This is a genomic window from Curtobacterium sp. Csp2, assembly GCF_013347165.1.
On record NZ_CP054593.1, the window covers coordinates 900017 to 955807 of the forward strand.

The window sequence follows — 55791 nt, forward strand, 5'->3', positions numbered from 1 at the left end:
CGTCCGCTACCTGTGGTTCATGCGGAAGCGGTCCATCCCGATCGTCGGCGACGTCCGTCCGGTGCGCCCGAACGGGGACCGCGGGCCCGGCGCCCTGGCTGGGGGAGGCTACTCGGCCTTCTGCATCTGCCAGGGCTCGGGCTCGCGGTCCCCGTTCGGGCGCACCGGACGGACGTCGCCGACGATCGGGATGGACCGCTTCCGCATGAACCACAGGTAGCGGACGAAGAAGTGCGACAGGGTCGACAGCCGGTTACCGTTGCCGAGCAGCGATGCGATGTGCACGGCCACCCAGGCGGCCCACGCGACGGGGCCGACCATCGTGATGCCACCGCGGAGCTGGGCGACCGCGGCGTTCGTGCCGATCGTCGCCATGGTGCCCTTGTCGAAGTACTTGAAGTGCTCGGTCTGCTTGCCCTCGAGCAGGCGGACGACCTGCCGGGCGACGTGCCGGCCACCCTGCAGCGCCGGCTGGGCGAGCTGGGCGAGGGCGTCGTCCTGGGCGGCGATGTCGCCGGCGGAGAAGATCCGCTCGACGCCCTTCACGCTGAGGTCGTCGTTCACCTGGATCCGCCCGCCGTGGGTCTGCGGCAGACCCCAGCCCGATACCTCCTTGTGGGCCGCGACCCCGGTCGCCCAGATCACCTGGGACGCGGGGATGAACTCGCCGTCGGCCGTGACGACGCCGTCGGGCTTGACCTCGGCGACCCCGGTGTTCAGCCGCAGCACGACGCCGCGCTTCCGCAGGACCTTGGCCGCGTACCGGCGCAGGCGCGGGGCGAACGGCTTGAGGAGTTCGCCGCTGCGGTGCACGAGCGTGATCGTGATCGCGCCCTCGTCGAGCTCGGGGTACGCGCCCTCGAGGGCCTGGTCGCGGAGCTCCGCGAGGGCACCGGCCATCTCGACGCCCGTCGCACCGCCGCCGACGATGACCACGCGGATCTCGTCGGGGCCCTGGTTCGCCGCGGCCTCCTCGAGCCGGGTGAACAGCTCGTCGCGGATCCGCAGCGCCTGCGAGCGGGAGTACATCGAGTACGCGTACTCGTACGCGCCGGGGGTGCCGAAGTAGCTCGTGTTGACGCCGTTCGCCAGGATGAGCCAGTCGTAGTGCAGGTGCTCGCCGTCGGACATCTCGGCGACGCGGTGCTCGGCGTCGATGCCGGTGAGCAGCCCGTGGCGGAAGTCGGCGTTCGACTGCTTCGCGCGCAGGCTCCGCAGGAAGTACGTCACGTCGCCGGCGTTGAGGCCGCCCGTCGCCACCTGGTACATGAGCGGCTGGAACATGTTGTAGACGTGGCGGTCGACCAGGGTCACCCGGACCGGTGCGTCCGCGAGTTCACGCATCGCCGCGATGCCGGCGAAGCCTCCGCCGACGATGACGACGTGCGGGCGGGTGTCCTCGGACATGCTGATCTCCAGGGTGGTGCGGTCGACGGCCACCCAGAAGGGTACGCCGATCGGGAGCCGTGTCCGTCCACCCGCCCGTCACCGTGCCGATGGAGCGGTCCCGCCGGCCCTGCGGCCCTGCGGCCTGCGTCAGGCGCGGCCTGCGTCAGGCCTCGAACGGCGCGTACGTGCTCAGCACGTTGCCCTTGCTCGTCACGACGCTCTGCACCAGGCGCAGCCGCGTGGGCGGATCGGTCGGCTCGAACAGCTTCCGGCCGGCGCCCGCGATCGCCGGGTGCGTCATGAGCTGCAGTTCGTCGAGCAGCCCCGCGAACAGCAGGTGCCGCACGAGCGTGACGCTCCCCGTCACCGCGACGTCGCCGCCGTCGCCGGCCTTGAGCTCGCGCACGAACGCGTCGACGTCACCCTGGATCAGGTGCGCGTTCTCCCACGTCAGGTCCGGGTCGAGCGTGGTCGAGGCGACGTGCTTCTCGATCGGGTTGATCCAGCGGCCGAACGGGTCGTCGGCGTGCGACGGCCACCACTCGGACCACTCGAGGTAGCTCTGCTTGCCGAGCAGGACCGTGTCGGTGCGGTCCATCCACGCCGTCATCGCCGTGCCGAGCTCCGCGTCGAAGGAGTCGTACTGGAACGTGTACGGGTCCTGCACGACACCGTCGACCGACGTGAAGAGCCCCGAGGTCACCTTGCGCATGCCCCGGAGCCTAGGGGCCGGGGCGTCCTGCGTCGAGGGTCAACTCCCCGTGCCGCTCCCGCCGCCCTGCACGCCACCGGGCAGCTGTCCGCCCTGACCGCTCTGCCCGTCCTGCCCGCTCTGCCCGTCCTGCCCGGGGAACCCGTCGCGCCCGCCACCCGGGACGGTCACGGAGCTCGAGTGCGACGCGCCGATGGCATGGCCGACGGCGTACCCGACGCCACCGCCCGCGAGCAGGGCTCCGAGCCCGACCGCCACGGCCACCACGGGCCAGAACCACGGCGGCTTCGGACGCGTGCGCCCCGCGGTCCCCGACGGCTGTCCGGTCCAGGCAGCGGGACCGATCGGGGCCGCGGCCCATGAGGGCTGGCCGGTTGCGGCGGGCGGCCCGTCGAGCGTGGTGGTCGGACCGGCGGCGGGCGCCGCGCCCCAGCCGTGCGGCGGGACGGGCGCGTGGCTCGGTGCGGTGTTCGGGGAGTGGTCGCTCATGCGCGCCAGTGCACTCTGCTCGGCCAAGAGGAACCGATGACGACCCTGACCCGGCGCTGCGAACCCGCGGGTAGGTTCGGGTCGTGCGCGCACGGGTCGGGTCGTTCCAGGTCGGGGACCTCCGCGTGCGCCTCCGGACCCTGGCGCCGGCCGGCCGTCTGCACGACTCCCTGGCCCCGACCGTCGTCCTGGTCCACGGCATCGGGATGTCGCACCGGTCCTTCGCCCGCACGCAGCGGGTCCTCGCTCGGACCCACCGCACGGTCGCCGTCGACCTGCCGGGGTTCGGCGGCCTCCCGCCGGCCGGACGCCGGCTGCAGGTCGAGGAGCTCGCGGACCTCGTGGTCGCGGCTGTCCGGGACGGCGGCGCGGAGACCGTCGTCGCGATCGGGCAGTCGATGGGGACGCAGGTCGTCGCGGAGGCCGCGCTCCGCCACCCCGACGTCGTCCGGGCCGTCGTCCTGGTCGGCCCCGTGTGCGACCGGTCCCGGCGCACCCTGCTCCGGCAGGCGCTCGACCTGACGCGGGACACCGCCGTCGAGACCCCACGCATGAACGCCGTCGTCACGACCGACTACCTGCGGAGCATCCGGCAGTACGTCCGCGAACTCGGCCCGATGCTCCGGCACCGGCTCGAGGACGTGCTGCCCCGGCTCACCCAACCCGTGCTCGTCGTGCGCGGCGACCGCGACCCGATCGCGCGGCGGGAGTGGTCGGAGTCCCTCGCGCAGGCGGCCCCGCGCGGGGCGCTCGTCGAGCTGCCCGGCGGGCACCACGTGCAGGAGCGGCACCCGGAAGCGTTCGGACGACTCGTCGAGGAGTTCCGGCGCGTGCAGACCCTGGAGGACGCACGGTGACCGACCCGACCGCCCGCTCGGCCGCGGCGGCGGGACCGACGCGAGCCGTGCCTCCAGGCCGTCTGCCGGTGGACCGCGTGCCGGTGCTGCGGCGCGCGTGGTGGGCCGTCCTCGACTGGTGGTACGCGGCGCGGTGGCAGCTGCGGAGTGCCGGCCCGACGACCGCCGAGGACTACCGGACCGGCGAGGGCCAGCCGGTCGTCGTCGTGCCGGGCGTCTACGAGACCTGGCACTTCATGCGTCCCCTGATGGACGCGCTGCACGACGCCGGGCACCCCGTCCACGTGCTGCCCGTGCTGCGGCACAACATCCGGCCGGTGCCGGAGTCCGCGCGCGAGGTGCTCGCGTACCTCGAGGCGGAGGGCCTGCGCGACGTCCTCGTCGTGGCGCACAGCAAGGGCGGGCTGATCGGGAAGTACGCGATGACCCTGCCCGAGGGGGACCGCATCGACCGGATGGTCGCCGTGTCGACGCCGTTCGCCGGGTCGGCCTACGCGCGGCTCGCGCCGGTGCGGCACCTGCGGGTGTTCCGTGCCGCGGACCCGGTGCTCGCGGCGCTCGGGCGGGACCTCGCGGTGAACGCGCGGATCACGTCGGTCTGGGGGGTCTTCGACACGCTCATCCCGGCCGGGAGCGAGCTCGCGGGTGCGACGAACGTAAGCGTCCCGGTGGGCGGGCACTTCCGGATCCTGGCCGCGCGGCAGACGCGTGAGGCGGTGCTGGCCGCCGCCGCGGGGCCGGGGCAGGCCCGAGACTCGGCCTGACGGACAGATCTGTGCCTCGGCGGCCCGAGTCTCGTCCGCGGAGCCGAGACTCGCTGCGGTCCGCCGTCGCGGCGCGATCCGGCCTGGAGGCACGTGGTGCGCCCGGCGCGTCGGCCCGGTCGGGCGTGCTGCCCTGGTCGCCGGGTCAGGCGCCCGGCAGGAACAGGCAGAACGGGTGGCCGTCCGGGTCGAGGAGCACCCGGACGTCGTCCTGGGGCTGGAACGCGTGCTCGGTCGCCCCGAGCTCGAGGGCGCGGGCGGTCGCCGCGGGCAGGTCCTCCACCTGGAAGTCGAGGTGCAGCTGCATGCCCTGGCGTCCGGACTCGGGCGGCCACACCGGCGGGACGTAGGCGTCGTCGTACTGCACCGACAGACCGGGACCGCCGTCGGCCGGGCGGACCCGGAGCCACGTCGGTCCGTCCTCGTGCACGGTCCACCCGGTCAGCGCGCCGTAGAAGCGGGCGAGGGCGACCGGCTCCGGGGACTGCAGCACGGTCGCGGTCAGGACGGGCATCGCGGGGTCGTCGGCGCTCATGGCGCGGACGGTACCCCCGGCCGTCGCACCACTCGTCCAGCGCGCCCGGGCGGTGCGTCCGGTCAGCGTTCCCGGACGCTCGCGCGCTCGACGATCCGGTGCGGCACCACGACCGTCTCCGGTGCTGCCGAAGGGTCCGCGATCCGCCGGGTGAGGAGATCGAGCGCAGCGGTCGCGAAGGCCCGACGGTCGAACGACACGGTGGTCAGCGCGGGGATCGCGTAGGCCGCTGCGTCGACGTCGTCGAACCCGACGACGCTCACCTGCTCCGGGACCCGGACGCCCCGCGCCGCGAGCACGTGCAGCACGCCGAAGGCGATGGAGTCCGTGTAGGCGAACACCGCGTCCGGCAGCGGGTTCGTGTCCAGCCACGCGGCGAACGCCGTCGCCGCCGCACTCGTCGTCCACGCCGGCAGCGGCACGCGCAGCGCGGGGTCGACCACGAGGCCGGACGTCCCCAACGCGTCCGCGTGGCCCTGGTCACGGAGCTCGCTCGTGGCGGTGGCGTCCGTCGGGCGCGCTGCCCCGACGACGGCGATCCGCCGGTGCCCGCGGTCGAGCAGGTGGGTCGTGACCTCGCGTGCGGCGAGCCGGCTGTCGACGTGCACCTGGTCGACGTGCTCCGGCTCGACCTCGCCGATCACCACGGTCGGCGGCAGCCCCTCGGTCTCGGCGAGCACGCTCGCGCTGAGGGACACCGGGTTGAGCACGAGCCCGTCCACCAGGTGCGCGCGGGCCCGCGAGACCAGTTCGCGCTCGCGGTCCGGGTCGTTGCCGGTCTGGTCGAGCTGCACCGTCCAGCCGCGCTCGCGCGCCAGCTCGACGAACCACTGCGCCAGCTCTGCGGAGTAGGCGTTCCCGAGCTCGGGCAGCGTCAGCGCGATCGCCCCGGACCGTCCGTTGCGCAGCCCGCGGGCGGACAGGTTCGGGACGTAGTCGAGCTCGGCGAGGGCTCGCTCGACGCGCTCCCGGGTCGCCGGGCGCACCGCGACGCCGCCGTTGATGACGTTGGAGACGGTCTTCGGCGACACCCCGGCCATGGCCGCCACGTCCCGCACGGTCGCGCGCATCCGACGAGCGTAGCGCGGACCTCCGGACGTCTGGTGGCCCGGAGGTCCGGTCGCGGGGACGGGTCCCGGACCGGACGACCGACGACCTGACTACGCGTCGACCAGCTCGCGCCGCGCAGCGCGTCGCGCCCGGATGCGGCTGGTCACGGTGGCCGCGACCACGACCGCCAGCACGGCGTACAGCACGATCGGGATCGGCCCGGCCACCAGCACCGAGAAGTCCCCGTCCGCGCTCAGCGCCGCGTCCCGCAGGCTCGTCTCGGCGAGCGGGCCGAGCACCATGCCGATGATGAGCGGTGCGAGGGGGATGTCGAGCGCCCGCATCAGGAAGCCGACGAGCCCGATGCCGAGCAGCATGAGCAGGTCGAACACCGAACCGCTCGTCGCGTAGATGCCGAGCCCGCAGAAGACCGCGATGCCCGCGTACAGGTACGCCCGCGGGATGCGCAGCAGCTTCGCCCACAGCATCGCGAACGGCAGGTTGATGACGAGCAGCACCACCATCGCGATGAAGAACGACGCGAGCAGCGCCCAGACCAGGTCGGGGGAGCGGTCGAACAGCAGCGGTCCCGGCTGCAGGCCGTACTGGCGGAAGGCGGCGAGCATGATCGCCGCCGTGGCCGACACCGGCAGGCCGAGCGACAGCAGCGCGCCCATCGCCATGCCGGTCGTCGAGTTGCCCGCTGCCTCCGGCGCGGCCAGACCGCGGATCGCCCCGCGGCCGAACTGCGGGTCCTTCCGGCGGGCGTCGAGTCGCTTCTCGAGCCCGAACGCCAGGAAGGTCGGGATCTCGGACCCACCCGCGGGCACGACGCCGAAGGGCAACCCGATCGCGGTGCCGCGGAGCCAGGCGGGTGCCGCCTCGCGCAGCTCCCGCTTCGACAGCCACGGACGCCCGGTGGCCTGCACCATCCGACCGTCCTTCAGGTGCCGGGCGAGGCACGCGACGTAGATGACCTCGCCGAGTGCGAGCACCGCGACCGTCACCGTGACGAGCGAGATGCCGTCGAACAGCTCCGGGACGCCCATCGTGAAGCGCGGTGCGCCAGAGATGCCGTCGACGCCGATCACGGCGATGCCGAGGCCGAGGCACAGCGACCCGAGGCCCTTCAGCGCGTCGTCGGTGACGACCGACGACGTCGTGACGAACGCGAACAGCGCGAGGGCGAAGAACTCGGCGGGTCCGAAGCTCGACGAGAAGGACGCCAGCGCCGGTGCGAGGAAGACCACCAGCACGGACGCGATCATCCCGCCGACGAACGCGCCGATCGCCGCCGTCGCCAGCGCCTGGGCAGCGCGTCCGTTGAGCGCCATCTTGTGGCCCTCGAACGTCGACGCGATCGCCGAGGCCTGGCCCGGCGTGTTCATCAGGATGCCCATGGTGGAGTCGCCGAACAGGCCGCCGAAGTAGACGCCGGCGAACATGATGAACGCCGCCGTCGGGTCGAGGGAGAACGTCACCGGCAGCAGCAGCGCGACCGCCATCGAGGAACCGAGGCCGGGGAGCACGCCGACGGCGGTGCCGAGCAGGCACCCGACGACGACCCAGAGCAGGTTGGCGGGGGTCAGGGCACCGGCGAAGCCGTCCCCGAGCAGACCGAGCACGTCCACGTCAGAACTCCCATCCGACGATGCCCGAGGGCAGCGACAGGTCGAGCAGCATGTCGAAGGCGATGTAGCTGATCGCGCTCACCGTCAGTCCGACGACGAGCGGCCGCAGCCACCCGGGGGCGCCGAGCCCCTTCGCGACACCGAGGAACAGCAGCCCGGCGCCGACGATCCAGCCGAGCACGCCGAGCAGCAGTGCGAACCCGGCGAAGGACAGCACGACCCAGGCCAGGGAGCGCCAGTCGACGCGGACCGAGCGCACCTCGACGGCGGGACTCGCCGTGTCGGCATCGGTGGCGACGATCGGCTCCGCTCCGATCCGTCGCCCGCGCGCGGTCCGGACGGACCGGACGACGAGCAGGGCGGCGAGCAGCAGGAGTGCGGCGGCGACGAGCCCGGGGAAGACCGCCGGCCCAGGGAACGCGGTGCCCGCGGGGACCTCCATCGTGACGATGCCGACGACGAGGTAGACCGCGAAGGCGGTGAAGAGCGCCGGGGTGGTCAGCTCCTTGGCGACCGCGGCGACGCGGCCGGGGTCGGCCCGCAGCGTGAGCCGCTGCCCGACGACCGCGGAGGACGACGTGGGGTTGCTCGGACGGGTCATCGGCCCAGCTCCTCGTACAGTGCGGTGATGCGCTCGCGTTCGGCGTCGATGAACGCGTCGAGCTCGTCGCCGGTGATGATCCGCTCGGTCCAGTGGTAGCGCTCGACGGCATCGGCCCACTCGGGGGTGTCGAGCGTGTCCAGCACGATGTCGGTGAGCTGCGCCCGTTGCTCGTCGTCGAGCCCGCCGGGTGCCGCGACCTCGCGCCAGTTCGTCAGCGTCACGTCGTGTCCCTGCTCGACGGCCGTGGGGATGTCGATGCCGTCGACCGGTTCCGCGGCGACGAGCGCGAGTGCCCGCAGGCGGCCGGACTCGATCTGGTCGATGTTGTCCGGGTAGCCTCCGGAGGCCGCGGCGGCCGTGCCGTTCAGCAGCGCCTGGATGGCCTCGCCGCCGCCGTCCGACGGGATGTAGTTCGTCTGCTTCGGGTCGATCCCGGCCGACACGGCGAGGTCGGTGACGACCAGCTGGTCGAACGAGCCGCCGCCCGTCCACGGCACCGAACCGGGCCGCTCGCGCCACGCGGCGACGAGGTCGTCGAGCGTCTCGTACGGCGAGTCGGCGGGGACGACGATGACGTCGTACTCCTCGACGGTGACCGCGAGCGGCGTGACGTCTTCGTGGGTGACCGCGGAGCCGAACTGGATCTCGGCGGCGAGCAGTCCGGTGCCGCCGATGAGCAGCGTGTCCGTCTGCCCCGACATCCGCGCCACGTTGCCGAGCGCGATGGTGCCACCGGCACCCGGCATGTTCACGACCTGGACCGAGTTCACGATGCCGTTCGCGCGCTGCGCCTGCTGCATGGATCGTGCGACGCCGTCCCAGCCGCCGCCGGCCGCCGCGGGCGCGACGAGCGTGACGGACCGGGTGGGGTCGCCGCCGGCCGCCGCCGACGTCACCGACCCGAACGCGGCGACCGCGATGGACACCGCCGCGACGGCGGCCCCGACCACACGGGCGACGGGACGAGGTGCACGAGGCCCGGCCGGCGTCGACGGCACCGACTGCCCGGGCCCCGACTCCCTGGACACTGACTGCTCTGTCATGGATGGCTCCCTCCTGCGCACGTCGTCGTGCCGCAGGTCGAGAAGTACGATGGCAGCCGCCGACCGGATGAGCATCCGGCGGCGGAGTTGTGCTCATTGACGCTCACGGCGTCGCGGCCGAAGGGGGACGCCACGGTGACCAGGGCACGTTCCGGGCGGCTGCGGCGCGCCGCTCGGTCCGGGCGCCTGCGGCGCACCGCGGTGCTCGCGCTGCCGAGCGTGATCGTGCTCGCGGCGACGGGCGTCACGACCGGGGTCGCCGCCGTGGTGCAGGAGCGCAGCATCCGCACGTCCGTCGTCGAGCAGGTCTCGGGCGTCGCCGCGAGCCTGGCCGACCTGCCCGAGATGCGGGACGCGGTGACGGCGGTCGCCGATCGGGGCACTCCCGGCGCGCTCGCCGACGCCGAGGACCTCGCCCCGGCGACCGCGGCGCTCCAGCCGATCGCGACGCTCGTCGAGGGCGCGTCCGGCGTCTCGTACGTCGTGGTCACCGACGACGAGGGCGTGCGCATCACCCACCCGGACCCCGCAGAACGTGGCCAGCCGGTCGAGACGACGATCGCGCCCGTGCTCCAGGGTGCAGAGTTCGTCGGCACCGAGACCGGCCCGTCCGGCGAGACCCTGCGCGCGAAGGTACCGGTCGTCGCCGCGGACGGCGAGGTCGTCGGCGCCGTGGCGGTCGGCGTGCTCGAGTCGACCATCGCGGCCGACCGGGAACGCGCCCTCGGCACCCTGCTGCCGTGGAGCACCGGCGCCCTGGTCGCGGCGACCCTGGCGAGCGTGCTGCTGTCGCTCGTCATCGCCCGTCGGCTGCGCCGAGCGGACGCGGTCGACGCGGAGAGCCGGCAGGTGCGGTGGACGACCGAGGCGCTGCGCGAACAGGCCCACGAGTTCGGCACACGACTGCACGTGGTCCGCGGGCTCGTCGAGCAGGGGGACGACGAGGACGCGATGGCCTACATCGACGCCGTGGCACCCGGGCTGACGAGCGGCGGCGGCGCCGGTTCGCCGCGCCGCGGTGCCGTCGCGACGGCCTCCGTCGCCGCGGTGCGCTCCGAGCTCGCCGTGGCCGGCGCCACCCTCGACCTGCGGGTCGCCGAGGACGTCGTGCTCGACGACGCCGTGCTGCTCGTCCTGACCAACCTCTGCCGGAACGCCGCCGAGGCCGGTGCGGGCACGGTCGTCGCCACCGTCGGCGCACGGGACGGCCGCGTCACGGTCACGGTCGAGGACGACGGACCGGGCATCGACCCGGCCGACGCCCACCGTGTGCTGTCCCGCGGGTGGTCGTCGAAGTCCGACGAGACCGGCCTCGGCCGCGGCATCGGGCTGGCGGTCGTCCGACGCACGGCCACCGACCGGGACGGGTCGGTGGTCGTCGGCCGTTCGGCGGCGCTCGGAGGGGCCCGTCTCGACGTCGAGATGGCGGCGGGGTCGTGACCGCGTCCGGAGCCCCGCCGCTGCGCGTGCTCGTGGTCGACGACGACGCCGGTGCCCGCGCGCTGCACACCCGGTGGGTCGCCGCGACCGAGGGCTTCACGGTCGTCGGCGCGGTCGCCTCCGGCGGTGCCGCCCTGGCCTCCGTGGACCGCGGGGTCGACCTCGTGCTCCTGGACATGCGGCTGCCCGACATCAGCGGGATCGAGGTGCTGCACCGCATGCACGTCGCCGGCGTCGACCGGACGGACGTGCTCGTCGTCAGCTCGTCCCGCGACCAGGTCACCGTCCGGCAGGCACTCGCGGCGCACCCCGTCGGCTACCTGCTCAAGCCGTTCGACCGCCAGGCGCTGCAGGACCGACTGCACGCGTACGCCGCGGAGCGTCGGTCGCGCGACACCGCGCAGCGCGACGTGCCGATGGGGCAGGGCGACGTCGACCGGCTGCTCACGACCGGTTCGGTCCGCGTGGTCGGGCCGGCCCACGGCGCGACGCACGCCGCGCAGGACGGTTTGCCGAAGGGCGTCAGCGCCACCACGCTCGAACGGATCGTCGCGGCACTCGACCCGGTGGTGGGCCGCTCGGCGGACGAGGTCGCGGCGACGACGGGGACGTCGCGCGCCACCGCTCGGCGCTACCTCGACCACCTCGTCGCGACGGGCGCGATCGACCTCGCGCACCGGTACGGCCGTCGCGGTCGCCCCCAGGTGCTCTACCGCCTGACCCCGGCGCCCTGAGACGACCGCCCGCGCAGGGTCCTCAGGACCGGACGTACCGGTGCACGTGCGCGACGTAGTCGACGGGGATCGTCGGACGCCCCGCCGTCTCCGGGTCCTCGTCGACCACCCGGCGGACGGCGTCGAGCACCGCCCGCCGCTCGTCCTCCGGCAGGACGATGACGTAGCTCCGTGAGGCGATCGCGTCGAGGAACGCCCCGCGGTCCTGCTCGTGCGTCCACCGCACCGTCTCGTGCACGCCCGCGTCGAAGGGCGGCCCGACGAGCGGCTGCACCTGCTGCCCCGTGCGCGCCTCCGGCTGCGCGACGATCGCGCCGACACGGGCGGCCCACGGACGCGTCTCGTCGCGCACGTTCCAGACGAGCCCGAGCGTCCCGCCCGGTCGCAGCACCCGCCAGGCCTCGGCAGCGCCCGCCGCTCGGTCGACCCAGTGCCAGGACTGCGCGACCGTCACGACGTCCGCGGCGCCGTCCGGCAGCGGGACCGCCTCGCCGGTACCGTCGAGCGCGCGGACGGTCGGCAGCAGGTCGGCCAGCCGGGCGCGCATGGCCGGGTCCGGTTCGACGGCCACGACCTCGGCCGCGCGGCCGAGCAGGGACCGCGTGAACTTGCCGGTCCCCGCGCCGACGTCGACCACGAGCGCCGTCCCGTCCGGCACCAGCGCCGCCGCGACGGCGTCCGGGTACCCCGGGCGGCCGCGCTCGTAGGCGTCGACGGCGGATCCGAAGGAGCGGGCGAAGCGGTCGTCGGTCACGGACCCAGCCTGGTCCGTGCGGGCCGCCGCCGTCGATGCGAGACGCCACAGGACCGGCTCACGTGGGTGCGTGGCGACGGACGGGAGGATCGTGGCGGGGCCCGCCACGATCCTCCCGGCCGGTGGTGGGTGCGCCGGGCTCAGGCCGGGTGGCGGGCGGTCCACTCGCGGAACGGGGCCGTCGGGTCGTCGACCCGTCCCTGCTCCATCCGCAGGGTGCGGTCCTCCACGGGCTTCGCGTACTCGTCGTAGAACGTGGCGAGCGTCATCAGGCGGTTGCCGTCCTCGTAGTGCTCGCCCTCCTGCTCACGGGTCGCGGCGAAGACGACGCGGTCCGGCTGCGCGTAGTAGAGCGCGCCGAGGCACATCGGGCACGGGGACGCCGTGACGAAGACCTCGTACCCGGTCAGGTCGGTGATCCCCTGCTCCGCTGCCGCCCGGATCGCGCGGATCTCGGCGTGCGCCGTGGGGTCGCAGGTCTGCGCGACGTGGTTCACCGCCTCGACGACGACCTCGCCGTCCCGGACGATCAGGCAGGCGAACGGCTTGCCGCCGTCCCGGACGTTGTCGAGGGCACGGGAGACCGCCAGGGCGGTGAGGTCGTCGTCGTTCATGCCCACCACGGTGCTCCCGACGGGTGTGCGACCGGGGGACGGGCCGGTCAGGCGAGCCAGGATGGGTCGGCGAAGAGCTCCTCGACCTCGGTGACGAAGCGTGAGGCGTGGAAGCCGTCCACCGCCGAATGGTTGATCCGGAGCGCCAGGGGCATGACCGTCCGCCCGTCCGCCTGCCGGTACCGCCCGAGCGTGATCACGGGAGCCAGGTGGTCCTCGGCGCCGGTGAGGTGCAGTGCGAACCCGGTGAAGGACGTCCGGGGGAGCGTCGAGACGTCGAAGGTGTCCGTGCGCTCCGAGCCCTGCGGGAACATCCGGTGGTCGTCGCGGTACCGCTCCGTCGTCGCGACCACGGCGTCGTGGAACGTCCGGGGGTCCGGGTCGTACTCGACCACGAGCACCGAGAAGGTCTCGGTGTCGGGGTGGAACACCGTGAAGGTCGGATGCACCACGTCCCACACCGCGGGCTGGCCGTCCTCGGTGAGCTGCATCCGGAACTCCTCGTGGCGGTTCACGACCGTCGCGAGCACCCAGATCTGGGACGGGTACGTCTTCGCCCCCGCCGTCCGGGCGGCCTCGACGAAGGCCGTGACGTCGAGGTCGACGATCATCTCCCACGCGCAGGGCTCCCGCCGGTAGTGCGCGAAGTGCTCCCGACGGGGCCACGTCTCGAGGTCGATCGGTCGGAGTTCGCTCATCCGGTCAGTCTCGTACCCCGGGCTGCCGACGAGCGTGCACCCGGCCGCGGTTCACTGCGAGGGTGACCGAGACGCCGTTCTCGCCCGCGCTGGCGACCTTCTTCCGCGGGCTCGCCGCACACAACGAGAAGTCCTGGTTCGAGGACCACCGCGACGACTGGGAGCGGCACGTCCGCGACCCGATGGACGCGCTGCTGCACGAGGCCGAACGGCGGTACGGGCCCGGCCGGGTGCTCCGCCAGCACCGCGACCTGCGCTTCACGCCGGACAAACGGCCGTACCGCGAGGACACCGGCCTGACCGCGGGCGGGATGTACCTCAGCGCCGGAGCCGACGGGCTCCAGGTCGGCGGCGGCCTCTACGAGCCGTCGCGGGCGCAGCTGCACGCTGCGCGGACGACCATCGACGAGCACCCGCAGGCCGCCGCCGCCCTGCAGCGGGAGCTCGACGACCTGACCGACGCCGGGTACGAGCTCGCCGGGCCGCCGCTGAAGACCGCCCCGCGCGGGTTCGACGCCGACCACCCGCGGATCGACCTGCTCCGGATGCAGCACTACGCCGCGCTCGTGCACCTGCCGCTCGACAGCTCGCTCGACGCGATCGTCGCCGCGTGGGACCGGGTGCAGCCGCTCGTACGGTGGACGGTGAAGTGGGCGCGGGCCGACGACCCCGAGGCGGCGGACGACCCGGCGCCGCCCGTGCCGGGGGCGCGGTCGATCCACGAGCGCGCCTGAGCGCTCCGCGGTGCGGCGAGCACTCCGGGCGCTCGCCTGTCAGGATGGGCCCGGGGTGAGGGGGACCACGTGGGGACTGACGATCCGGTCGTCGGACGGGCGGGAGCCGTCGGGCTCGCCGTGGCGCTGCCGGTCCTGCTCGTCGTGAGCTGGCTCGTCCAGCTCGGCGTGCTGCTGCAGGCCTCGTTCGGGGCGGACGACACCCGACCAGGACCAGGCGGTGTCCTCGCGGGGTTGCTCGTCGGGACGTTGCTCGCGGTCGGGGTGCCGGTCGTGGTCATCGTCGTGTACGTCCTGAAGCGCCGGCGGCAGCCGCGGACCTCACTCGCCGCGGTGATCTCGGCGATCGTCGTACTCGTCGTCGCGGTCCCGCTGAACACGCTCGGGATCGCCGGGCAGGTCGGGACGGTCGCCGAGGACGCCCGGGTCCGCGCGCAGCCGGCGACCGCGGCCGAGCGTCACTTCGCGCACAGCGAGGGCGGCGCCGAGGCCGCGCTGAACCGGATCGGCGACCGCACCGTGGAGATGCTCGGCTCCCGGCGGTCCGAGGGCTTCCGGTCCGATGGCTCCCCGAAGGGCGGCGCGTACTCGGAACCGTGCCTGCTCGACAACCGGCACGAGGGCCTGGAGTGGGAGTACTGGTTCATCGCAGCCGAACTCCACGACGCCTCGGGCGCCGACCTGCTGCCCGAGGGGGCCTCGACCGTGCCGGGCGGCGCGACCGACCTGGCGGCGGTCCGAGCAGCATGGCAGGTCGAGGGCATCGGTGCGGAGCGCAGTGCCGTCGGTTCGGAGGAGCAGTACGAGCCGCGGGCGGACTGGCTCGCGTCGTCGTCCTACGCGCGCCCGGGGCCGACGGTGGTGCTCAGGACGATCTGCCTGGAGCGCTGATGGCCCGCTTGCGGGTGTGGACCTCCGACGCCGTCGGGGGAGGACTCCCTACGGTGGGGGCATGCCGACGCTCGACCGTTCCCCCGCCCTCGTCGCCACCGGGTTCCTGGCGATCCCCGTCGCCCAGGCCCTCGTCGGGCTGCCGAGCGACCTGCTCGCGCGGATCGAGGCGGCACCGATCGCCCCCGAGCTCGCGGACACGGCCGCGTTCTCCGAGGCGTACGGGTACCCGCTCGACGGCGGCGCGAACTGCATCGTCGTGGCGGGCAGGCGCGGGGACGAGGTCCGGTACGCGGCGTGCGTCGTGCTCGCGTCGACGAAGCTCGACGTGAACCGCGTGGTGAAGCGACTGCTCGACGTTCGCAAGGCGAGCTTCGCGCCAATGGACCAGGCGGTCGAGCTGACCGGGATGGAGTACGGCGGGATCACCCCCATCGGGCTCCCCGCCGACTGGCCGGTGTACGTCGACGCGCGGGTGCTCGACGCACCCGAGGTGGTCGTGGGCGCCGGCCTCCGCGGCGCGAAGGTCTTCCTGCCCGGGGTCGTCCTGGCAGCCCTGCCGAACGTCACGGTCGTCGAGGGGCTCGCGACCGAGCCGCTGCCGAGCAACTCGGCGTAGAAGCGCGCGAGCACGCGGGGGTCGGAGCAGCCCAGGACGACGAGGTCGAGTGTGCCGATCATGCGGCACACGCCAGCCCCGTCAGCGCGCGGCGGCCAGGGCCTTCGTGATGCGCTGCAGCGAGACCGTCTCGGCCGTCCCGAGCTCCTGCGCGAACAGGCTGAGCCGGAACTCCTCGAGCATCCACCGCGCGTGGACGAGCTCCGGGTGCGCGCCGATCGACGGCGGGAAGGTCCCGCCGGCGTCGGTGTAGCGGTCCGTCGCGACGGACACCTCGCGCATCCAGCCGGCGTCGCGGCCGGGGTTCTGCAGGAGCTTCTGCACGCGGGCGTCGATGCCCTGCAGGTACACGCGGATGCGCCGGAGGCGGTCGAGGCCGGCGACGCTGACGAAGCCCGGGAACACCAGGCGTTCCGACTGCTGGCGCATGTCACTGAGCGCCGGCAGGAGCGCCATGGCGTTCGCCTGCTTGAGGGCCTTGTCGGCAGCGCGCTGCGCGGTGAGGACCGCGGCGACCTCGGACACCGCCGTGAACATGGTGTCGACGACCGTCGCGGACACGGCGTCCCGCACGGCCTCGAACTCCGCCTTCGTGAAGACCAGGCCGTCCGGGTGCGCTCGACGGATGCCCGCGTCGACGACCGCGGCGAGCACGTCGTCGAAGAGCGCCGCGGTGGAGGGGTACGGGCTCGCGGCGAGCGCGAGCTTCTCCTGCGCGGTGAGGTGCGACTGCACGTAGGACACGGGTGACGGCACCGCGTGCATCACCAGACGCCGGACACCGGCCGGCATCCGGACGGCCCGGTCGCCCGGGGTCGCGAGCAGCTCGACGCCGACCGTCGCCTTCGGCCCGTCGCCCTCCTCGACCAGGGACGGGTACGCGCGGATCACCCCGCCGGCCTGCTTCGTGTCGAGCACCTGCGGCAGGTCCTGCGGCGGCCACGCCGTCATGCCGGACCGCTCCAGCTGCACACCGGAGGACGCCCCGGCGACGCGCGCCGCGCCTCCAGGCCGGGACGCGGCCTTCGCCGTGGCGGACGCGACGCTCTGCCGGGTCCGGTCCTTGAGCTTGGTCTGCAGGGCCGACAGGTCCTTGCCGGACTCGACCCGCCGACCGCGCTCGTCGACGACGGCCCAGGTCGGGAGCAGGTGCGCCGGGACGCGCGCGAGGTCGAAGTCGGACTCGTCGACGGTGACGTAGGTCATCCGCTGGATCGCCTTGGCGAGCGTCGCGCGGAAGGACTCGGTCGGCTCCGTCGGGGCGTCGTCCGGCAGCTCCGCGACGATCTTCTCGGCCCAGTCCGCCGCGGGCACGACGTTCTTCCGGATCTGCTTCGGCAGCGACTTGATGAGCGCCGTGACGAGCTCCTTCCGGAGGCCACGCACCTGCCAGTCGAAACCTTCCTCGCGCATGCGGGGGAGCAGCGCGAGCGGCACCTGCACGCTCACGCCGTCGTCCTGCGCGCCGGGCTCGAAGCGGTACTTGATCGCGAGGCGCTGGTCGCCCGAGCGCCACTGCGTCGGGTACTCCTGCTGGTCCTGGGCGGCCTCGGCCGCGTCCTCGTCGAGCAGGTCCGACCGGCGCATCGTGAGGAGGTCCGGCTGGTCGCGCCGCGCCTGGCGCCACCACCCCTCGAAGTCGCGGGTCGTGGCGACGTCCGCGGGGATGCGGGCGTCGTAGAAGTCGTACACGCGCTCGTCGTCGAACAGGATGTCCCGCCGACGGGTGCGTTCCTCGAGCTGTTCGAGCTCGCGGCGGAGCTTCCGGTTGTCGCGGTCGAAGGCCTGCTGGGCGTCCCACTCGCCCTCGACCAGGGCGTGCCGGATGAAGAGCTCGCGCGAGTGCTCCGGGTCGACGCGCTTGTACTGCACGCGACGCCGCTGCACCACGGGGACGCCGAACAGGGTCACCCGCTCGTACGCGACGGCGGCGCCCTGCTTCTTCTCCCAGTGCGGTTCACCGTGGGTGCGCTTCAACAGGTCCCCAGCCAGCGGCTCGACCCACGCGGGGTCGATCCGCCCGACGGTCCGGGCGAACAGGCGACTCGTCTCGACGAGCTCGGCGGCCATCACGGCGTCGGGCTGCTTCTTCGCGAGGACACTGCCGGGGAACACCACGAATCGGATGTTGCGGGAGCCGAGGTAGTCGCGCTTCTCCTTGTCGCGCAGGCCGATCTGGCTGAGGAGCCCGGCGAGCAACGACCGGTGCACCGCGTCGCCGTCCTCGCTCCGGGACTGCCCGACGCGGACGTCGACCTGTTTCGCGGCGCGCGACAGCTGGCGGTACAGGTCCTGCCACTCGCGGATGCGCAGGTGGTTGAGGAACTCGGCCTTGCACAGTCGCCGGAACGCACTCGACGACAGCGCCTCCTGCTGGTCCTCGATGTGGTTCCAGAGGTTGAGCAGGGTGAGGAAGTCGCTCGTCGGGTCGGCGAACCGCGCGTGCAGCTGGTCGGCGTGCGCGCGCTTCTCGAGCGGACGCTCGCGGGGGTCCTGGATGCTCAGGGCGCTGACGATCGCGATGACCTCGCGCCCGACGCCCTGCCGGCCCGCCTCGAGGACCATCCGGCCGAGCCGCGGGTCGATCGGGAGCCGGGTCAGCTGCCGCCCGGTCTTCGTGATGCGCCCGTCGCCGTCCACGGCCCGGAGCTCGCGGAGCAGGTCGAGCCCGTCCTTCACACCGCGGGAGTCCGGCGGCTGCAGGAAGGGGAACGACTCGATGTCACCGAAGCCGAGCGAGATCATCTGCAGGATCACGGCTGCGAGGTTCGTGCGGAGGATCTCGGGGTCGGTGAACTCCGGGCGACGGTCGAAGTCGGGCTCGGAGTACAGCCGGATCGCGATGCCGGCGCTCGTGCGGCCGGCACGACCCGAGCGCTGGTTCGCGCTGGCCTGCGAGATCGCCTCGATCGGGAGCCGCTGCACCTTGGCGCGCGGGGAGTACCGGGAGATGCGCGCGGTGCCGGTGTCGACGACGTACTTGATGCCCGGCACCGTGAGGCTCGTCTCCGCCACGTTCGTCGCGAGGACCACGCGGCGGCGGATGCCCGGGGCGCTCCGCCGTTCGAAGACGCGGTGCTGGTCGGCTGCGGACAGCCGGCCGTACAGGGGCAGGACCTCGGTGCCCGGGTACTTCCGCCCCTCGATCGCGTCCTGCGCGTCGCGGATCTCGTTCTCGCCGGACAGGAACACGAGGACGTCGCCCGGGTCCTCCTGCGCCAGCTCGTCGAGCGCGTCGGTGATGCCCTGCAGGACGTCGCGGTCGTCCGCGCCCGCACCGCCGCGGCTGCCACTGTCGTCGGTCCGCGGGTCGGTGTCGTCGTTTCGCGCGTCGGCGTCGTCGTCCGCGTCGGTGGCGTCGTCCGCCACGAGCGGGCGGTAGCGGACCTCGACCGGGTACGTCCGCCCGGACACCTCGATGATGGGCGCGCCGCCGAAGTGCTGCGAGAACGACTCCGGGTCGATCGTCGCCGACGTGATGACGACCTTCAGGTCGGGACGTCGGGGCAGCAGTCGCTTGAGGTAGCCGAGCAGGAAGTCGATCGTCAGCGAGCGCTCGTGCGCCTCGTCGATGATGATCGTGTCGTAGCGCTTCAGGTCGCGGTCGAAGTGGATCTCGTTGAGCAGGATCCCGTCGGTCATCAGCTTGATGCGGGTGTTCGCCGACACCTTGTCGGTGAAGCGCACCTGGTAGCCGACCAGGTCGCCGAGCTCGCCGCCGAGTTCCTCGGACACGCGCTCGGCGATCGTCCGCGCCGCGATCCGACGGGGCTGCGTGTGACCGATCGACTCGCGCCCGAGCTCCAGGCAGATCTTCGGCAGCTGCGTCGTCTTGCCGGAACCCGTGGCGCCCGCGACGATGACGACCTGGTGGTCGCGGATCGCGGCGGCGATGTCGTCCCGCCGCCGCGAGACGGGCAGTTCCGGCGGGTACGTGATGACGGGTGCGGCAGACATGAGCCTTCCAGGATAGCGGGCCGTCAGGCTCCGGTCAGTCGGCGCCGTCGGGTCCCGGTCAGCCGGGGCCGTCGGGCCTCGGTCAGCCGGTCGCTCCGGCGGCCAGTTGCGCGGCGAGGTCCGTCGCGGAGCGTGCCGGCAGGCCGCACACCCGGTCGTGGCAGACGTACGCCGCGGCACCCGGCAGGTCGCGGCCCGCGAACAGTTCGAAGCCCGCCGCCGTCCATGCAGCGGCCTGCTCCGCGGTCAGCGTGGCGACCACGGTGCCCGGCCGCCGCGCGGCGAGGGCGGCCGCGCGCATCGGAGAGTCGACCGGGGCCACGACGACGACCTCGCGCGACGGGCGCTGGAGCGCGAGCGCGACGCCGAGCGCGTCCGCGTGCCCCAGCGGACGCTCCGTGCCGGTGTGTGCCCGGTCCGCGACCAGGACCGCGGCGGCCTCGCGGTACTCGGCGTCGCCGGTCAGCGCTGCGAGCACAGCCGCCGCAGCGGCGAGCGCCACCGTGCCCGATCGCAGCGCCGTCTGCGGCTGTTCCCCCGTCACGGTCCCGGCCGCGGCGAGCACCGGGTCGACGGCGAAGCGTCCCGCGAGGCCGTCGTCCACCAGGGAGCGTGCGACCTGGGCGAACGCGACGTCGCCGGTGACCAGGGCGAGCTCGAGCAGCCCCTCGGCCAGGAGGCCCACGTCCTCGATCGTCGGCGGTGCGCTCGAGGCTCCCCGCGGGGTGCTCGAGCGGACCGTGACGTGTCCGTCGCGCACGTGCCCGGCGACGATCGCGTCCGCGGCGCCGCGGGCGAGCGCGATCATCTCGGCGTCGCCGTGCCGCGTGCCGGCGATCACCAGGCCGCGGATCGCCAGGCCGTTCCACCCGGTGAGCCCATGGTCGTCGAGCGGCGGCGGGGCGAACCGTCCGCGCTCGTCGAGGGGCAGCCGGTACCACGCGCCCTCGACCCGCTGGCCGTCCATCGTGGACTCGCTGTCCTGCGCCGCCACGAACGCGCCGTCGTCGCGCCGCAGGGTGTCCCGGAGGAAGTCCGCGATGCCGCGGGCCGGGCCCTGCTCGGCGACGGCGAGCAGCCCGGCGTTGTCGTACAGCATCCGCTCGTAGTGCGGCACGCTCCAGTCGCGCTTGGTCGCGTACCGGAAGACGCCGCCGTCGGCGTCGGTCAGCTCGGCGTCCCGGACCGCGCGCAGGCTGCGGTCCAGGAGCGCTGCAGCGTCGTCGTCGCCGTCGGCCGCGACGTCGCCGAGGAACTCGAGGAGGGGTGCGCTGGGGAACTTCGGTGCGCCCCCGAAGCCGCCGTACGTCGTGTCCTCCGCCGCCGCCAGCTGTCCGGTCACCGAGCGGATCGCGTCGACGGACGGGAGGCGCGGCTCGCCCTGGTCGCTCGCGGCACCCCCCTGGGCGGCCGCGTCCGCCTCGGCGCCCTGCCGGATCGCCGCCGCGATGGCGGTCGCGTTCGCGTCGACCTCGGACCGCCGCTCCCGCCACGCGTCGAGCACCGCGGCCAGGACCTGCCGGAAGGAGCCGACCTGCCCGACCGGGACCGGCGGGTAGTAGGTCCCGGCGAAGAACACCCGGCCCTCGGGCGTCGCGAACACCGTCAGGGGCCAGCCCAGCTGCTGGGTGAACGCGCTCGCGGCGGCCATCAGGCTCGCGTCGACGTCCGGCCGTTCCTCGCGGTCGACCTTCACGGCGACGAAGTCCCGACGCAGGAGCTCGCCGATCTCCGGGTCGGAGAAGCTCTCCCGCGCCATCACGTGGCACCAGTGGCACGTCGCGTACCCGACCGACACCAGCACCGGGACGTCCCGCTCCCGTGCCTCGGCGAAGGCGTCCGGGCCCCACTCGCGCCAGTCCACCGGGTTCGCGGCGTGCTGCCGCAGGTAGGGGCTGACCGCGGTGCCGAGTCGGTTGTCGCTCATGGGTCCAGCCTGCCTCGGTGCCGCTGGGCGCACGGGGCGAGTCGGGCGGTCTGTGGACGAGCGGCGCCGTGCACAGCTGCCGTCACACGAGCCAGCCGGTCAGGGCGGCGAGACGTCGCGCGACCTGCTGCGGGGTCAGGTCGTCGGTGTCCACCCGGATGACGCCGTCCGCGGTGGCCGCGTCGAGCCTCCCGGCCGTCGCCGTGCTGTGTGCGAGCTGCGCCTCGGGGACCCGGCCACCCGCCCGCCGGGCGAGCCGACCCGCCGCGGTGTCGTCGGCGGCGCGCAGCAGGACGGCCGTGACCACCGGGTCGTCCCCCATCGCGGCGGCCAGGGCCGGCCACTCGAGGACGGACACCGTGTTCGAGAACACGAGCCGGTGGTGCCCGAGTTCCCGGTACGCCGCCCACAGTGCCGCGAGGTTCCGTTCTGCGAGACGCGCCTCGGGGTGCTCGACGTGCGGCGCGGGGTGGGCGAGGTCGAGGAAGTCGCCCTCGACGACCGCGTGCCGGACGTCCGCGGCGACCAGCAGGTCGTGCAGTGCCTCGGCCGCGGTGGTCTTCCCGACGCCCGAGCGGCCGCCGACGAAGAGCACCTCGGACCGCGGCACCGGCTCAGTCCCGTCCGAGCGACAGCAGCAGCAGCGCCGCGTCCTCCGGGCCGTAGTCGAACATCCGCTCCCAGAACGCGTCCTCTGCCCACGGGACGTCGCCGCCCGCCGGTACCGCGTGGGCGGTCTCCAGCAGCCACGCGACCTCGGGTCGGACGGCCTCGGCGTACCGCGGCGGCTGCCAGCCGAGGGCGCGCGCTGCGGTGGTGTCGAGCACGAACGGCGTCGGCGAGCTCCACGGGGTCGTCCCGACGAACGCCGGCGCGTCCTGGTCGAGCAGGACCTCGTCGAACCGGTGGTCGACCAGGCCCGCGACGGTCCGGACGATCTCGAGCACGCTCGGGGCGGTCTCGTCGGCGACGTTGAGGATGCGGCGGTCCGGGGCGTCCGCGACGAGCCGGACGAGCGACGCGATGCCGGACGCCGCGGTCGTGTGGTCGACGCCACGGCCGCGGTCGGCGAGCAGGATCCGCTCCCGACCGTCGAGCGCACGACGGACCACGAACCACTCGCGTGGGCGGCCGATGCCCACGCCGTACACCTTCGAGGGACGCAGCACCGTGACGGGGGCGCCGTGGTCGAGCAGCACCTGCTCGGCGGCGATCTTGGCGGCGCCGTAGCCCTCGCGGCTCGTGGGGTCGCCGTCCCCGGCGGGCACGGTCGGCTGCAGTTCGGTCACGGCACCGCCGAAGACCGGCCGGTCGACCGAGTTCGCGTGCCGCCCCTGCTCGTCGGCGTAGACGGCCTTCGACGAGACGAAGACCGTGGAGCCGACGTCGTCGAGGAACGGACGGAGCTGCAGGGCATCGTCGCGGGTGGCGCCGACCGCGTCCACGAGCAGGTCCGCACCCGGGCGCAGGAGCTCCCGCAGCACGGCGGTGTCCCGACGGTCCCCGGGGACGAACGTCGCTCCGGCGGCCGTCAGCGCGTCCGCGGCGGGGCCGCCGTGCCGGGCGACGACGTCGACCTGCCAGTCGTCACCCCCGCGGCCGGACGCGTCGAGGAGGTCGCGGACCACGGCCGAGCCGATGCCGCCGGTACCGCCGAGGACGACGGCTCGCCTGGTGCTCATGGCAGCAACGGTAGTGCCGCCACCGCGGTCAGGACGCCAGTCGCTCCGGCTCCCGACGCCACCAGTCGAGCAGGGAGCCGTCGTAGACCTTGACGTCGTCGTGCCCGAGGACCGTCAGTGCGAGCGCGTCGACGCACGCCGCGTTGCCCACGCCGCAGTAGGTGACGATCTCCGACGCGTCGAGGACCGGCGCGAAGACCTCGGCCAGGGCCGGACGGCGCAGGAACGTGTTCGTGCGGGGGTCGACGACGTCGTCCGTGGTGATCGACGCGCTCCCCGGGACCACCGCGGGGTGGGTGTCGCCGAGCGACGCCGGGGGAGCGGCGAGCACGAGGGCGGCAGGTTCCTCGCCGCGGACCGCGCGCAGGACCCGGTCGTGGTCGACCCACACCGGGCGTTCCTCACCCGCCAGGAACGGTGCACCGATCGCCGGGGTCGTCCCGTCGCGCAGGGCGCCGACGCGGACCGGCCGGCCCTCGTCCCGCCACTTGGTGAACCCGCCGTCCAGGACCGCCACGCGGTCGTGTCCGAACGCCCGGAAGATCCACCACAGCCGCGCGGCCCACTCGCCGACGCTGTCGTCGTAGACCACGACGCACGACTCGTTCGTCACGCCGAGTGCCTGGACGGCGGACTCGAACTGCTCCACCGTCGGTCGGGTGAACGGTAGGTCGGCGCCGGCGTCGGACAGGTCGTGCACGAGGTCCGCGTAGCGGGCACCCGGGACGTGCCCGTGCTGCTCGTACGCGTCGCGGGCGTCCTGCCACCGCATGTCCAGGCCGGCCCCCGTGGTGTGCACGGACGCGTCGAGGACGACGAGTTCGTCAGCACCGAGGTGGTCGGCGAGCCACTGCGTCGACACGAGCGGCGAGGTCAGGACGGGGGCCATGGCGCTCACGATATCCGGGGCCTCTGACGGGTCCCAGCAGGATCGACACAGTGCGCAACGGCGTCGTCCGGCAGACGCGGTTCCCCGAACTTCCGGGCACCAGGACGGCCCGGGTCGCGCAGAAGTTCTGCGAGGCCCGGGCCGTCCGTGGTCGTCGCGACGCGTGGTGCGTGCGATGGGTGGTGCGTGCGGCTAGTGCGCCGCGGCCGGGATGCTGCCCGTCGCGGTCGACGCCGCGTGCTCGAGCTTCGCGAGCCGCACCGACTGCCGGTTGATGAGCAGCCCGCCCGCCAGCGCCACCAGGACGAGCACGCCCGCCGAGATCGCGAACGCCGCGTGGTACCCGTCGAGCACCGCCTGTGCCTGCTGGAGCTTCGTCGGCGCCGCGGCGAGCCCGGACAGCCGGTCCGCGACGACGTCGGCGAAGATCGTCGAGAGGAGCGCCGTGCCGATCGAGCCGCCGACCTGCTGCGCGGTGTTCACCGTCGCCGAGGCCACGCCGGCGTCGGCGCGGGCCACCCCGGTCGTCGCGGTGTTCATGGCGGAGGAGAAGATCGTGCCCATCCCGAGCCCGATGACGATCAGCGCCGGCAGGACGGTGCCCGCGTAGGTGCTGTCGACGTCGGTGCGCAGGAGCAGCAGGAGTCCGGTCGCGGCGACGAGTCCACCCGCGAAGACGAGCACCTTCGGCCCGACCCGCGGCAGCAGGCGGCCACCGATCTGCGTCGAGGACAGCATGATCGACGCCGGCATCGGCAGGAACGCCAGACCCGTCTGCAGCGAGGTGAACCCGAGGGTCTGCTCGAGGTAGTAGGTCAGGAACAGGAAGATGCCGAACATGCCGATCGCCACGAGGCCGATCGCGATGAACGAGCCACCACGGTCGCGGTCGAGCACGACCCGGAGCGGGAGCAGCGGGTGCGCGACCCGGGTCTCGATGAGCGCGAAGGCGGCGACCAGGACGACACCGGCGGCGAGCATCACGATGGTGACCGGGCTGTCCCACCCGTTCGTCTCGGCGTTGGAGAAGCCGTAGACGATGCCGACCAGGCCGGCCGTGATCGTGAGGACGCCGGCGACGTCGATGCGGGGTCGGTCGACCTTCGGCGGGCGCGCCATGAACACGAGCGCACCGATGACACCGAGCACCGCGAACACGACGTTGACGTAGAGGCACCAGCGCCACGAGGCGTACTCGGTCAGCACACCACCGAGCAGCAGGCCGATCGCGGCACCCGAGCCCGCGATGGAGCCGAAGATGCCGAACGCACGACCGCGCTCCTTCGGGTCGCGGAAGGTCGTCGTGAGCATGCCGAGGGCGGACGGGGCGAGGAGCGCGCCGAAGACGCCCTGCAGCGCGCGGGCCGCGACGAGCAGTCCGAACGAGTCGGCCAGGCCGCCGAGGACCGACGCCGCCGCGAAGCCGACGAGGCCGATGATGAAGGTGTTCTTGCGGCCGAAGAGGTCGCCGAGCCGCCCGCCCAGGAGCAGCAGGGAGCCGAAGGCCAGGGAGTAGGCGGTGACGATCCACTGCCGCTGGTCGGTGGCGAAGCCGAGGTCGGCCTGGGCCGAGGGGAGCGCGATGTTCACGATGGTCGCGTCGAGCACGACCATGAGCTGGGCCAGTGCGATCACCGCGAGGGCGATCCACCGGTGCTGCGGGCGGTCGGGCGCTGCGCCGGTGCCGCTCGCGATGGTGGGAGCGGAGCCCGTTCGGGGCGCCGCGGTCTGTTCTGCCGTCACGGCAGCCTCCTTCGAGAAGGTGGAGGGGAGAGGTGGTCTGGTGGACCGGGAAAACGGATGCGCTGCATCCGGTTCGACCCACTGTAGCCCAAAACGGAGCAGCCGCATCCACTTGTTCCCAGAAAGTTCAACTACTCGGTGTCCGACGCCAGGTCGACGTCCTGGCGCAGGTCGCGTAGGCGCGCCGCGTCGTTACCTAATCGAAACATTGTTCGACTCGCTATCCGCGCAATTCGAACTAACCTTCGATGCTGTATGAAAACGCATGCACCTTCGCAGACCCTCTTGGACCTCTACGCCGAGCACTGCGCGAAGCGTCTCCGACACTCACCGAACACCATCCACTCGCGCCTCTACTGGCTTGATCGTTTCGACAGGAGAGCGCCGTTGACCACGGCGTCGCCAGACGACGTGTGGGACTTCCTGGAGGCGTACCCGGACTGGAGCGAGAGCACGACGGCGGTGCTGCTGTCTGCGCTCCACGGCTTCTACGCGTGGGCGATCGCCAAGGCGCACCTCGTCGAGAGTCCGGTCGCTGAGATCGCCGTGCCGCGGGTGCGGCGACGCCGCTCGCGCATTGCCACTGACGACGCCCTCGTCACGGCGCTGGAGCACGTCAGCACGATCGAGCGCGCCATGCTGCTGCTCGGGGCCGAGTGCGGCCTCCGCGTGTCTGAGATCGCGACGGTCCGCCGAGCCGACCGCGACGGCGAGTGGCTGTTCATCCGCGGGAAGGGCGACCGGACACGGGTCGTGCACCTCACGCCCGAACTCTGCAAGGCCATGGACGCGATAGAGCGCGACACGATGCGTTGGGGCTTCTACTTCCCGAGCCCGCGGCACGTCGGACGGCACCTGACCGCGAACGCCGTGTACTGCCGAGTCCGGAAGCTGACCGGCTACAACACACACGCGCTCCGTCACCGCGCGGGCACGATGGTCTACCGGCGCGCGGGAAACGACCTCCGTCTCGCGCAGGAGTTCCTGGGGCACTCGTCGCCGACGACGACGGCGATCTACGTCCACGTCGAGCGCGACGACATGCGCCGCGCGTCCGCAGCGGCGCGGCTGGCGGGGTAGCAAGGCCGGGACGCGACCCGAACGCGCCCCGGCCCTACTTTCTGGCGTCAGAGATCTCTGACGCCAGAAACCGCGCTACCCGAGGGCGTCCTCCGGCTCGCTCTTCAGCGCGTCGGGGTACCCCGCGGTCGTGGTGGCCGCCGGGTCCGTCGCAGCGATCTTCGGCACGGACCCCGCGTGAACTCGGGTGAGCCACGCGTTTACGAGCGGGATCGCCATGAGGCGCGAGAGCGCGGTCGCGATCGCGATGACGAACGCGAACGCGGCGACGAGCCACGCGTAGGCGTTCGGCGGGAGCACGTCCACGACGGCAGCGAGCACCTGAGGGCTGAGCGCCTGGAGCAGCCCCACGGACCCGCCGAGCGCGAGCACGAGAGCGACGGCGACCTGGAGCGCGGTTCGCAGCGCACGCTGCCAGACGTACCAGATGGGCGGGACGACGACGGTGCTGGAGTGATCCCCCATGGTCAGACCCCCAGCTTCTTCGCCGCGGCATCCGCGCGCTCGGCGGCTCGCTGCGCGAACACGACAGCCCCGTGCCCGCGGTCGTTGACGGAGTTGTCGAGGTTCTGCACCTGACGGGAGACGGTCTGCGCGGTCTCCGCGGCGGTCTGGGCGAACTTGATCACGCCGTGCCGCTTGTCGGTGATCGCGTTCGCGATCGTGGTGAGCAGCCCTTCCACGTTGTCGATGCGCTTGTTCAGCGCGTCCACGTCGGCCTTGCTCATGTCGTCCTCCAGGGTGTTCGTGATGGTGCCCCCGGCCGGACGGCCGGAGGTGCTGCCCGCCGGGGTGGCGGTGGTCCAGGCGGGCCGGAAGCGGCCCATGATGTAGCGCTTCGGTCGGATGCGGTACGCGGCGGCGCGGGTGTCGGAGCCGTTCGCGCCGTAGGTGCGGACGGTGCCGTTGCCGAGGTCGGCGACCATGAACTCGACGTGGTTGCCGACGCCGTTGCCCTCCCAGTCGAACAGGAGCACGTCCCAGGGCTGAAGGTCGGTCGAGCCGCCTCCGTAGGAGCCGTCGCCGGCCGACTTGAAGTTGTCGACCCACGAGATCGGGAAGCCGCCCCAGAGCACGTGCGAGCAGAACCGGGCGCAATCGTCGATCGAGCGCGAGTCGGTCCACGGCACGGGGAGAGCGTCCCGGGTGCGGCCGATCAGGCTGAGCGCGTAGGCGGCGGCTGTGGCTGGCGAACGGCGTGTGAGGGTCATAGCTTCGGCCTTTTGTCGAGGGTGATGGTGTTCGCTACCTCGTCCTCCAGCTCGGAGATTCGGTAGCCGTGCTCGCCGAGGGTGCGGAGGATGCGGCGCACGTCTCCGCGGATCTCGTGCAGGGTGTTGCGGTTCTCGTCGTGGCGGTCGTCTGCCTCTTCGCGGAGGTTGGTGGTGTGGTTGTTGCGGACCTCGTGCTTGACCAGGCCCACGTCCTCCGCGATGACGTTCAGGCGTTTCCGCACCTTCAGGACGCCCCACCCGACCGCGCCGACCGCGCCGACGACGACGCCGATGTAGAGAAACCACCGGCCCACGGGGTCGTGGAGGACTTCGATCAGGAAGTCGCTCATGCGGGGCAGACGTAGTTGATGCTCAGGAACCGCTGATTCGTGTTCGGGGTCTGCGTGATCCCGGAGAACCAGTCGACCGACACGACGTCACCGGCTGCGAGCGGGAGCGTGACGGCGATCGCGCCCATGCTGACGCCGCTCGGCGGAAGCTGCTGACCGGCGTACGTGACGCCGTTGAGGGTCACGACGAGACGGTTGTCGGCGTTGGTGGTGCCCGCTCGTGCGCCGCCCTGGACGCTGTACAGCCCGGGCTGGACGATGGTCGCTTGCCCCTTCGCGACGTCGTAGGTGATGCCGCGGAGCAGGGTGGTGGTGGTGAACTTCAGCGGGGTCGCGGTGTTCGCGGGGACGTTCGTCATCGCGGCCGCGGCAGACGCGGTGACGGCGGGGAGCAGGCCCTCAGTCGGGTACCACTTCAGCCCGCCGCCGAGGCGGTCCGCGAGGCACATCTCGCGCCAGCTCTTGTCGAGCCGGTAGACCGCCTGCCCGGGCTGCGGGTTCGGCACGGCGTCGGCGCGGGAGGCGTCGGAGTTCACCGAACCGGGCCGGAGCAGGGCTTGCTGCGTGGCGACGGAGAGGTTGCCGAAGTAGTCCTCCAGCGGCGTCACGTCGTCGGTGGACTCGGGGACGGGCAGGGCGTCGGGCTTGGTGTAGAGGGTCACTGCTTGACCTTTCCGAGAGTGGGGTCGGCGTCGAACGCGACGAAGCTCTTGCCCTTGAAGGCGGCGTCGAACGCGGCGAAGGTGCCGGGGGTGACGGCGTTGAAGTCGGCGAAGGTCGGTCCGGTGCGAATGTCGCTGACGGTGACCGTGACCTCCCACCGTGTCGGGCTGATGGTGTGATCGATCGACAGCACCCGGCAGGTCTGGACGATGCCCTCGTAGACGACGCGGATCAGTGCGCGGAGTTCGAGGTTCGGGAGGACGGCCGGGTTGGACTGGACGTTTATGGTGAAGCGCGACACGGCATACACCGGGCGCGAGAGCGGCCCCAGGAGCGCCTGCCCGCGCCGCACAAGGTCTTGCTCGTGCCCCGCGCCGAGGTAGAGGCATGTCTCCAGGCTCGACGCGCGGATACCCCACCGCCGGATGCTCGTTTCAGACCGGATCGTCGTCGCGGAGTCGAGCGCGTTGCCGGAGGCCGGGTCGTAGCCATGCTGGTTGAGCTTCACGGCGTTCACCACGTTCCGGGTGTCGTACCGGAGGGATGCGTCGGTGTAGGAGACGTCCTGCGCGGAGGTGTCGCCGATCGAGAGCACGGGCGTCGTGCCGGTGAGTTCCCGAGCGAACTGCACCCGCCCGTTCTTGGCGACCCACCACCGCGCACCGACCGAGTTGCAGGCAAGGTCGATGTGGTTCAGGAGGCTGGACTCGTAGGCGACGTCCTGGAGCTGGAGGCCGGCCGGATCGCCGACGCTGGTGACCTTCAGCGACGTCACCATGAGCGATACGGCCGGGGAGCCGGAACCGGACGCGAACGCGCCCGCGTCGCGCCCGTACAGGCCGAGGGTGCCGATCTGCGCGGCGGGCTTGAACTGGAGGCCGATGGTGAGCGCCTGCCCGGCGTCGCTGAGGGTGAAGACGTCCGAGGTGACGGTCTGGCGGGCGTCCTTCCACGTCAGCACGAACGATCCGGGGGTGAACATCGTGGACTCGGAGAGCGTGACGGTGACGGCGAACGCGTAGGTGCTGCGCGGGTCGAGGTTGCGGAACTGTCGGTAGACCTCAGGCGACACCACGGACGCGTCGGTGCCGGTGGTGCGGCTGATCCGGGCTCGCAGCGCACCACCGGAGACGGGCGTCAGCGTGGTCGTGGTGTTGCCGCTGGAGGTGTTGTTGCGGGCAGCCCAACCGTCCGTGTCGCCCGAGTCGGGGAGGCTGTAGACGGTCTTGTCGGTGGAGGCGGGGACGTCCATCGGCACCAGGGAGGACTGCGCGAGTTGGTTCAGGCGCTCGGTCCAGGACTGGCGGCCGGTGCCGTTGTCGGCGATGACGCCGTATCGGTCGGTGTCGGCGAGGGACTGCACGGGGTCGACGGCGGAGAGCGTGGTGAGGACGGTCTTGCGGTTCGTGGACTTGTCCAGGTCGATCTGCTGGTCAATGTCGAAGATCGTGCCGGTGAACTCCGCGCCGCCGTCGGCGCGGATCACGCGGATCGGCGCGTTCGGTCGGAGCGCCGGGTCGGAGCCGAGGTTGAGCGCGCCGACGAGGGTCGCGTCGAGGGTCCCGGCCTTCAGCGAGGTCGACGCCCCGGACTGGTCGCCGCCGCGCTTGATCCGGATCGTGTTCGCCTGGTTGCGGAGGTCCCGCCACGCTTGCGTCTGCGCGTCCCAGACCTGGAAGGTGAGCAGGTCGGTGACGGGCTTCTCGACGACGGGCATTAGCGGCCTCCGTTGCGGCGTCGCCACTCGTCCAGGGCGTCCGCGATGACGCGGCCGGCTGTGGGGGTGGGCTCGAGCATTTCGGCGCGGACGGTGATGTAGGTCGGCGACGCGATGGGGTCGGCGTCGGCGAACGCGGTCATGGCGATCGGTGTGGACACGAGGTCGGTCATGCGGCGCATCGCGCCCTCGACGGGCGCGAGGTCGCCGAGGCCCTTCGCGAAGCCCTGCACGGAGAACCGGCCGAGCTTTGCCATTTCGCGGGACGGGGAGTGGATTCCGAGGATGCCCTTGACGCCATCCATGATCGCGTTGCCGATCCGGGACGCGATCGCGCTGATCGCGGACATGCCGTTGGTGATGCCGCGCACGAAGCCGTCGATCACCCGGCCACCCGCGTCGACCAGGAGCGACCCCGCGTTGGAGAGGGCGCCGGTGATCTTGGAGCCGAGCGAGGTCACCCAGTCGATCGCGGTGCGGATGCCGTCACCGATCCCGGAGGCCATGCCGCGGACCCCGTTGACGATCGAGTTCGCGACTGAGGTGACGACGGCGACGATCCCGTTCCACACGGCCGAGAACACGGTCCCGATGATGCTGAGCCCGGCGCGGACGACGGAGCCGAGGATGCTGAGCGCCCCGATGACGACGGACTTGATCAGGTTCCACACGCCGGAGAGGACGTCGAGGATGCCCTCCCAGACCTGCGACCAGTTACCGGAGATCACGCCGGTGACGATCTTGATGATCCCGGAGACGACCTGCAGGGCGGCCTGGATGATCGGGACGATCGCGTTGAACACGGTCGTCACGACGGGCAGGAGCGCCTGGATGATCGGGATGAGGACGGACGCGAGGATCGCGACGACGGGCTGGATGATCGGGACGATCGCCTGGAAGGCGGGCATGAGCGCCGAGACGATTTGCGCGACGAGCGGGACGACGGCGGCGATGACGGCGGAGAACAGGGCGACCAGGGGCGGCAGGACGGTCTGCACGAGCATGAGGATGACCGGCATGAGGCCGGAGATCAGCGCGGAGACGACGGGGAAGATCGCGCCGACGAGCATCTGGAGAACGGGGGTGAGCTGCACCAGCGCGGAGCCGAACGTCGAGACGATCTGCACGACCGCGGGCATGAGCGCGACGAACACGCCGGAGAGCAGCGTCACGAAGGTCTGCGCGATCTGCGCGACGATCGGAGCGAGGGTGGTGAAGAGGCCGACGAGGGTCGAGAGGACACCGGTCGCGAGTTGCCCGATCGCCGCCGCGAGGGACGGCAGGACGGGCTGGAGCGCCTGGAAGATCAGCATGACCGGCGAGAGGTTCGGCGCGAGCGCGAGGAACGCCCCGCCGAGCTGGCCGATGATCGGCAGGATCGGACCGAACGCCGCGGAGACGATCGGCAGGATCGACTGGATCACGGCGATGATCCCGGAGAACGCCTGCCCGTTGAACACGGCTTGCACGCCCGCGCTGAAGCTGTTCGCGAAGTCGGCGAAGCCCTGAGAGTCGTTGAGCTTGACGAGGAAGTCATTGGCGAACTGGAGGACGCCCTTCGCGGCGGGCATGAACGCCGACGTGAGGGTCTCCCCGACCGTTCCCCACTCGTTGAGCACCTTGTCGCGGACGCCGGTGATGGTGTTCCCGTAGGCCTCCGCGGACCCACCGAACTCCTTGTTCACCTCCGCGAGGATCACGCCCTGAGCCGACGCGAGGTCGCCCATCTGCGAGTAGTTCTCGATCTGCTTCTTCTGCTCGTCGGTGAACGTGACGCCGACCCGGCCGAGCTTCGTGACGCCCGAGATCGGGTCGTTCAGCGCCTTGCCGAGCGAGAGAGCTTGGGTCTTGACGTCGGTGCCGAGCGCGGTCGCCATGTCGGTTGCGCTCTTCGTGGCCTCGTCGAACACGGGGCCGCGGATGTTGGTGAAGGTGAGCAGGAGGTTCTGCCCCTCCTGGATGCTCTCCGCCTCGACGGAGGTGAGCCGTTCGAGTTCGCCGGACACCTTCTGGATGTGCTCCAGGCTCTGCCCTGCTGCCCCACCGGTCGAGGTGATCGCTGCGCCGGTCTGCGCGTTCAGCGTCTCGATCCGGGCGAGCGCCTTCGCGGACTGGACGCCGATCGCGATCACCCCGGCACCGGTCGCCAGGACCGCGGCACCGACCGCGAGGCCGACCTTGCCGAGCTTCGATCCGAAGCCCTCTGCGGTCTTGCCTGCTTCGGCGAAGCCTCGCGTGAACTTGGAGGTCTCGGCGAGCACTGAGACGTTGACGGTCTGTCCGGCCACGGCTGGCCTCCTTCCGGGGTGTGGTGGGGTGCTGCGAGGCGGGGAACGACACCCGCCCCGCAGCGGTCTAGGAGCGCCGCCGAGCCGATCGGTTGTATTCCTTGACGATCTCCTCGCGTTCCAGGAGCGTCAGGTTCCAGTACTCGGAGGGCTGGATACCGATGCGGACGACGAACAGGGCGAGGTCTTTCGCCCGCTCTGTCTCAGCTCTTGAAGGCATCCGGGTCCGGAACCGGCGCGGCCGGCACGGCGTCCGTGACGAGCGCCGAGCTGGGCAGGTCCGCCAGCGCTGCGGTCGTCTCGTCCTCGCCAGCGCCGACGATCTTGTTGGCCTCCGCGAGCGTCAGCTTCTCCGCCTCAGCGGGGCTGTACTGCGGGTTGCCGTCGCGGCGCTTGGTGACGGTGACGATTGCGATCATCATCCGGCCCTTGGGCACGTCGTCGTCACCGAAGGACGAGAGGGGCACGTCGGCGTACCGCTCGATGAAGGCCACTTCGCCGAGGGTCAGGGTGTCGAGGTCGAGTCGCATGGTGTCGTTCCTGTTCGTTCGTTAGGTGAGGTCGTTCTTGCGGAGGATCGCCCCGATGCCCTGGTCGAGCTTCGCGACGGCGGGACCTTGCTCACGGGTGAGCGCGTCCTCCAAGGTCCCGGCCTTGCTGATGTTCCGAGCGGGGTCGCCGTACTCGATGACGCCGCCGTAGGGGGCGCGAGCGCCGCCCATGCGGACGACGGCTTTGGTCTTGCCGCGGCCCGCTCGGATCGTGCTTTGGAGCCGTCCCGATCGGGACGGGGGCTGAGCGGCGGAGACGACGAGCATGCCGATCTCGTGCATGAGGTCGCGCATGTCCTGCGCGTCGGCACCGGCCTTCGACAGAGCCCGGATCGTGCGGTTCAGGCCCTCGATCCGGACACCCGCGTTGTACGCGCCGTCCCCGCCGCTCATGGGTTAGGAGGTGACCTTCGTCACGTCGCCCTGCACGTCCCACTCGAAGTCGAACGTGAAGTCGTCGCCGGTGATCTGCGCGTCACCGCCGAGGTCGGGGCGCTTACCGATCTTGACGCTGCCCGTGAAGTGCGGCTGCGCTGCGCTGGCGGTGGTGTTGGCCCACGGGGCGAGCTTGAACGCGACGATCTTGCCCACGTTGTCCCAGGCCCACGACCAGAACGACGCGGCGTCCGTGGACTGGATCGCGGTGCCCTTCAGCTTCGCGCCGAACGCACCACCCTTGGCGGCGTCGGCGAACGTGACGGTGCCGGAGGCGGCGTCGTCCCACGTGAGGACGACGTTGGTGCAATCGGCGGCCTGGTCGACGGCGGCGACCGTGAAGGCGAGCCGGTCACCCTTCAGGCGGTTGGTTGCGGGCATGGTGTTCTCCTGACTAGAGATCGGTGGGGTTCGAGGCGGTGAGGCTGACGGCGGGGTACTGGGCGTTGTTCGCCTGGAGGACGAACGGGGCGGACACCTCTTCGATCCGGTAGCCGCCGGGGAGCAGCTTCGCCACGGCGTCGTCGAGCGCCTGGTCCAGCGCGGGGGCGGTGGACGCGGCGGTCTTGACGGGTCCGACGAAGGTGAGGACGAAGTGGACGCGGACGGTGCCGAACGTGTCCCCGTTGGTCACGTACGGGTCGGCCGGCGTGATGATCCACAGCGGCGGGTTCAGCCGCTCGGGCAGGTACGGCTTCACGGTGCCGATCGGGGCGATGAGCTTCGCGAGGTAGTCGCGCTCGGCTGCGAGGTTCACGCGATGACCGGTGGGACGAAGGGGGCCAGGAGCGCGTAGGCGGCGACCATGGGGTCCCGGGCCACGCGGATCGGGGCGGCGTCGAACGTGGTGAACTGCGCCACCCCGTTCGGGGCGTCCTTGCGGTGGAACAGCTCGCTGNCGACCTCCAGGACCGCCCGGTCGGTGATCGGCTCGGGGATCGTGGCGGAGCCGACGTGCACCTTCACGAGTTCGACCGCGGTCGCGAGTGCGCTCTCGATCTGCTTCGTGTCGTCGCTCGTGGCCCCGACGTAGGCCTGGAGGTCGTCAGCGGAGACTGTCATCGGACTAGTTCGCCGCCGCGGCCGGGTCGGCCTTCACGACCGGCACGAGCGCCCCGGGGATCTCGTCCGCGATCGCCGTGTAGTAGTACACGGAGTAGGCGTTGGTGAGGTTCACGACGTTCGAGTCCGTCAGCGACGCGAGCGGGCTGTTGTAGGCGCGCACGGCCTGCTTGTTGATGAACTGCGGGGTGCCGTCAGCCTGCTTCGGGTCCACGCGGACGCTGACGCCGGAGAGGTCCGCGCCGAGCGTGGTCGGGCTGACGGTGCCGACGGCGTTGACGCCGGTCCCGGAGATCGTCATGAGCGGACGACCGGTGGAGTCGTTGATGCTCGCGAGGGTCTTGAAGGTGCCCTTGTCCACGAGCAGGTTCTCCAGCGCGAGGCCCTGGTCCTCGAAGATGCCCGCGGCGTCGATGATGCCGCCGACCCACGCGGTGTACTTCGTGAAGTCCGCGATCGTGACGGTCGAGCGGGCGTTGAGCTTGTCGGCCGCGACGCGCTTGGCGCGGAGCGCGGCGACGAACGCGCGGAGCGCGACGTTCTTGTTGCGGCCCGCGGCGATCGCCATGGCGCGGAGCGTCAGGTCGAGCATGTTGACGTTGGACCGCTCGATCTCCTGCCGCGAGAGGGTCGAGTAGCCGCCGACCGTCTGCACGGGCGCGGTGCGGGTCTTGACCTTCACGTTGCCGTAGACGAGGGGGTCGCCCTCGTTGGCCTGCACGCCGACCTGCGTGGTGTTCGCGGCGAGCTCTCCGAACTCCAGGAGCGTGCCGGTGGAGGGCAGGGTGCCGGTGGAGAACAGGCCGGAGAGGATCGAGTTGTCCTCGATCAGTCGGGTCAGGTCACCGACCCACTGCGGGCGGATCGTGCCGTCATCGGCGAGCACGCCGCCGTCGTAGGCGCGCTGCATCATGCCCTCGTAGGTGCTGACGGTGGCCTCGTCGCCGCGGACGAGCGCCTGGAGGAACTGCGCCGCGGAGCGGGTGTCGGTGACGGGCGCGGCGGAGCGCTGCGCGATCAGGTCGGGGAGGCCCCGCTCGAAGTCGGTGAACCGATCTTCAAGGGCGGTGAGGTCGGCCCGGGTGAGCACGTCGTCGGTCATGGTCTGTTCTCCACGGTTCTGCTGAGGGGTGGGCGTCTGGGGCTGGCGGTGGCGCACGTCGAGCACGTCGGCTCCGGCGTAGGCGGGCATGGGGACGAGGGACACCTCGGGGACGGTGACGGCGGTCCGGGTGACGTTCCCGGTCACGTCGTCGATCTCGGTCGTGACGGGGCGGAAGCCGACCGACATGGACCGGACCACGCCGTCGCGGAGCAGCGTGTAGGCCTCGTCGCCGCGCGGGGTCTGCGAGATTCGCGCGGTGATCTCCCACCCGGCGTCGGTGTCGCGGTTCGCGATGATCCGGCCGATCGGTTCGGAGTGCCGCCAGTAGAGCAGCGCGTCGTCGGAGTCCTGGACGGCACCGCGGGCGAACTGCTCGGTGTAGTTCCCGAACCAATCCGAGATTTCGGTCGGCTCGTCGTAGGGCACGGCGATCCCGGTGACGGTGCGCTCGTCGGTGTTGACGGCGCGGACGTGCATCTCGCGGTGGTGCATCTGCTCGGTCATGCGGGCTGCTCCGTGCTCTCGTCGGGCGTGGTGGTGGTGTCGGGTTCTGCGACGGCGGGGAAGCCGACCGTGACGGCCTCGTTGGTCCAGAACTTCGCTTCCTGGAGCGCGGTGAGCGCGGCGGAGAGTTCGCGGCCGGCCGGTGCCATGGCGAGCACGCTCTCAGCGAAGGCGCGGTACGCGGCGGTGTTGGCGTCGATCTGCGCGACGGTCGCCGCGGGCAGGTCCTTCCGCTCGAAGCGGGCGAGGACGGGGTTCGTCATTCGGTGCTCCCGGCGATCGCGGCGGGCTCGTTGGTCGGCTCGGCGGAGAGTTCGCCGAGGTCCTTCGCGGGCTGCACGGCAGGCTTGGGGCTGTCGATGCCCGCGACGGGCGGCAGCCCCTCGATCGCGCGCACTTCGCTCTTCAGGAGCCACCCGGCGTCGATGCCGAGCTTGTGCGCGGTGTAACGCTTCTCGGTGTCGGCGCGGAGGATGCCGTCATAGTTGAAGCGGACCGTCTGCCCGTTCGCGGTGATCTCGGTCCAGGCCTCTTCGATCTCGCGGAGCGGCTTCGCGAGCGCCCACCGGACGAACGAGAGGTCTTCGTCCTGGAGGTTCGCGTAGGTGTCGGACGAGCCGTCGAGGGACACCAGGAGCAGGCGCGGCGGGATGCCGTACATGCGCGCGACCTTCAGCGCGGAGAGGTTCTGCGACTCGACCCACTGCGCGTCTTTGGGGTTGAGGGTGAGCGGGGTGAACTTCAGGCCGGACCCAAGGACTCGGATGCGCTTGCGGTCCTCGTACCAGGCCTCCTTGGTCGCCTTCGCGGTGTCGGGCGTGAGGGGCTTGTCCGTCGAGAGGTACCCGGGCGGGATGTCACCGCGGTCGAACCACTGTTCGGCGTAGTCCTGCACGTCGAGCGCGCCGCGGAGTTCGGCTTGCGCGGCCTGGATCGGGCCGAGCCCGGTGGAGCGGCCGGGCATGCGGAGGAGCTGGAGGTGCTGCACCTCGTCGGTCGTCAGGGTCTTGCCCTGGTAGGCGTAGCCGGTGACGGTCGAGCCGTCCTGGATCGAGGTGAGCGGGGTGACCATGCGCGGGTCGAGCACCTGCGCGGTGCGGACTGCGCCGCGGTCGTCGCGGGAGAGCTTCCAGTAGGCGTTGCCGTGTCCGGCGAGGCTGGTGATCGAGAGTTCGATGAACGCCGAGCGGGGCATGCTGAGGTCGGGCTTGCGGACGATCGCCGGTTGCGGGTCGATCGGGGTCGTCCCGCGCCAGACGTCGACGGAGAGCTGCGATCCTGCGGTGGCCCAAATGGCGATCGCCCGGTAGACGGCCGAGAGGCCCGTCGCGTCGCCGACCGTGACGCCCGCCGACCGGCCCCGCGACGGGGGCAGGACCCCGGCCGGGGTCGTGCCCTCCGAGCCCGTGGAGGACTCGGCGTCGCGGAGGCCCAGGCGGGCGGCGAGGCGGCTGGTGATCGACACGGGTAGGAGCATCGCGGGGCGGTCCCGCGTGCCCCTAGCGTCCGGTGCGTTTCAGTGCACGAGAGTGCTTCCGGGTGCCTTTCGGTGCCTCAGTAGATCAGCGAGCCGCCGTCGTCGCTCGTCTCGGCGGCGTACACCCCGCGGACCGTCGCGAGGGCTGCCTCGATCGACTGCGGGCCGGAGCCGCGGACCAGCTTGTACTGGTCGCCGTGCGTGGCCTTCCGCGCGACGTTCTGGAACTGCTGCGCGAGCCCGGGCGCGGCGTGCACGATGTGGCCCCGGACGACCTTCGAGTAGAACATGGACGCCGCGGACACCTCGTCGCCGAACGACATGGTGCGCACGGGGTAGCCGTTCTCCTTCAGCCGCTTCGCGAGCGCGCCGAGGGTGTACCCGTCCACGACGAACGTCTCGGGAGACACCTTCCCGAACATGTCCACGCACTCGTCGTAGAGCGCCTCCACGGACGGGTTCGGGATCGACATCGCGACCTCCACGGCGATCTTGTCGTCGTCGGTCTTGCCGGTCGCGATGATCGTCGCAAACGTCCAGTCCGGCGTCCGGTCGATCGTGAGGATCGGCCGGACGATCTCGATCGCGTCGGCGGGGACGGTGAGACGATTCCAGTCGGGGACGGCGATGTAGGCGTTGTCGGAGCCCGAGACGAACCGGTTGAGCCGGTACCGGATCGCCTGGTCTTGGGGCATCCCGCGGACCGCGCTGACCGCGTTCGCGACCTTCCGCCGTCCGGACGCGATTCCCGGGTTCGCCATGGCGAGCCACCGCGCGAGTTCGTTGTCGTCCTTCGGCACTCGTGCCTCTGGTGCTTCCCAGACGAACCGACCGAACCGGGTGACCGGGGCGTCGTCGCGCTCGTAGAGCCGGAGCAGTAGCTCGGAGTCGTCGTCGCCCGCGGTGGTGATCCCGACGACCATGCAGTCGTCGCGGTCGCCGAGCCCGTTCACCATGTCGGTCCAGAGGACGGACTTCACGAGGTGCACCTCGTCCACGCCGCCGAGGTCGATCGGGATGCCCTGGAGTGCTGCCGACTTCGCGGCTTTGAGTTCCCACTCCCCGCCCGTGATGGTCGTGAGTCCGCGGGTGTTCGTCATCCGCGCGAAGTGCGGCGCCAGGGTCGCCGAGCGGGTTGCGACGTCGAGCGCGCGCTTGTAGACGAGCTGCGCTTGCTCTCGGCTCGACGCGACGCTGATCACGGTCGGGGAGCGCTTCGCGACCATGAACAGGAGCCCGAGGGCGGCGACGATCTCGGTCTTGCCGTTCTGCCGGCCGACGCTGATCAGGACTTCGCGGTAGCGGAGGATGCCGAACGCGTCGACCTCGGTGATCGCGTGGAGCAGCTGGTCTTGCCACCGTTCGAGGCAGTACCCGTTGGCTGACCACCACGCTTTCCGGAAGGTGTCTCGGTAGCGCTCGTACCAGGAGTGGAAGTCGGGAGTGAGGGGGCGGGTGTAGCGAGTCGGAGGCCACGGTGCGATCCCGGCGAGATCGTACGTGGCCTCCGGTGCTTCCGCTTCGACGAGCGTCACCTCCAGTCCCCGGGCAGGTCGAGCGGCGGCGGCAGGGTGTCGTCGGTCTTGGCGGCGGCGGGCGACTTGCCCGCGAGGTCGCGGTAGGTCAGCGAGAACTGCGACACGAGCGCGGCTTGCGGTGCCTTGCCCTTGTCGAGTTCCTGGTCGAGCACCTTCGCGAGCGACCGGAGGACCTTCAGGGCGGGCCGGTGCGTGTCGTCGAGCCACGTCGCGGCGCTCACGAACCGGGCGACGGACTCGACGTAGGTCTCTTCGTCGTCATCGGCGACGATCGTCGGCGATTCGTTGGTCATGTGGTCATGTCTCCCGAATATTTGGGCTGATCTGGGAAAAAGGCAGATGTGGGCGGGGTAGGCCGGGGTGTCGTCAGAAGAAACGGATCGTCATCGGAGCGGCTTCCATGCAACGGGGAGCGGCATTCTGAATTCACACGTGAAGCAGCCGTACGTGTCGTCCGAATTGCGTTCGAGCCACCTGTCCGTCCGCTCGCGATGCTCGTGGCACGAGTAAGTGGGCGTTCCGCATCGGCACTCGTGCCACCACACCGCGGCCCGATCGCAGCCGTCGCCGTACGTCCACGAGCAGGGCACGTCCTCGTCGGGCCACTCGATCGACACCACGTCGAGCACGGGCAGGGCGTCGAGGTCGGCGCTCACCACGGGCTGTCCGTCTCGGGTCGGTCGCAGACCGGGCACGGCACGCCCGCTGCTGCCCGGTGGAGGCGCGTTCCTGGGGCTGGCACGTGGTGATGGTGCCTGCACACGGGATCGGTCGGGAGGTGGACGATCACGCCCCGCTTGACCTGGCGGAGCGCGTGCCATGTGGTCGTGCGGTAGGTGCGGTACGCGAGGACGAGGACGGCGCTGACGAGGACGACGAGCGCGACGGTGACGACGACGAGGGTGTCCATGGTCAGAGCACCCACACGAGCGCGCGAGTGACGCCGCGACCGGACGGGTCAGCGGGCGTCCACTGCATGCCGTCCTGCGCGCCGTGGAGCGTCCAGCGCCCGTGCGCCTTGCGCGGCGTCTGGCCGAGGTACGCGGTCAGGTTGTCGAGCGCCTCGTCGTCCTCCATCCCGAGATCGGTGAGCAGCCACTCAAGGATGGCGTCGTGTGCGGCCTCGACGTCGTGCGTCTTGGTGACGATCGTCGTGGTGCCGTCCTCGGAGCAGCGGACGACGGGCTTGGGTGCGGGTCGGGGCTTGCGGGGCATGTCGTTCTCCTAGGCGTACTTGGGGTTGGTGTAGGCGGGGCGGGTGCCGAGTCGTGCGCCCTTGCGGCTGTTGCAGGGGCGGCAGAGGGTGGTGAGCATGTGGTCCGGGTACTGGTCGCCGGGGATGCCGGTGACGGACGGCGGGACGATGTGGTCGACGGTGAGGTCGCTCTCGGAGCCGCAGTCGGTGCAGCGGTAGCCGTCGCGGTGCTTGATCCGCTTCGTCTGCGCCTTCCAGGCCCGACTGGTCAGGTCCGAGCGGGGCTTACCGGCCACTGGTGGCCCCCTGACGCCGTTTCGCGGCCCAGGCGTGAACGTCGGACCAGGCGTAGCGGACGAAGCGTCCTGAGGGCACGTGCGGGGGCGCGGCTCCCGCTCGTCGCCACTTCGCGAGGGTGGCGGGCTTCACCTGGAGCCAGTCGGCGACTTCGGCCTCTGTGGCGAGACGGGTCATGCGCTGAGGGCCTTCCTGCGAGCGATCGCGAGTCCGATGGTGAGGGCGTCCACGTCGGCGGGATCGAGCCACAGGGACACGTCCTGGACGTCGAGGCGGACGGCGGGTCCGCGGTCTGGGACGAAGCGTGCGGAGCGGATGCCGATGCCGAGTTCTCGGAGGCGTGCGCCGATCTCTGCGGCCGGCCGTTCGTGATCCGCCCCCAGGCCCGGGCGCGGAGCGCCCCTATCGGGCTGGACGTGACGTGCGCTGACACCGCGGCAGGAGAGTCGTCCGATCTCGCGTACGGACTCCCACGTGTGGGACGTGTGGGGCTGCTGCTGCGGGCACTGGAGCGGCTTAGCCACGAGTGCGCTCCTGGTGACGGTCACCGTTGCAGTGACGACCAGCGCCGCTCAGAGCACTGCGCCACGAGAGGAAGGGCGTGCTGCCGAAGCCGCACCAGGCGCAGTAGTAGACCCACCAGCCCATGGGTGTCTTGCGGACGAGCATGTAGGGCTTAGCCACGTCGGTCGTCCTCTCGCATGTCGCGGTCGATCGAGCCGCAGAGGTACATGACGGCCGCGAAGAGGGCCAGGGCGAGGACGGTGATCATCGGTGAATCTCCTGTCGTGCACCGCAGGCGTTGAGGCACCAGCCGGTGTCGGGGTGAAAGTCGTGAAGTCCTGAGCGAGTGCGGCAGCTTGCCCCGCGCGCGTTCTGTGGTTGCGTTGGGTAGTTACTGGAAGATGTGGATGGTTGAGGGATGGTTTGGGTGTCGCTGACGACACCCCCAGGGGTGTCGCTGACGTCACCGGGTGTCGCTGACGACACCCGGTCGGGCTGGCACTCGTCGCGGTGGCACGTCAGGCTCCGAGCGCGCCGCTGGAGGGGCTTCAGCGCGTTCCCGCAGATCACGCACGTGAGCAGATGACGAGGCGTGCGGTCGCAGTTCACCGGGCACTGAATGGCCACGTGGTAGAGGTTCGGGCGATCGAAGTCGGCCATGTGCCGGAGCCCGCCCGCCTGGACGAACCGACGAATCTCGCCAGCGGCGAGCAGGCCGTCAATTGCCTTCTGGACGTTTCGCTCGGTGACGTTCGCGTAGACGGACAGGGTGGGAATCGACGGCCATGCGCCGCCGTCGCCGTCGTGGTTCGCGATCCCGAGCAGGACGACCTTCGCTGTGCCCGACGCGTTGCTGTGGTGCAGAGCGAGCGCCATGGCCTCGACGCTCACGCGCTCTGCCTGTCGGATGCTGCTGCGGCGTCGACAGCCTCGGGGGTGAACAGACGGGCACCGCGGTACCCGGGAACCTCGATAGCGGGCACGAGACGCCCGCTGGTAACCCACCGGTTGATGGTGGTCACCGTTCGACCGGCGCGGGCTGCCGCCTGTCGAGAGGTGAGATGAGTAGCCATGCCGCAGAGTCTGAGCCATTTGCTACAGACGTGCAAGCTGGGCCATTGCGTGTCGCCGGGAATTGATGGGAGTCTTGATCACGTTGGTCGAACGTGTGTAATCTGGCACGCATGACCATGCAAGAGCTTGCTTCCGGTGACCTGGTGCCGGAATGGACTGTGCAGGACCGGATGCGGAAGGCGCGCGAGATTCGCGGCCTGACTCAGATGGAGTTCGCCGATGAAACCGGGCTCAGTCGCGCGACAATTCGCCGCGTTGAGAGCGGCGAGAAGGTCGCTGGTCGCAAGGAGTTCAACCTCTGGCGCATGGCGACGGGCGTCTCCCGCGAGTGGCTGGAGACGGGGGTCGCTCCCACGCCGCGTCCGAACAACCCTCAGGGTGGCGCAAAGAACGTTCAACTACATTCGTCGGCGTGAGCACCACCGAGTCCGCCGCCGACGTCGAGCGGCCACTCCGCGCCGACGCCGCGCGCAACCGTGAGCTGATCCTGCAGACGGCGCGTCGCTGCTTCGCGGAACGCGGCACCTCGGTCACCCTCAACGACATCGCGCACGAGGCCGGGGTCGGCGTCGGCACCGTCTACCGACGCTTCGCCGACAAGGACTCCCTGATCGAGGCGCTCCTCGCCGCCAAGTTCGAGGCGCTCAACGACGCCGCGGCGCTCGCCGCCGACGAACCCGACCCGCGCGAGGCCCTGCGTGTCTACCTGATGGGCGTGTTCGCGTTCCGCGCCCGTGACCGCGCACTCGCCGACACCATCGTGCGCGCCGGCAAGGGTCGGCCGTCGATCGTGCGGGAGCGCGACCGCCTCGAGCAGCAGGTCGGTCGGATCATCGAGCGTGCGCGGGAGGCCGGGGTCGTCCGGGTCGGGTTCGACCACCGCGACCTGCCGATGCTCACGACGATGGTCGGTGCGGTCGCGGACGCCACACGCGAGACCGATCCGGAAGCGTGGCGGCGGTACGCGCAGGTGATCGTCGACGGGGTGCTGCCGCAGGCGCCGGTGTCGGGGCTGCCCGGCACGCCGCTCGACCGCGAGGCGCTCGAGCGCGCGCTGCACGCGTCCCCCTGACGGACGCGGCCTGCCGCGCGCCGGTCGGGGACCCGCGCCGCACGTCCGTCAGGTGACCGCCGACCGGCCGGGAGGCTCGTGGCGGGGTCGACCCGTCCCTCCAGTCCGTCCCCCGGTCGCGTCGCGACGTTCCTGCCCATCGCACGCGTGATGGGAGGACGGATCGCGCGTCGGAGGACGGAAGGAACGCCCTTCCACGCGCGGATCGGTCAACCATGCGCGGATCGGTCGACCACGCGCGGATCGGTCAACCATGCGCGGATCGGTCGACCACGCGCGGATCGGCACCCCACGCGCGGGACCGCCTACAACCAGCTGGGCAGCCAGTAGTGCGACCGGATGAAGTCCCACGGCATCTGCATCCCGGTCCACATCGGGTACCAGTACGCCGATGCGAGCACCACGACGCCCAGGTACACCCCGACCCAGGTGAGCGCGAGCGTCCGACGGTGCCGGGGATCGTCGCGCCGCCCGACCACCAGCCCGATCGCCGCCGCGAGCGCCATCACCATGAAGGGCTCGAACGCCACCGTGTAGAACTGGAACACCGTGCGGTCCGTGTACATCAGCCACGGCAGGTACCCCGCCGCGACGCCGACGAGCACGAAGCCGTGCTCCCACCGGCGCCGCAGCACGAACAGCACCAGGAGCGCCACGGTCGCGACCACCGCCGCGTACCAGACGAACGGGTTCGCGATGCCGGTGATGGCCTCGCCGCAGCGGGAGGACCCGCAGCCGCCCTGCCCGGCGTCCGTGCCGACGTAGTACATCGACGTCGGCCGTTGCATGAGCAGCCAGAGCAGCGGGTTCGCCTGGTACGAGTGCGGGGTGTGCAGGCCGATGTTGAAGCCGTAGATCTCGGACTGGTAGTGCCACCAGTTCTGCAAGCTGTCCGGCACCCACGCCAGCACGCCCGTCCACCGCTCGCCGCCGGACGCGATCCAGTCCCGGTCCCAGCCGTCCTTCGACACGAACCAGCCGGTCCACGACGCCAGGTAGGTCGCGGCCGCGATCGGCACGGTGAGCAGGAACGTCACGGGTGCCTGCTGCAGGAACGCGCTCGACGACCAGAAGGCCACGCCCGCCCGGCGGCGCATCATCATGTCGGCGAGCACCGAGTACAGCGCGAAGAACGCCAGGAAGTACAGCCCGGACCACTTCACGGCCGACGCGGCCCCGAGCGCCAGGCCCATCGCCAGCAGCCAGGGCCGCCAGAGCAGCACCGGCCCCCAGAGCGTGTCCCGGTCGGCCGCGGTCCGTGCGGCCACCCAGCGGTCGAGCCGCCGCTGCGCCCACCGCCGGTCGAGCAGCAGTGCGCCGGCGCCGAGCACGACGAAGAACGTCAGGACGCCGTCGAGCAGGGACACCCGGCTCAGGACGATCGCCTGGCCGTCGACCGCGAGCAGGAAGCCGGCGAGCGTGCCGATCGCGGTGGAGCGGAACAGGGACCGGGCGATGAGGGCAGTGAGCAGGACGGTCGCGGTGCCGAGCACGGCGACCGTGATGCGCCAGCCGAACGAGCTGTCGGCGCCGAACAGCAGCATGCCGAGCCCGATCAGGTACTTCCCGAGCGGCGGGTGCGCGATGAACTCGGCGGCGCTCGAGTAGAGGTCGGTCTGCCCGCTCGCGAACCGCTGGTCGGTGGTCGGGGCACCCTCGTCCGTGGCGTTGGCCGGCCAGGTGCCCTCGTACCCGAGGTGCACGATCGACCAGCTGTCCTTCACGTAGTACGTCTCGTCGAACACGAGCGAGTGCGGGTGCCCGAGCCCGACGAGCCGCAGCACCGCGGCGAGGAGCGTCACCGCGAGCGGACCCGTCCAGCGCCAAATGGCGACCCGCCGCGACGTCGAGAGCACCCGGCCCCACCAGTCGTCCAGGCGGGAGCCGACCGGCCCGGAGGGCGTGGTCGTCGGGTCGTCGGTCAGCTCCGTGGTCATCGAGAGGTCATCCTACGGATCGCCCCCGAGCCGGACCTGCCACCACAATGGGGAGGTGATCGTCCTCGCAGCAACCCCCATCGGCAACCTCGGCGACGCGTCGCGCCGGCTCGTCGAGACCCTCTCGAACGCGAGCGTGGTGGCCGCCGAGGACACCCGGACCGCGATCCACCTGATGCGGGCGCTCGGCATCGAGAACCGTCCTCGGCTCATCGCGCTGCACGAGCACAACGAGCGGGCGAAGGCGGCCGAGGTCGTCGAGTTCGCCCGGGACGAGGACGTCGTGGTCCTCACCGACGCGGGCATGCCGGCGATCAGCGACCCGGGGTTCCCGCTCGTCGAGGCCGCTGCGGCTGCCGGGGTCACCGTGACGGCGCTGCCCGGACCGTCCGCGGTGCTCATGGCGCTCGCCGTCTCCGGACTGCCGACCGACCGCTTCACGTTCGAGGGCTTCCCGACGCGGAAGGGCGGTGAGCGGCGGCGGCTGTTCGCCTCGCTCGCGGGGGAGCAGCGGACGATGGTCTTCTTCGAGTCGCCGCACCGCCTGGCGGACACGCTCACCGACATGGCGTCCGGCTTCGGGGACGACCGCCGTGCGGTGGTGTGCCGGGAGCTGACGAAGCTCCACGAGGAGGTGCGCCGCGGGACGCTCGCCGAGCTCGCTGCCTGGGCGGCGGACGGGGTGCGCGGCGAGATCTGCGTCGTCGTCCAGGGCGCCGCGGGGGAGTCGGACGTCACGGGCATCGAGGACGGCGTCCGGCTCGTGCTCGAGCGGGTCGCCGCTGGTGCCCGGATGAAGGAGGCGGCGTCCGCCGTCGCGGACGCGACGGGGCTGTCGAAGCGCGACCTGTACGAGGGCGCGCTCGCCGCGCGTTGACGGGACCGGCCACCGGCCTGGAGGATCGGGGCGGGCCCGCCACGATCCTCCCGTCCGGTGCCCGGCCGGGTTCTCCACAGGCCCGCGGGGGCGCGTCATCCGGTCCGCGCCCGCCCGTAGGATGGTCCGCATGTCCGACGGGTCCTCGTTCAGCATCACCACGCCGATCTTCTACGTGAACGACGTGCCCCACATCGGGCACGCCTACACCGAGGTCGCCGCGGACTTCATGGCGCGCTGGCACCGGCAGCGGGGTGACGACACCTGGCTGCTGACCGGCACCGACGAGCACGGCCAGAAGATCCTCCGGACGGCGTCGGCGAACGACGTGTCGCCGAAGGAGTGGGCGGACCGGCTGGTCACCGACGCGTGGAAGCCGCTGCTCGACACGGTCGACGTGGCGAACGACGACTTCATCCGCACCACCGACGAGCGGCACGAGCGCGGCGTGACCGCGTTCCTGCAGAAGCTGTACGACGACGGCTTCATCTACGCCGGCGAGTTCGAGGGCTTCTACTGCGTGGGCTGCGAGGAGTACAAGCAGCCGAGCGACCTGGTGCCCGGCACCGGGGCCTACGAGGGCCAGCAGGTCTGCGCGATCCACTCGATCCCGGTCGAGGTCCTGGCCGAGCGCAACTACTTCTTCCGCATGAGCGACTTCGAGCAGCGGCTCCTCGACCTGTACGAGTCGAACCCGCTGTTCATCCAGCCGGAGAGCGTCCGGAACGAGATCGTCTCGTTCGTCAAGCAGGGCCTGCGTGACCTCTCGATCTCGCGGTCGAGCTTCGACTGGGGCATCCAGATCCCCTGGGACCACGACCACGTCCTGTACGTGTGGTTCGACGCCCTCCTCAACTACGTCACGGCGCTCGGCTACGGCTCAGACGACGACGAGGCGTTCCGGCGCCTCTGGCCGAGCGTGCACGTCGTCGGCAAGGACATCGCCCGGTTCCACGCGGTGATCTGGCCCGCGATGCTCATGGCCGCGGGGCTGCCGGTCCCGGAGCGCGTGTTCGGTCACGGGTGGCTGCTCGTCGGCGGCGAGAAGATGTCGAAGTCGAAGCTGACGGGCATCGCGCCGTCGGAGATCACCGACACGTTCGGCTCGGACGCGTTCCGCTACTACTTCCTCCGCGCGATCACCTTCGGGCAGGACGGCAACTTCAGCTGGGAGGACATCTCCGCCCGCTACGCCGCCGACCTCGCCAACGGGTTCGGCAACCTCGCGTCGCGCCTGGTCGCCATGCTCCAGAAGTACTTCGACGGTGCGGTCCCCGCCCGGGGCGAGCTGACCGACTCGGACCGGGCGATCGACGCCCTCGCGGTGTCGGTCACCGAGCGCGCCGACGCGGCCGTCCAGGCCTTCGCGCCGCACGACGCGATCGCGATCGTGTGGGAGCTCGTCGACGCCCTGAACGGGTACATCACCGAGCAGGAGCCGTGGGCCCTCGCCAAGGACGAGGCACAGCGCGAGCGGCTCGGCACGGTGTTGGCGACGGCGCTGCGGGGGCTCGGCACCGTGAACGTGCTCGTCTCGCCGGTGATGCCGAAGGCGACCGAGAAGCTCTGGTCGGCCATCGGCGCCGGCGGCTCCGTGACGGAGCAGCGCGTCGACCGCGCGTACGAGTGGCAGGGCGCCGAGACCGTCGTGCCGCTCGAGTCAGGGCTCTTCCCGCGCATCGAGCCGCAGCACGAGCAGGGCGCCGCGTGACCGACGCGGCGGACGGCTCGCACGTCCGGGCGCGTGGCGACGGGTCGTCGGGCGGGTCGAAGCGGGACCTGAGCTACCCGCCGCTGCCCCAGGCGCTCGTGGTGCCGGTCTACGACAACCACACGCACATGGAGATCGCCGACGGCGTCGGCGAGGGCGGCGACGGTCCGCTCGACTACCGGGAGCACCTCGACCGTGCGTCGAGCGTCGGCGTGCGCGGTGTCGTGCAGGTCGGCACCGACCTCGCCACCTCGGAGTGGTCCGCGCAGATCGCCGCGCGCGAGCCCCGCGTCCTCGCCGCCGTCGCGCTGCACCCGAACGAAGCACCCGTGCTGGCGGAACAGGGGCTGCTCGACGAGCACCTCGCCGGGATCGAACGGCTCGCGGCGCTGCCCCGGGTCCGGGCGATCGGCGAGACCGGGCTCGACTTCTTCCGCACCGGCGAGGACGGCCGCGCCGCTCAGGTCCGGTCGTTCGAGGAGCACATCCGCATCGCGAAGGAGCACGACCTCGCGCTGACCATCCACGACCGCGACGCGCACGACGCCGTGGTCGAGGTGCTCGAGCGTGTCGGCGCTCCCGACAAGACGGTCTTCCACTGCTTCTCCGGCGGCCCCGACCTCGCGCGCCTCTGCGCCGAGCGCGGGTGGTACATGTCGTTCGCCGGCACGGTCACGTTCAAGAACGCCCAGCTCCTGCGCGACGCACTCCTGGTGGCACCGCGCCACCTCGTGATGATCGAGACCGACGCACCGTTCCTGACGCCGACGCCGTACCGCGGTCGGCCGAACGCGCCGTACCTCATCCCGCTCACCCTGCGGTCGATGGCCGAGACCCTCGGCACCGACGCCTCGATGCTCGCCGCGCAGATCGCGTCGACCACGGAGCTCGTCTACGGCGCGTGGGACGCCGAGCCCGTCACGGTGGACGAGTGACGATGGGTGCCCTGCTCGGCCCGGCGGAGATCCGGGACCTCGCAGCCAAGCTCGACGTCACCCCGACGAAGAAGCTCGGCCAGAACTTCGTGCACGACGCCAACACCGTCCGCCGGATCGTCGCCGCCGGGCGGGTCACCGCGGACTCCCGCGTGCTCGAGATCGGTCCAGGGCTGGGGTCGCTCACCCTCGGGCTGACCGAGACCGGTGCCTCCGTCACTGCTGTCGAGATCGACGGCCGGCTCGCGGCGCAGCTGCCGGCCACCGTCGCCGTGATGCAGCCGGACGCGCGCCTGCAGGTCGTGCACCAGGACGCCCTGACCGTCGCCGCCGACGACGTGCCCGAGCAGCCCACCCACGTGGTCGCGAACCTGCCGTACAACGTGTCCGTCCCCGTGCTCCTGCACCTGCTCGCGACCTTCCCGACCATCGAGCGCGTGCTCGTGATGGTGCAGGCCGAGGTCGGGTACCGGATCGCTGCGGGTCCGGGCAGCAAGGTCTACGGCGCGCCGAGCGTCAAGGCCGCCTGGTACGGATCGTGGTCGACCGCGGGGCAGATCAGCCGGCAGGTCTTCTGGCCGGTGCCGAACGTCGACAGTGTGCTCGTCGGGTTCGACCGGCACGACCAGCCCGGCGACGAGGCCCTGCGGGCGCAGGTGTTCGCGCTCGTCGACGGTGCGTTCCAGCAGCGGCGGAAGATGCTGCGCCAGAGCCTGTCCGGGGAGCTCGGCAGCAGCGCCCGGGCGACAGAACTGCTCACGGCCGCCGGGATCGACCCGACCGCGCGCGGCGAGGCCCTGTCGCCGGAGGACTTCGTCCGCCTGGGGCGCACGGTCCTCGACGCGTCCTGACGCTCGGCGCCTGGCGCGGCCGGAGCCCGGCGCGGACCGGAGCCCTAGGCTCACAGGCGTGCACCCTCCTCGCTCCCGGACCGCCGACGCGATCACGCTCGGGTTCCTCGTGGTGGGGCTGGCGGTGATCGTGCTCGCCCTCGTCGCCCTCGTGCGGGACGTCCGTGACGACGCCGCGTGGGCAGCCGTGCTGCTCGGCCTGGGACTCGGCGTGTGGGGGCTGTGGTTCCGACGGCTCGGGACCGAGGACGCCGCCGACGAAGCGACCTCGAACCGCTCCGCCACGGGCCGGATCGGCACCGTCGCGATCGTCGGGATCATCGCGGGCGGCGCGTACTGGTTGCTCCGAGGGACCCTCGACCGCACGGCCGCCGAGGCGTCCGTCGTCACGGGGATCACGCTCGCGCTCTGGCTGGTGAACCGCGTCCTCGACGCACAGATCCGCCGTCGACGCGCCGCCGGCGACACCGACTGACCGGCAGCCCGCACCGTCCGCCCCGGCGCGGACCGCCCGGACGCAGACCATCCGGGCGCGGGACCCCGGTGGGCCGCCGGACGCGCTCAGTGCCCGCGGCCGGCCATCGCCTCGAGGATCTGCTGGTGCGTCCCGTCGCGCTCGGCCCATCGGAGCGGCAGGACGTTCTCGACGAGGACCTCGGGCGCCGCACCGGAGCGCAGCAGGTCCATGACCTCGTCGGCGAACGCGTCGAGGGGCATCCCGCCGAAGTCCGCGCCGCCCATCAGGTCGGTCCGGACGGCCGGCGGCGCCAGCTCGAGCACCTCGACCGAGCTGCCGGCGAGCTGCTGCCGGAGGGCCTGCGTGTAGGAGTGCACGGCGGCCTTCGTCGCGCTGTACGTCGGCGTCGCCGTGAGCGGCACGTACGCGAGCCCCGAGGCGACGGTCACCAGGGTCGATGCCGGCCGTGAGAGCAGCTGCGGCAGGAACGCGTCGATGAGCCGGATCGTGCCGAGCAGGTTCGTCTCGACGGTCGCCACGGCGTCGTCGATGTGCCGGGGATCGCGCAGGTCCTCGTTCCGCATGATGCCGGACATCGTGACGAGGCCGTCGAGCGCGGGGTGACGGTCGAGGACCTCGGCGGCCGCGCTGCGGATCGAGGCGGGGTCGGCGACGTCGATCGCGACGGTGTCGAAGCCGTGCTCGGCGGCCAGGGTGTCGAGCAGGGAGCGGCGACGCCCGCCGATGACGACGGTGCTGCCCGCTGCCTGCAGACGCTGGGCGAGCGCGAGTCCGATGCCGGAGGTCGCGCCGGGGATGAAGACGGTGCTGGTCGTGGTGTCCATGACGACCACGATGCGCTCCCCGCCCGCCCGGCACCAGGACGCGCGCATCGGGGGACCGGCGATCCCTGGTTCCGGGCCGCGGGACGGAGGAGCATGGGCGCATGGACCGCCACGCCCTCGCCGACTTCCTGCGTCGCCGCCGCGAGCTGCTCCGGCCCGAGGACGTCGGGCTCGGCGCGGGGGCCCGGCGCCGCACGCCCGGGCTGCGGCGCGAGGAGGTCGCCGCCCTCGCGGGCATGAGCGTCGACTACTACACGCGGCTCGAACAGCAGCGCGGGCCGCAGCCGTCCGAGCAGATGGTCGCGGCCATCGCGCGGGCGCTCCGGTGCAGCCTCGACGAGCGCGACCACCTGTTCCACCTCGCCGGCCACACCGCGCCGGTCCGGATGCACCGCGCCGACCACGTCGACCCCGCGATCCTCCGGGTGCTCGACCGGCTCGAGGACACCCCCGCGATCGTGGTGAGCGACCTCGGCGAGACCCTCGTCGAGAACCGGCTCGCCAAGGCGTTGCTCGGCGGGTCGGTCGACCTGCCCGGCAACGAGCGCTACCAGGCGTGGCGGTGGTTCGTCACCGGCACCGAGCCGGCGAAGTACGCACCCGAGCAGCACGAGCGCCTGGGCCGGGTGGTCGTCGCGTCCCTGCGGGCGGCCGTCGGGCTCGCCGGGCCCGGGGATCGCCGCGCGACCGAGCTCGTCGCCGAGCTGCAGCGCCGGAGCCCCGCGTTCGCCGAGGTCTGGGAGCGGCACGAGGTCGTGACGCGGTGGTCGGACAACAAGACGATCGTGCAGCCCGAACTCGGACGAATCACGGTCGACTGCCAGGTCCTGCACACGGACGACCAGGCGCAGGCCCTGCTGCTGTTCACCGCGCCCCCCGGGAGCGAGGACGCCCAGAAGCTCGAGCTCCTGGGCGTCCTCGGACAGCAGACCTTCGCTAGCTGACGGACGCCGATCCCGACGCCGAGCCTGACCCCGAGCGCGTGACCGCCGGCAGCGACGACCCGAGCGACTCCAGCTGCTGCTGCAGCGTGCTCCCGTACCGTCCGTCGATCGCGCGCCGCAGGAACGTGCGCAGCTCGCGGTCCACCGGCGCGCGCTTCCCGGCCTCGACCGCCGTGATCCGCTTCGCGACCGCGGCGGGCCAGGCGCCCGTGCCGTCCTGCTGGACGTCCCGCAGCAGGGTCTGTGCCGTCGTGCCGTACGTGCCCGCCGTCACATCGCGTTCGACGGTCGCGAGCGCGTCGTGCCGCTCGGCCTTCGTCCGGTGGTGCTCGGCTGCACGGAGCGCCGTCCGGAGCGACGTCGGCGGTGCGTGCTCGATGCGCCGCAGGTCGGTCCGCTCGACCGACGTCAGCCGGTGCGCGGCGGATCCGGCAGCAGCAGAGGCCGACGACGACGGGGTGCCGGTGTCGGCGTTCGCGATCTCGACCCCGCCGACCGCTGCGGCGCAGACGCCGACGGCCGCCGCGACGACGAGCAGGCTCCGGCCCCGAGAGGTGGTGGTGCGCATGGTGGGTCCTTCCTCGACCTGCGGACCGGGCCTTCCCCGCTCCGACACGTCGATGGTCGGGCGCGCGTGCACGGCCGAGGTCAGGCCCGTGTTCGGGTCCTGTACGGACCCGCACGCACCGCGGTCCGGCCGCTGCCGATCTCCGGACTCGGCGGGCGATCATCGTCCGCATGGGAACGCTGCAGGGACTGGTGGTCGTCGCCGAGGACGAACCCGCCATCGCCGACGTCGAGCGGCTCTACCTGCAGGACGCCGGGTTCACGGTGACGGTGGTCCGGGACGGCCAGGACGCGCTCGCGCTCATCCGCCGTGCCGCACCCGTGGCCGCCGTCGTGGACATCGGGCTGCCCGGGCTCGACGGCATCGCCGTGGTCCGCGCCCTCCGCGAGGCGGACGACTGGACGCCGGTCGTCCTCGTCACGGCGCGCGACGCCGAGGTCGACAGGGTCCTCGGCATCGAGCTCGGCGCCGACGACTACGTCACGAAGCCGTTCTCCGGACGGGAGCTCGCCGCACGCGTCCGCGGGCTCGTGCGTCGGTCGTCCGTGCGGGCGGCGCCGGTCCTCGACGCGGGGCGGCTCCGGATCGACCGCGACCGCCGGACGGTGACCGCCGACGGCGCGCCGGTCGCCCTGACGGCGACGGAGTTCGACCTCCTCGCGCACCTCGCGGCCGAGCCCGGACGGGTGTTCGAGCGGGCACAGCTGCTCAGCGCCGTGTGGGGGGTCGCGGACTTCAGCGGGACGCGCACGGTCGACGTGCACGTCGCGCAGCTGCGCGGGAAGCTCGGCGACGCCGCGGGCCTGCGCACCGTCCGCGGCGTCGGCTACGCCTTCGATCCGTACGCGCAGCCGTGACCGACCCAGCAGCCGTGACCGACCCAGCAGCCGTGACCGACCCAGCAGCCGTGACCGACCCGGCAACCGTGACCGACCCCGCAACCGTGACCGACACGGCAGCCCGGACGCACCGGTCGCCACGGCGTCGTGGCAGCCTGACCGGCCGCACGGTCGCGACGACGGTCGCGGTCGCCGTGATCGCCGCCCTCGCGGTCGCCGTCGTCGCCTTCCAGCTCCTCCGGCAGGAGTCCATCGGCCAGACCCGGCTCGTGCTGCGCTCGTCGGCGCAGGCCGTCGCGGTCGCCCCGTCGGACGAGCGAGCCGCCTTCGCGGCCCGCATCGAGCGGCGCAGCGGTCACCGGATCGACGTGGGGTTCGGCGGGGACGGCGAGGTCGTGCAGCTCGCCACGCCCCTGCCGGCCGGCCTGGAGGCACGGCTCGCCACCGCCACGCGGCTGTCCGTCCGGCAGACGGACGGGTGGCGCACGCTGCTCGTCGAGGCGGTCCCGGCCCGCGGCGGCGGCTCGGTGGTCGCGGTGGAGGACGTCTCGGTGCTGCACCAGGACACCGTCCTGGGCCGGACCGCCGTCGCGCTGCTCGTCGGTGTCCTCGTCGCGGTCGTGCTCGGCATCGGGGTCGCGCGGCTCGTCACCCGCCCGCTCCGGTCCGCGGCCGCGGCCGCCACCCGTCTCGCGGGCGGGGAACGGGGCGTGCACGGAGCACTCCCCGGGGCGACCGCACCCGTCCGCGAGGTCGCGGAGATCGAGCAGGCGCTCGGCGTGCTCGACGCAGAACTCGCCCGGTCCGAGGCCGCCCAGCGGGAGTTCCTGCTCTCGATCTCGCACGAGTTCCGCACACCCCTCGCCGCGGTCCGGGGCTACGCCGACGCGCTCGTCGACGGCCTCGTCCCGGCGGACGACGTCGCCCGGGTCGGCGGTGTCCTGCGTGCCGAGACCGAGCGACTCGACGCCTTCGTGGCCGACCTGCTCGCGCTCGCCCGGACCGAGGCGGACGACTTCCCGGTGCACCCGGTCGACACCGACGCCGTCGTGCTCGCGACCGACGCGGTCACGGCGTGGTCCGGACGCGCGACGACGCTCGGGGTGAGGGTCCGGGTGACGTCATCGGTCCCAGCGGCGCCGCTGCGGTCGGACCCGCAGCGCGTCCGGCAGCTGCTCGACGGCCTGCTCGAGAACGCGCTGCGCGTCGCCCAGGCGGACGGGACGGTCGAGGTCCGGGTCGCAGAACATCCCGACGGGATCGCGTTGACCGTGCTGGACGACGGCCCGGGCATCGACGCCGGGGACCTGCACCGGGCGTTCGTGCGCGGCGCCCTGCGCGACCGGCACCGGTCGGACCGCCCGGTCGGCACCGGGCTCGGGCTCTCCATCGCCGCTCGTCTCGCGGAGCGCCTGGGCGGGACGATCGAGGCCGTGCCGCGCACGACGGGCGCCGAGTTCCGGGTGGTGCTGCCCCGGTCCGTCGGCGGGACCACCCCGCCCCGGACCCCGGCGCGGTAGCACCGCGTCACACTCCTGGCACCTCCCGACCACCCGTGCCTAGGGTGGGGCGGTGAGCACTCCGCGCGTGTACGTCATCCACGAGAACCCCGAGTGGTTCCCGCCGCTCGCCGCCGCCTTCGCAGCCGAGGGCGTCCCGGTGCAGGAGATCCTGCTGACCGAGGGGCAGATCGACCTCGGCGCCGAGCCGGAGCCCGGCGTGTACTGGAGCCGCATGTCGGCCAGCAGCCACACCCGCGGGCACGAGCACAGCAAGGAGTACACCCGTGCCGTGCTCGGCTGGCTCGAGCGTGCCGGTCGCACGGTCGTCGGCGGCAGCCACGTGCTCGAGCTCGAGGTGTCGAAGGTCGCCCAGCACGGGCTGCTGCAGGCCGCGGGCTTCGACGTCCCGCGCACCACCGCCGTCTTCGGCACGGCACCGCTCA

60 protein-coding genes (1 of these 60 running past the window's edge) are annotated in these 55791 nt (G+C 72.1%); 19 read left to right on the forward strand and 41 right to left on the reverse strand.

Features of this window, described 5'->3' with window-relative positions; all coding sequences use genetic code 11:
- Nucleotides 1–108 precede the first annotated feature (108 nt).
- The 3 genes from HUN59_RS04465 to HUN59_RS04475 form a co-directional block, all read right to left on the reverse strand.
- Nucleotides 109–1440, reverse strand: a complete 1332-nt coding sequence (locus HUN59_RS04465) for an NAD(P)/FAD-dependent oxidoreductase (RefSeq protein WP_229666944.1) — start codon at nucleotides 1438–1440, stop codon at nucleotides 109–111.
- A 112-nt stretch (nucleotides 1441–1552) separates the two neighbouring features.
- A complete protein-coding gene (locus tag HUN59_RS04470) occupies nucleotides 1553–2101 on the reverse strand; it encodes a dihydrofolate reductase family protein (protein ID WP_141862643.1) in 549 nt (182 codons plus the stop codon).
- A gap of 39 nt (nucleotides 2102–2140) precedes the next feature.
- Nucleotides 2141–2590 carry a hypothetical protein gene (locus tag HUN59_RS04475; protein ID WP_174777617.1) on the reverse strand — a complete coding sequence of 150 codons (450 nt, stop codon included), beginning with the start codon at nucleotides 2588–2590 and terminating at the stop codon, nucleotides 2141–2143.
- An 83-nt stretch (nucleotides 2591–2673) separates the two neighbouring features.
- On the opposite strand from HUN59_RS04475, the gene HUN59_RS04480 reads away from it, so the two are divergent.
- Together HUN59_RS04480 and HUN59_RS04485 are read left to right on the forward strand one after the other, a co-directional pair.
- Nucleotides 2674–3447: an alpha/beta fold hydrolase gene (locus HUN59_RS04480; protein WP_174777618.1), complete on the forward strand. Its 774-nt coding sequence runs from the start codon at nucleotides 2674–2676 to the stop codon at nucleotides 3445–3447.
- On the forward strand, nucleotides 3444–4211 hold the full coding sequence (locus HUN59_RS04485) for an esterase/lipase family protein (protein ID WP_254629991.1): 768 nt from the start codon (nucleotides 3444–3446) through the stop codon (nucleotides 4209–4211). Before HUN59_RS04480 ends, HUN59_RS04485 begins: the two co-directional genes overlap by 4 nt.
- A 145-nt stretch (nucleotides 4212–4356) precedes the next feature.
- Here HUN59_RS04485 and HUN59_RS04490 read toward each other — a convergent pair whose 3' ends face one another.
- From HUN59_RS04490 to HUN59_RS04510, 5 genes are all read right to left on the reverse strand, one after another.
- On the reverse strand, nucleotides 4357–4746 hold the full coding sequence (locus tag HUN59_RS04490; protein ID WP_167510131.1) for a VOC family protein: 390 nt from the start codon (nucleotides 4744–4746) through the stop codon (nucleotides 4357–4359).
- Between the two features lie 62 nt (nucleotides 4747–4808).
- Nucleotides 4809–5816: a LacI family DNA-binding transcriptional regulator gene (locus tag HUN59_RS04495; RefSeq protein WP_174777619.1), complete on the reverse strand. Its 1008-nt coding sequence runs from the start codon at nucleotides 5814–5816 to the stop codon at nucleotides 4809–4811.
- Nucleotides 5817–5906: 90 nt separating this feature from the next.
- Complete coding sequence (locus HUN59_RS04500) at nucleotides 5907–7427, reverse strand: tripartite tricarboxylate transporter permease (protein ID WP_174777621.1); 1521 nt, start codon at nucleotides 7425–7427, stop codon at nucleotides 5907–5909.
- Nucleotide 7428: 1 nt separating this feature from the next.
- Nucleotides 7429–8028 (reverse strand): tripartite tricarboxylate transporter TctB family protein, encoded by a 600-nt coding sequence (locus HUN59_RS04505; protein WP_174777622.1) that lies wholly within the window; start codon nucleotides 8026–8028, stop codon nucleotides 7429–7431.
- On the reverse strand, nucleotides 8025–9074 hold the full coding sequence (locus tag HUN59_RS04510; protein ID WP_174777623.1) for a tripartite tricarboxylate transporter substrate binding protein: 1050 nt from the start codon (nucleotides 9072–9074) through the stop codon (nucleotides 8025–8027). Before HUN59_RS04510 ends, HUN59_RS04505 begins: the two co-directional genes overlap by 4 nt.
- Nucleotides 9075–9209: 135 nt before the next feature.
- On the opposite strand from HUN59_RS04510, the gene HUN59_RS04515 reads away from it, so the two are divergent.
- Nucleotides 9210–10514 (forward strand): sensor histidine kinase, encoded by a 1305-nt coding sequence (locus HUN59_RS04515; protein WP_254629992.1) that lies wholly within the window; start codon nucleotides 9210–9212, stop codon nucleotides 10512–10514.
- A complete protein-coding gene (locus HUN59_RS04520) occupies nucleotides 10511–11248 on the forward strand; it encodes a response regulator (protein ID WP_174777624.1) in 738 nt (245 codons plus the stop codon). The genes HUN59_RS04515 and HUN59_RS04520 overlap by 4 nt, the downstream gene beginning before the upstream one ends.
- A 22-nt stretch (nucleotides 11249–11270) precedes the next feature.
- On the opposite strand, the gene HUN59_RS04525 is transcribed toward HUN59_RS04520, so the two are convergent.
- The 3 genes from HUN59_RS04525 to HUN59_RS04535 all read right to left on the reverse strand — a co-directional run bounded on the left by HUN59_RS04525 (nucleotide 11271) and on the right by HUN59_RS04535 (nucleotide 13314).
- A complete protein-coding gene (locus tag HUN59_RS04525; RefSeq protein ID WP_174777625.1) occupies nucleotides 11271–12002 on the reverse strand; it encodes a class I SAM-dependent methyltransferase in 732 nt (243 codons plus the stop codon).
- Between the two features lie 140 nt (nucleotides 12003–12142).
- Entirely contained in the window at nucleotides 12143–12616 is a 474-nt protein-coding gene (locus tag HUN59_RS04530) for a nucleoside deaminase (protein WP_174777626.1), read from the reverse strand.
- A 47-nt stretch (nucleotides 12617–12663) separates the two neighbouring features.
- Nucleotides 12664–13314, reverse strand: coding sequence for a CatA-like O-acetyltransferase (locus HUN59_RS04535; protein ID WP_174777627.1), 651 nt, complete (start codon nucleotides 13312–13314; stop codon nucleotides 12664–12666).
- Nucleotides 13315–13376: 62 nt separating this feature from the next.
- On the opposite strand from HUN59_RS04535, the gene HUN59_RS04540 reads away from it, so the two are divergent.
- The 3 genes from HUN59_RS04540 to HUN59_RS04550 all read left to right on the forward strand — a co-directional run bounded on the left by HUN59_RS04540 (nucleotide 13377) and on the right by HUN59_RS04550 (nucleotide 15558).
- Nucleotides 13377–14048, forward strand: coding sequence for a DUF2461 domain-containing protein (locus HUN59_RS04540; protein ID WP_174777628.1), 672 nt, complete (start codon nucleotides 13377–13379; stop codon nucleotides 14046–14048).
- Nucleotides 14049–14117: 69 nt separating this feature from the next.
- Entirely contained in the window at nucleotides 14118–14939 is an 822-nt protein-coding gene (locus tag HUN59_RS04545; protein ID WP_174777629.1) for a hypothetical protein, read from the forward strand.
- A 61-nt stretch (nucleotides 14940–15000) separates the two neighbouring features.
- Nucleotides 15001–15558: a YbaK/EbsC family protein gene (locus tag HUN59_RS04550; protein WP_174777630.1), complete on the forward strand. Its 558-nt coding sequence runs from the start codon at nucleotides 15001–15003 to the stop codon at nucleotides 15556–15558.
- A gap of 81 nt (nucleotides 15559–15639) precedes the next feature.
- On the opposite strand, the gene hrpA is transcribed toward HUN59_RS04550, so the two are convergent.
- From hrpA to HUN59_RS04580, 6 genes are all read right to left on the reverse strand, one after another.
- The gene (gene hrpA / locus HUN59_RS04555; RefSeq protein WP_174777631.1) at nucleotides 15640–19515 is read right to left on the reverse strand and encodes an ATP-dependent RNA helicase HrpA; all 3876 of its coding nucleotides are present in this window, start codon (nucleotides 19513–19515) and stop codon (nucleotides 15640–15642) included.
- Between the two features lie 82 nt (nucleotides 19516–19597).
- Nucleotides 19598–21442 carry a thioredoxin domain-containing protein gene (locus HUN59_RS04560; protein ID WP_174777632.1) on the reverse strand — a complete coding sequence of 615 codons (1845 nt, stop codon included), beginning with the start codon at nucleotides 21440–21442 and terminating at the stop codon, nucleotides 19598–19600.
- Between the two features lie 82 nt (nucleotides 21443–21524).
- Nucleotides 21525–22052, reverse strand: a complete 528-nt coding sequence (locus HUN59_RS04565) for an ATPase (RefSeq protein WP_174777633.1) — start codon at nucleotides 22050–22052, stop codon at nucleotides 21525–21527.
- A gap of 4 nt (nucleotides 22053–22056) precedes the next feature.
- On the reverse strand, nucleotides 22057–23124 hold the full coding sequence (locus HUN59_RS04570; RefSeq protein WP_174777634.1) for an NAD-dependent epimerase/dehydratase family protein: 1068 nt from the start codon (nucleotides 23122–23124) through the stop codon (nucleotides 22057–22059).
- A 28-nt stretch (nucleotides 23125–23152) separates the two neighbouring features.
- Nucleotides 23153–24013 carry a sulfurtransferase gene (locus HUN59_RS04575; protein WP_174777635.1) on the reverse strand — a complete coding sequence of 287 codons (861 nt, stop codon included), beginning with the start codon at nucleotides 24011–24013 and terminating at the stop codon, nucleotides 23153–23155.
- A 192-nt stretch (nucleotides 24014–24205) separates the two neighbouring features.
- Entirely contained in the window at nucleotides 24206–25756 is a 1551-nt protein-coding gene (locus HUN59_RS04580) for an MFS transporter (protein ID WP_174777636.1), read from the reverse strand.
- Nucleotides 25757–26011: 255 nt separating this feature from the next.
- Between HUN59_RS04580 and HUN59_RS04585 the strand changes: the two genes are divergently transcribed.
- Nucleotides 26012–26836, forward strand: coding sequence for a tyrosine-type recombinase/integrase (locus HUN59_RS04585; protein WP_254629993.1), 825 nt, complete (start codon nucleotides 26012–26014; stop codon nucleotides 26834–26836).
- Nucleotides 26837–26911: 75 nt separating this feature from the next.
- Here the strand turns inward: HUN59_RS04585 and HUN59_RS04590 are convergent, their stop codons facing one another.
- From HUN59_RS04590 to HUN59_RS04695, 21 genes are all read right to left on the reverse strand, one after another.
- Nucleotides 26912–27301, reverse strand: coding sequence for a hypothetical protein (locus tag HUN59_RS04590; protein ID WP_174777638.1), 390 nt, complete (start codon nucleotides 27299–27301; stop codon nucleotides 26912–26914).
- 2 nt (nucleotides 27302–27303) lie between these two features.
- Nucleotides 27304–28047: a hypothetical protein gene (locus HUN59_RS04595; RefSeq protein WP_174777639.1), complete on the reverse strand. Its 744-nt coding sequence runs from the start codon at nucleotides 28045–28047 to the stop codon at nucleotides 27304–27306.
- The gene (locus HUN59_RS04600; protein ID WP_174777640.1) at nucleotides 28044–28400 is read right to left on the reverse strand and encodes a hypothetical protein; all 357 of its coding nucleotides are present in this window, start codon (nucleotides 28398–28400) and stop codon (nucleotides 28044–28046) included. The genes HUN59_RS04595 and HUN59_RS04600 overlap by 4 nt, the downstream gene beginning before the upstream one ends.
- Nucleotides 28397–29062, reverse strand: a complete 666-nt coding sequence (locus HUN59_RS04605; protein WP_174777641.1) for a hypothetical protein — start codon at nucleotides 29060–29062, stop codon at nucleotides 28397–28399. The genes HUN59_RS04600 and HUN59_RS04605 overlap by 4 nt, the downstream gene beginning before the upstream one ends.
- A complete protein-coding gene (locus HUN59_RS04610; protein ID WP_174777642.1) occupies nucleotides 29059–30780 on the reverse strand; it encodes a hypothetical protein in 1722 nt (573 codons plus the stop codon). Before HUN59_RS04610 ends, HUN59_RS04605 begins: the two co-directional genes overlap by 4 nt.
- Nucleotides 30780–33068, reverse strand: coding sequence for a phage tail protein (locus tag HUN59_RS04615; protein WP_174777643.1), 2289 nt, complete (start codon nucleotides 33066–33068; stop codon nucleotides 30780–30782). Before HUN59_RS04615 ends, HUN59_RS04610 begins: the two co-directional genes overlap by 1 nt.
- Nucleotides 33069–33135: 67 nt before the next feature.
- Complete coding sequence (locus HUN59_RS04620; protein ID WP_174777644.1) at nucleotides 33136–33288, reverse strand: hypothetical protein; 153 nt, start codon at nucleotides 33286–33288, stop codon at nucleotides 33136–33138.
- Entirely contained in the window at nucleotides 33272–33598 is a 327-nt protein-coding gene (locus tag HUN59_RS04625; protein WP_174777645.1) for a hypothetical protein, read from the reverse strand. The genes HUN59_RS04620 and HUN59_RS04625 overlap by 17 nt, the downstream gene beginning before the upstream one ends.
- Nucleotides 33599–33619: 21 nt before the next feature.
- Nucleotides 33620–34012, reverse strand: a complete 393-nt coding sequence (locus HUN59_RS04630) for a hypothetical protein (protein WP_174777646.1) — start codon at nucleotides 34010–34012, stop codon at nucleotides 33620–33622.
- Between the two features lie 3 nt (nucleotides 34013–34015).
- Nucleotides 34016–34435, reverse strand: coding sequence for a hypothetical protein (locus tag HUN59_RS04635; RefSeq protein WP_174777647.1), 420 nt, complete (start codon nucleotides 34433–34435; stop codon nucleotides 34016–34018).
- Nucleotides 34436–34448: 13 nt separating this feature from the next.
- Complete coding sequence (locus HUN59_RS04640; protein WP_174777648.1) at nucleotides 34449–34811, reverse strand: hypothetical protein; 363 nt, start codon at nucleotides 34809–34811, stop codon at nucleotides 34449–34451.
- Between the two features lie 309 nt (nucleotides 34812–35120).
- Complete coding sequence (locus HUN59_RS04650; protein WP_174777649.1) at nucleotides 35121–36725, reverse strand: HK97 family phage prohead protease; 1605 nt, start codon at nucleotides 36723–36725, stop codon at nucleotides 35121–35123.
- Complete coding sequence (locus HUN59_RS04655) at nucleotides 36722–36988, reverse strand: Acb2/Tad1 domain-containing protein (protein WP_174777650.1); 267 nt, start codon at nucleotides 36986–36988, stop codon at nucleotides 36722–36724. Before HUN59_RS04655 ends, HUN59_RS04650 begins: the two co-directional genes overlap by 4 nt.
- Nucleotides 36985–38190 carry a phage portal protein gene (locus HUN59_RS04660; RefSeq protein ID WP_174777651.1) on the reverse strand — a complete coding sequence of 402 codons (1206 nt, stop codon included), beginning with the start codon at nucleotides 38188–38190 and terminating at the stop codon, nucleotides 36985–36987. The genes HUN59_RS04655 and HUN59_RS04660 overlap by 4 nt, the downstream gene beginning before the upstream one ends.
- A gap of 89 nt (nucleotides 38191–38279) precedes the next feature.
- Nucleotides 38280–39737 carry a terminase large subunit domain-containing protein gene (locus tag HUN59_RS04665; protein WP_174777652.1) on the reverse strand — a complete coding sequence of 486 codons (1458 nt, stop codon included), beginning with the start codon at nucleotides 39735–39737 and terminating at the stop codon, nucleotides 38280–38282.
- A complete protein-coding gene (locus HUN59_RS04670) occupies nucleotides 39734–40033 on the reverse strand; it encodes a hypothetical protein (protein ID WP_174777653.1) in 300 nt (99 codons plus the stop codon). The genes HUN59_RS04665 and HUN59_RS04670 overlap by 4 nt, the downstream gene beginning before the upstream one ends.
- 359 nt (nucleotides 40034–40392) lie before the next feature.
- Entirely contained in the window at nucleotides 40393–40650 is a 258-nt protein-coding gene (locus HUN59_RS04675; RefSeq protein ID WP_174777654.1) for a hypothetical protein, read from the reverse strand.
- Between the two features lie 2 nt (nucleotides 40651–40652).
- The gene (locus HUN59_RS04680; RefSeq protein WP_174777655.1) at nucleotides 40653–40955 is read right to left on the reverse strand and encodes a hypothetical protein; all 303 of its coding nucleotides are present in this window, start codon (nucleotides 40953–40955) and stop codon (nucleotides 40653–40655) included.
- Between the two features lie 9 nt (nucleotides 40956–40964).
- The gene (locus HUN59_RS04685) at nucleotides 40965–41231 is read right to left on the reverse strand and encodes an HNH endonuclease (protein WP_174777656.1); all 267 of its coding nucleotides are present in this window, start codon (nucleotides 41229–41231) and stop codon (nucleotides 40965–40967) included.
- The gene (locus HUN59_RS20055; RefSeq protein ID WP_174777657.1) at nucleotides 41221–41409 is read right to left on the reverse strand and encodes a helix-turn-helix transcriptional regulator; all 189 of its coding nucleotides are present in this window, start codon (nucleotides 41407–41409) and stop codon (nucleotides 41221–41223) included. Before HUN59_RS20055 ends, HUN59_RS04685 begins: the two co-directional genes overlap by 11 nt.
- A gap of 591 nt (nucleotides 41410–42000) precedes the next feature.
- Nucleotides 42001–42627, reverse strand: coding sequence for a helix-turn-helix domain-containing protein (locus HUN59_RS04695; protein ID WP_174777658.1), 627 nt, complete (start codon nucleotides 42625–42627; stop codon nucleotides 42001–42003).
- Between the two features lie 293 nt (nucleotides 42628–42920).
- Here HUN59_RS04695 and HUN59_RS04700 point away from each other — a divergent pair, with 293 nt between their 5' ends.
- Both HUN59_RS04700 and HUN59_RS04705 read left to right on the forward strand, forming a co-directional pair.
- Nucleotides 42921–43226, forward strand: coding sequence for a helix-turn-helix domain-containing protein (locus HUN59_RS04700; protein ID WP_174777659.1), 306 nt, complete (start codon nucleotides 42921–42923; stop codon nucleotides 43224–43226).
- The gene (locus HUN59_RS04705; RefSeq protein ID WP_167510130.1) at nucleotides 43223–43882 is read left to right on the forward strand and encodes a TetR/AcrR family transcriptional regulator; all 660 of its coding nucleotides are present in this window, start codon (nucleotides 43223–43225) and stop codon (nucleotides 43880–43882) included. Before HUN59_RS04700 ends, HUN59_RS04705 begins: the two co-directional genes overlap by 4 nt.
- A 305-nt stretch (nucleotides 43883–44187) precedes the next feature.
- On the opposite strand, the gene HUN59_RS04710 is transcribed toward HUN59_RS04705, so the two are convergent.
- Nucleotides 44188–45819: a dolichyl-phosphate-mannose--protein mannosyltransferase gene (locus HUN59_RS04710; RefSeq protein WP_174777661.1), complete on the reverse strand. Its 1632-nt coding sequence runs from the start codon at nucleotides 45817–45819 to the stop codon at nucleotides 44188–44190.
- 55 nt (nucleotides 45820–45874) lie between these two features.
- Here HUN59_RS04710 and rsmI point away from each other — a divergent pair, with 55 nt between their 5' ends.
- The 5 genes from rsmI (at nucleotide 45875) to HUN59_RS04735 (ending at nucleotide 50668) form a co-directional block, all read left to right on the forward strand.
- Entirely contained in the window at nucleotides 45875–46696 is an 822-nt protein-coding gene (rsmI, locus tag HUN59_RS04715; RefSeq protein WP_174777662.1) for a 16S rRNA (cytidine(1402)-2'-O)-methyltransferase, read from the forward strand.
- A 130-nt stretch (nucleotides 46697–46826) separates the two neighbouring features.
- On the forward strand, nucleotides 46827–48407 hold the full coding sequence (metG, locus tag HUN59_RS04720) for a methionine--tRNA ligase (protein ID WP_144804969.1): 1581 nt from the start codon (nucleotides 46827–46829) through the stop codon (nucleotides 48405–48407).
- Entirely contained in the window at nucleotides 48404–49342 is a 939-nt protein-coding gene (locus HUN59_RS04725; RefSeq protein WP_174777663.1) for a TatD family hydrolase, read from the forward strand. Before metG ends, HUN59_RS04725 begins: the two co-directional genes overlap by 4 nt.
- A gap of 2 nt (nucleotides 49343–49344) precedes the next feature.
- Complete coding sequence (gene rsmA, locus HUN59_RS04730; RefSeq protein ID WP_174779372.1) at nucleotides 49345–50193, forward strand: 16S rRNA (adenine(1518)-N(6)/adenine(1519)-N(6))-dimethyltransferase RsmA; 849 nt, start codon at nucleotides 49345–49347, stop codon at nucleotides 50191–50193.
- A 58-nt stretch (nucleotides 50194–50251) separates the two neighbouring features.
- Entirely contained in the window at nucleotides 50252–50668 is a 417-nt protein-coding gene (locus tag HUN59_RS04735; RefSeq protein ID WP_174777664.1) for a hypothetical protein, read from the forward strand.
- 86 nt (nucleotides 50669–50754) lie between these two features.
- Here HUN59_RS04735 and HUN59_RS04740 read toward each other — a convergent pair whose 3' ends face one another.
- Nucleotides 50755–51495 (reverse strand): SDR family oxidoreductase, encoded by a 741-nt coding sequence (locus HUN59_RS04740; RefSeq protein ID WP_174777665.1) that lies wholly within the window; start codon nucleotides 51493–51495, stop codon nucleotides 50755–50757.
- A 101-nt stretch (nucleotides 51496–51596) separates the two neighbouring features.
- On the opposite strand from HUN59_RS04740, the gene HUN59_RS04745 reads away from it, so the two are divergent.
- Nucleotides 51597–52439, forward strand: a complete 843-nt coding sequence (locus HUN59_RS04745) for a helix-turn-helix transcriptional regulator (protein ID WP_174777666.1) — start codon at nucleotides 51597–51599, stop codon at nucleotides 52437–52439.
- Here the strand turns inward: HUN59_RS04745 and HUN59_RS04750 are convergent.
- Nucleotides 52432–53007, reverse strand: coding sequence for a hypothetical protein (locus HUN59_RS04750; RefSeq protein ID WP_174777667.1), 576 nt, complete (start codon nucleotides 53005–53007; stop codon nucleotides 52432–52434). The genes HUN59_RS04745 and HUN59_RS04750 overlap by 8 nt on opposite strands.
- 170 nt (nucleotides 53008–53177) lie before the next feature.
- Here HUN59_RS04750 and HUN59_RS04755 point away from each other — a divergent pair, with 170 nt between their 5' ends.
- The 3 genes in view from HUN59_RS04755 to HUN59_RS04765 are tightly spaced (at most 52 nt apart) and all read left to right on the forward strand, a layout consistent with a single transcriptional unit that may run on beyond the window.
- Nucleotides 53178–53864, forward strand: coding sequence for a response regulator transcription factor (locus tag HUN59_RS04755; RefSeq protein WP_174777668.1), 687 nt, complete (start codon nucleotides 53178–53180; stop codon nucleotides 53862–53864).
- Nucleotides 53861–55366, forward strand: coding sequence for a sensor histidine kinase (locus tag HUN59_RS04760; RefSeq protein ID WP_174777669.1), 1506 nt, complete (start codon nucleotides 53861–53863; stop codon nucleotides 55364–55366). Before HUN59_RS04755 ends, HUN59_RS04760 begins: the two co-directional genes overlap by 4 nt.
- Before the next feature lie 52 nt (nucleotides 55367–55418).
- Nucleotides 55419–55791, forward strand: partial view of an ATP-grasp domain-containing protein gene (locus tag HUN59_RS04765; protein ID WP_058741192.1) — the 5' portion only. Its footprint extends 623 nt past the window's final position; only the first 373 of its 996 coding nucleotides appear in the window; it begins with the start codon at nucleotides 55419–55421; its stop codon lies off the right edge, out of view.

Coding starts and splice junctions, on each gene's coding strand:
- HUN59_RS04470 (WP_141862643.1), bottom strand. CDS start 2,101: ATGCGCAAGGTGACCTCGGGGCTCTTCACGTCGGTCGACGGTGTCGTG.
- HUN59_RS04475 (WP_174777617.1), bottom strand. CDS start 2,590: ATGAGCGACCACTCCCCGAACACCGCACCGAGCCACGCGCCCGTCCCG.
- HUN59_RS04490 (WP_167510131.1), bottom strand. CDS start 4,746: ATGAGCGCCGACGACCCCGCGATGCCCGTCCTGACCGCGACCGTGCTG.
- HUN59_RS04495 (WP_174777619.1), bottom strand. CDS start 5,816: ATGCGCGCGACCGTGCGGGACGTGGCGGCCATGGCCGGGGTGTCGCCG.
- HUN59_RS04505 (WP_174777622.1), bottom strand. CDS start 8,028: ATGACCCGTCCGAGCAACCCCACGTCGTCCTCCGCGGTCGTCGGGCAG.
- HUN59_RS04510 (WP_174777623.1), bottom strand. CDS start 9,074: ATGACAGAGCAGTCAGTGTCCAGGGAGTCGGGGCCCGGGCAGTCGGTG.
- HUN59_RS04530 (WP_174777626.1), bottom strand. CDS start 12,616: ATGAACGACGACGACCTCACCGCCCTGGCGGTCTCCCGTGCCCTCGAC.
- HUN59_RS04535 (WP_174777627.1), bottom strand. CDS start 13,314: ATGAGCGAACTCCGACCGATCGACCTCGAGACGTGGCCCCGTCGGGAG.
- HUN59_RS04550 (WP_174777630.1), top strand. CDS start 15,001: ATGCCGACGCTCGACCGTTCCCCCGCCCTCGTCGCCACCGGGTTCCTG.
- hrpA (WP_174777631.1), bottom strand. CDS start 19,515: ATGTCTGCCGCACCCGTCATCACGTACCCGCCGGAACTGCCCGTCTCG.
- HUN59_RS04560 (WP_174777632.1), bottom strand. CDS start 21,442: ATGAGCGACAACCGACTCGGCACCGCGGTCAGCCCCTACCTGCGGCAG.
- HUN59_RS04570 (WP_174777634.1), bottom strand. CDS start 23,124: ATGAGCACCAGGCGAGCCGTCGTCCTCGGCGGTACCGGCGGCATCGGC.
- HUN59_RS04575 (WP_174777635.1), bottom strand. CDS start 24,013: ATGGCCCCCGTCCTGACCTCGCCGCTCGTGTCGACGCAGTGGCTCGCC.
- HUN59_RS04585 (WP_254629993.1), top strand. CDS start 26,012: ATGAAAACGCATGCACCTTCGCAGACCCTCTTGGACCTCTACGCCGAG.
- HUN59_RS04590 (WP_174777638.1), bottom strand. CDS start 27,301: ATGGGGGATCACTCCAGCACCGTCGTCGTCCCGCCCATCTGGTACGTC.
- HUN59_RS04595 (WP_174777639.1), bottom strand. CDS start 28,047: ATGACCCTCACACGCCGTTCGCCAGCCACAGCCGCCGCCTACGCGCTC.
- HUN59_RS04600 (WP_174777640.1), bottom strand. CDS start 28,400: ATGAGCGACTTCCTGATCGAAGTCCTCCACGACCCCGTGGGCCGGTGG.
- HUN59_RS04610 (WP_174777642.1), bottom strand. CDS start 30,780: ATGCCCGTCGTCGAGAAGCCCGTCACCGACCTGCTCACCTTCCAGGTC.
- HUN59_RS04620 (WP_174777644.1), bottom strand. CDS start 33,288: ATGCCTTCAAGAGCTGAGACAGAGCGGGCGAAAGACCTCGCCCTGTTC.
- HUN59_RS04625 (WP_174777645.1), bottom strand. CDS start 33,598: ATGCGACTCGACCTCGACACCCTGACCCTCGGCGAAGTGGCCTTCATC.
- HUN59_RS04630 (WP_174777646.1), bottom strand. CDS start 34,012: ATGAGCGGCGGGGACGGCGCGTACAACGCGGGTGTCCGGATCGAGGGC.
- HUN59_RS04635 (WP_174777647.1), bottom strand. CDS start 34,435: ATGCCCGCAACCAACCGCCTGAAGGGTGACCGGCTCGCCTTCACGGTC.
- HUN59_RS04650 (WP_174777649.1), bottom strand. CDS start 36,725: ATGACCGAGCAGATGCACCACCGCGAGATGCACGTCCGCGCCGTCAAC.
- HUN59_RS04655 (WP_174777650.1), bottom strand. CDS start 36,988: ATGACGAACCCCGTCCTCGCCCGCTTCGAGCGGAAGGACCTGCCCGCG.
- HUN59_RS04670 (WP_174777653.1), bottom strand. CDS start 40,033: ATGACCAACGAATCGCCGACGATCGTCGCCGATGACGACGAAGAGACC.
- HUN59_RS04675 (WP_174777654.1), bottom strand. CDS start 40,650: ATGGACACCCTCGTCGTCGTCACCGTCGCGCTCGTCGTCCTCGTCAGC.
- HUN59_RS04680 (WP_174777655.1), bottom strand. CDS start 40,955: ATGCCCCGCAAGCCCCGACCCGCACCCAAGCCCGTCGTCCGCTGCTCC.
- HUN59_RS20055 (WP_174777657.1), bottom strand. CDS start 41,409: ATGACCCGTCTCGCCACAGAGGCCGAAGTCGCCGACTGGCTCCAGGTG.
- HUN59_RS04700 (WP_174777659.1), top strand. CDS start 42,921: ATGACCATGCAAGAGCTTGCTTCCGGTGACCTGGTGCCGGAATGGACT.
- HUN59_RS04710 (WP_174777661.1), bottom strand. CDS start 45,819: ATGACCACGGAGCTGACCGACGACCCGACGACCACGCCCTCCGGGCCG.
- metG (WP_144804969.1), top strand. CDS start 46,827: ATGTCCGACGGGTCCTCGTTCAGCATCACCACGCCGATCTTCTACGTG.
- rsmA (WP_174779372.1), top strand. CDS start 49,345: ATGGGTGCCCTGCTCGGCCCGGCGGAGATCCGGGACCTCGCAGCCAAG.
- HUN59_RS04740 (WP_174777665.1), bottom strand. CDS start 51,495: ATGGACACCACGACCAGCACCGTCTTCATCCCCGGCGCGACCTCCGGC.
- HUN59_RS04745 (WP_174777666.1), top strand. CDS start 51,597: ATGGACCGCCACGCCCTCGCCGACTTCCTGCGTCGCCGCCGCGAGCTG.
- HUN59_RS04750 (WP_174777667.1), bottom strand. CDS start 53,007: ATGCGCACCACCACCTCTCGGGGCCGGAGCCTGCTCGTCGTCGCGGCG.
- HUN59_RS04755 (WP_174777668.1), top strand. CDS start 53,178: ATGGGAACGCTGCAGGGACTGGTGGTCGTCGCCGAGGACGAACCCGCC.